The 57,671-nt window shown below is 59.3% G+C and carries 47 protein-coding genes (2 of these 47 running past the window's edge); 22 read left to right on the forward strand and 25 right to left on the reverse strand.

Going from position 1 to position 57,671, the window contains the following annotated elements; translation table 11 throughout:
• Window positions 1–1,138: the 3' portion of a DNA topoisomerase IV subunit B gene (parE, locus tag ACZ5IL_RS14790; RefSeq protein WP_464592596.1), read on the forward strand. 920 nt of this gene lie to the left of the window's left edge; only the last 1,138 of its 2,058 coding nucleotides appear in the window; its start codon lies beyond the left edge, outside the window; its stop codon occupies window positions 1,136–1,138.
• A 93-nt stretch (window positions 1,139–1,231) separates the two neighbouring features.
• The gene (locus ACZ5IL_RS14795) at window positions 1,232–1,636 is read left to right on the forward strand and encodes a VOC family protein (RefSeq protein ID WP_309773068.1); all 405 of its coding nucleotides are present in this window, start codon (window positions 1,232–1,234) and stop codon (window positions 1,634–1,636) included.
• A 90-nt stretch (window positions 1,637–1,726) separates the two neighbouring features.
• Here the strand turns inward: ACZ5IL_RS14795 and ACZ5IL_RS14800 are convergent, their stop codons facing one another.
• Window positions 1,727–3,220 carry a caspase family protein gene (locus ACZ5IL_RS14800; RefSeq protein ID WP_464592599.1) on the reverse strand — a complete coding sequence of 498 codons (1,494 nt, stop codon included), beginning with the start codon at window positions 3,218–3,220 and terminating at the stop codon, window positions 1,727–1,729.
• A 538-nt stretch (window positions 3,221–3,758) separates the two neighbouring features.
• Here ACZ5IL_RS14800 and ACZ5IL_RS14805 point away from each other — a divergent pair.
• Window positions 3,759–5,210: a DEAD/DEAH box helicase gene (locus tag ACZ5IL_RS14805; RefSeq protein ID WP_464592601.1), complete on the forward strand. Its 1,452-nt coding sequence runs from the start codon at window positions 3,759–3,761 to the stop codon at window positions 5,208–5,210.
• Between the two features lie 183 nt (window positions 5,211–5,393).
• Window positions 5,394–6,473 carry a GGDEF domain-containing protein gene (locus ACZ5IL_RS14810; protein WP_464592603.1) on the forward strand — a complete coding sequence of 360 codons (1,080 nt, stop codon included), beginning with the start codon at window positions 5,394–5,396 and terminating at the stop codon, window positions 6,471–6,473.
• A gap of 16 nt (window positions 6,474–6,489) precedes the next feature.
• On the opposite strand, the gene ACZ5IL_RS14815 is transcribed toward ACZ5IL_RS14810, so the two are convergent.
• The 7 genes from ACZ5IL_RS14815 to ACZ5IL_RS14845 form a co-directional block, all read right to left on the reverse strand.
• A complete protein-coding gene (locus tag ACZ5IL_RS14815; RefSeq protein ID WP_079446802.1) occupies window positions 6,490–6,894 on the reverse strand; it encodes a HesB/IscA family protein in 405 nt (134 codons plus the stop codon).
• Window positions 6,895–6,953: 59 nt separating this feature from the next.
• Window positions 6,954–7,334, reverse strand: a complete 381-nt coding sequence (locus ACZ5IL_RS14820; protein ID WP_079446803.1) for a DUF59 domain-containing protein — start codon at window positions 7,332–7,334, stop codon at window positions 6,954–6,956.
• The gene (locus ACZ5IL_RS14825; RefSeq protein WP_464592606.1) at window positions 7,331–8,575 is read right to left on the reverse strand and encodes a cysteine desulfurase; all 1,245 of its coding nucleotides are present in this window, start codon (window positions 8,573–8,575) and stop codon (window positions 7,331–7,333) included. The genes ACZ5IL_RS14820 and ACZ5IL_RS14825 overlap by 4 nt, the downstream gene beginning before the upstream one ends.
• A 141-nt stretch (window positions 8,576–8,716) precedes the next feature.
• A complete protein-coding gene (sufD, locus tag ACZ5IL_RS14830; protein WP_464592608.1) occupies window positions 8,717–10,039 on the reverse strand; it encodes a Fe-S cluster assembly protein SufD in 1,323 nt (440 codons plus the stop codon).
• Between the two features lie 64 nt (window positions 10,040–10,103).
• Entirely contained in the window at window positions 10,104–10,853 is a 750-nt protein-coding gene (gene sufC / locus ACZ5IL_RS14835; protein ID WP_079447019.1) for a Fe-S cluster assembly ATPase SufC, read from the reverse strand.
• 143 nt (window positions 10,854–10,996) lie between these two features.
• A complete protein-coding gene (gene sufB / locus ACZ5IL_RS14840) occupies window positions 10,997–12,478 on the reverse strand; it encodes a Fe-S cluster assembly protein SufB (RefSeq protein WP_464592610.1) in 1,482 nt (493 codons plus the stop codon).
• An 81-nt stretch (window positions 12,479–12,559) separates the two neighbouring features.
• Window positions 12,560–13,720, reverse strand: coding sequence for a cysteine desulfurase family protein (locus tag ACZ5IL_RS14845; RefSeq protein ID WP_464592612.1), 1,161 nt, complete (start codon window positions 13,718–13,720; stop codon window positions 12,560–12,562).
• A 197-nt stretch (window positions 13,721–13,917) separates the two neighbouring features.
• On the opposite strand from ACZ5IL_RS14845, the gene ACZ5IL_RS14850 reads away from it, so the two are divergent.
• Entirely contained in the window at window positions 13,918–14,565 is a 648-nt protein-coding gene (locus tag ACZ5IL_RS14850) for an alpha/beta hydrolase (RefSeq protein ID WP_079446807.1), read from the forward strand.
• Window positions 14,566–14,676: 111 nt separating this feature from the next.
• Here the strand turns inward: ACZ5IL_RS14850 and ACZ5IL_RS14855 are convergent, their stop codons facing one another.
• Window positions 14,677–15,777: an anhydro-N-acetylmuramic acid kinase gene (locus ACZ5IL_RS14855; RefSeq protein ID WP_464592614.1), complete on the reverse strand. Its 1,101-nt coding sequence runs from the start codon at window positions 15,775–15,777 to the stop codon at window positions 14,677–14,679.
• Window positions 15,778–15,935: 158 nt separating this feature from the next.
• On the opposite strand from ACZ5IL_RS14855, the gene tyrS reads away from it, so the two are divergent.
• On the forward strand, window positions 15,936–17,189 hold the full coding sequence (gene tyrS / locus ACZ5IL_RS14860) for a tyrosine--tRNA ligase (protein WP_464592616.1): 1,254 nt from the start codon (window positions 15,936–15,938) through the stop codon (window positions 17,187–17,189).
• Between the two features lie 70 nt (window positions 17,190–17,259).
• On the opposite strand, the gene ACZ5IL_RS14865 is transcribed toward tyrS, so the two are convergent.
• Window positions 17,260–20,895, reverse strand: coding sequence for a YhdP family protein (locus tag ACZ5IL_RS14865; RefSeq protein ID WP_464592618.1), 3,636 nt, complete (start codon window positions 20,893–20,895; stop codon window positions 17,260–17,262).
• 294 nt (window positions 20,896–21,189) lie between these two features.
• On the opposite strand from ACZ5IL_RS14865, the gene ACZ5IL_RS14870 reads away from it, so the two are divergent.
• The 4 genes from ACZ5IL_RS14870 (at window position 21,190) to ACZ5IL_RS14885 (ending at window position 25,643) form a co-directional block, all read left to right on the forward strand.
• A complete protein-coding gene (locus ACZ5IL_RS14870) occupies window positions 21,190–21,807 on the forward strand; it encodes a peroxiredoxin (protein WP_464592621.1) in 618 nt (205 codons plus the stop codon).
• Between the two features lie 99 nt (window positions 21,808–21,906).
• Entirely contained in the window at window positions 21,907–23,274 is a 1,368-nt protein-coding gene (locus ACZ5IL_RS14875; RefSeq protein WP_464592623.1) for a peptidoglycan DD-metalloendopeptidase family protein, read from the forward strand.
• A 212-nt stretch (window positions 23,275–23,486) separates the two neighbouring features.
• Window positions 23,487–23,660: a hypothetical protein gene (locus ACZ5IL_RS14880; RefSeq protein WP_158081522.1), complete on the forward strand. Its 174-nt coding sequence runs from the start codon at window positions 23,487–23,489 to the stop codon at window positions 23,658–23,660.
• A 102-nt stretch (window positions 23,661–23,762) separates the two neighbouring features.
• Window positions 23,763–25,643 carry an ABC-F family ATP-binding cassette domain-containing protein gene (locus ACZ5IL_RS14885; RefSeq protein WP_464592625.1) on the forward strand — a complete coding sequence of 627 codons (1,881 nt, stop codon included), beginning with the start codon at window positions 23,763–23,765 and terminating at the stop codon, window positions 25,641–25,643.
• Window positions 25,644–25,776: 133 nt separating this feature from the next.
• On the opposite strand, the gene ACZ5IL_RS14890 is transcribed toward ACZ5IL_RS14885, so the two are convergent.
• From ACZ5IL_RS14890 to ACZ5IL_RS14900, 3 genes are all read right to left on the reverse strand, one after another.
• A complete protein-coding gene (locus tag ACZ5IL_RS14890) occupies window positions 25,777–26,289 on the reverse strand; it encodes a hypothetical protein (RefSeq protein ID WP_464592627.1) in 513 nt (170 codons plus the stop codon).
• Between the two features lie 160 nt (window positions 26,290–26,449).
• A complete protein-coding gene (locus ACZ5IL_RS14895) occupies window positions 26,450–26,902 on the reverse strand; it encodes a DNA polymerase III subunit chi (protein ID WP_464592628.1) in 453 nt (150 codons plus the stop codon).
• Window positions 26,899–28,401 (reverse strand): leucyl aminopeptidase, encoded by a 1,503-nt coding sequence (locus tag ACZ5IL_RS14900; RefSeq protein ID WP_464592629.1) that lies wholly within the window; start codon window positions 28,399–28,401, stop codon window positions 26,899–26,901. Before ACZ5IL_RS14900 ends, ACZ5IL_RS14895 begins: the two co-directional genes overlap by 4 nt.
• 357 nt (window positions 28,402–28,758) lie before the next feature.
• On the opposite strand from ACZ5IL_RS14900, the gene lptF reads away from it, so the two are divergent.
• The 6 genes from lptF (at window position 28,759) to rsmA (ending at window position 36,588) form a co-directional block, all read left to right on the forward strand.
• Entirely contained in the window at window positions 28,759–29,931 is a 1,173-nt protein-coding gene (gene lptF, locus ACZ5IL_RS14905) for an LPS export ABC transporter permease LptF (RefSeq protein WP_464592631.1), read from the forward strand.
• A complete protein-coding gene (gene lptG, locus ACZ5IL_RS14910; RefSeq protein ID WP_464592633.1) occupies window positions 29,928–31,025 on the forward strand; it encodes an LPS export ABC transporter permease LptG in 1,098 nt (365 codons plus the stop codon). The genes lptF and lptG overlap by 4 nt, the downstream gene beginning before the upstream one ends.
• Window positions 31,025–33,520, forward strand: coding sequence for an LPS-assembly protein LptD (locus ACZ5IL_RS14915; RefSeq protein ID WP_464592635.1), 2,496 nt, complete (start codon window positions 31,025–31,027; stop codon window positions 33,518–33,520). Before lptG ends, ACZ5IL_RS14915 begins: the two co-directional genes overlap by 1 nt.
• Before the next feature lie 84 nt (window positions 33,521–33,604).
• Entirely contained in the window at window positions 33,605–34,564 is a 960-nt protein-coding gene (locus tag ACZ5IL_RS14920) for a peptidylprolyl isomerase (protein ID WP_464592637.1), read from the forward strand.
• An 84-nt stretch (window positions 34,565–34,648) separates the two neighbouring features.
• Entirely contained in the window at window positions 34,649–35,671 is a 1,023-nt protein-coding gene (pdxA, locus tag ACZ5IL_RS14925) for a 4-hydroxythreonine-4-phosphate dehydrogenase PdxA (protein WP_464592639.1), read from the forward strand.
• Entirely contained in the window at window positions 35,668–36,588 is a 921-nt protein-coding gene (rsmA, locus tag ACZ5IL_RS14930) for a 16S rRNA (adenine(1518)-N(6)/adenine(1519)-N(6))-dimethyltransferase RsmA (RefSeq protein ID WP_464592640.1), read from the forward strand. The genes pdxA and rsmA overlap by 4 nt, the downstream gene beginning before the upstream one ends.
• On the opposite strand, the gene ACZ5IL_RS14935 is transcribed toward rsmA, so the two are convergent.
• From ACZ5IL_RS14935 to fabD, 8 genes are all read right to left on the reverse strand, one after another.
• A complete protein-coding gene (locus tag ACZ5IL_RS14935) occupies window positions 36,531–38,045 on the reverse strand; it encodes a glycosyltransferase family 39 protein (protein ID WP_464592642.1) in 1,515 nt (504 codons plus the stop codon). The genes rsmA and ACZ5IL_RS14935 overlap by 58 nt on opposite strands.
• 1,252 nt (window positions 38,046–39,297) lie before the next feature.
• The gene (gmk, locus tag ACZ5IL_RS14940) at window positions 39,298–39,957 is read right to left on the reverse strand and encodes a guanylate kinase (RefSeq protein ID WP_464592644.1); all 660 of its coding nucleotides are present in this window, start codon (window positions 39,955–39,957) and stop codon (window positions 39,298–39,300) included.
• A gap of 3 nt (window positions 39,958–39,960) precedes the next feature.
• Window positions 39,961–40,848, reverse strand: coding sequence for a YicC/YloC family endoribonuclease (locus tag ACZ5IL_RS14945; RefSeq protein WP_464592646.1), 888 nt, complete (start codon window positions 40,846–40,848; stop codon window positions 39,961–39,963).
• Window positions 40,849–41,113: 265 nt separating this feature from the next.
• Window positions 41,114–42,328 (reverse strand): endolytic transglycosylase MltG, encoded by a 1,215-nt coding sequence (gene mltG / locus ACZ5IL_RS14950; RefSeq protein ID WP_464592648.1) that lies wholly within the window; start codon window positions 42,326–42,328, stop codon window positions 41,114–41,116.
• 127 nt (window positions 42,329–42,455) lie between these two features.
• Window positions 42,456–43,721 (reverse strand): beta-ketoacyl-ACP synthase II, encoded by a 1,266-nt coding sequence (gene fabF / locus ACZ5IL_RS14955; RefSeq protein WP_464592650.1) that lies wholly within the window; start codon window positions 43,719–43,721, stop codon window positions 42,456–42,458.
• 95 nt (window positions 43,722–43,816) lie between these two features.
• Window positions 43,817–44,056 carry an acyl carrier protein gene (locus tag ACZ5IL_RS14960; RefSeq protein ID WP_009799564.1) on the reverse strand — a complete coding sequence of 80 codons (240 nt, stop codon included), beginning with the start codon at window positions 44,054–44,056 and terminating at the stop codon, window positions 43,817–43,819.
• Between the two features lie 274 nt (window positions 44,057–44,330).
• The gene (gene fabG / locus ACZ5IL_RS14965) at window positions 44,331–45,068 is read right to left on the reverse strand and encodes a 3-oxoacyl-[acyl-carrier-protein] reductase (RefSeq protein ID WP_464592653.1); all 738 of its coding nucleotides are present in this window, start codon (window positions 45,066–45,068) and stop codon (window positions 44,331–44,333) included.
• A gap of 19 nt (window positions 45,069–45,087) precedes the next feature.
• Entirely contained in the window at window positions 45,088–46,047 is a 960-nt protein-coding gene (fabD, locus tag ACZ5IL_RS14970) for an ACP S-malonyltransferase (RefSeq protein WP_464592654.1), read from the reverse strand.
• Between the two features lie 370 nt (window positions 46,048–46,417).
• On the opposite strand from fabD, the gene rpsF reads away from it, so the two are divergent.
• The 4 genes from rpsF to rplI all read left to right on the forward strand — a co-directional run bounded on the left by rpsF (window position 46,418) and on the right by rplI (window position 48,844).
• The gene (gene rpsF, locus ACZ5IL_RS14975) at window positions 46,418–46,837 is read left to right on the forward strand and encodes a 30S ribosomal protein S6 (RefSeq protein WP_464592656.1); all 420 of its coding nucleotides are present in this window, start codon (window positions 46,418–46,420) and stop codon (window positions 46,835–46,837) included.
• 5 nt (window positions 46,838–46,842) lie between these two features.
• Entirely contained in the window at window positions 46,843–47,082 is a 240-nt protein-coding gene (rpsR, locus tag ACZ5IL_RS14980) for a 30S ribosomal protein S18 (RefSeq protein ID WP_079446829.1), read from the forward strand.
• 129 nt (window positions 47,083–47,211) lie between these two features.
• Window positions 47,212–48,198 (forward strand): hypothetical protein, encoded by a 987-nt coding sequence (locus ACZ5IL_RS14985; RefSeq protein ID WP_464592658.1) that lies wholly within the window; start codon window positions 47,212–47,214, stop codon window positions 48,196–48,198.
• 40 nt (window positions 48,199–48,238) lie between these two features.
• Window positions 48,239–48,844 (forward strand): 50S ribosomal protein L9, encoded by a 606-nt coding sequence (rplI, locus tag ACZ5IL_RS14990; RefSeq protein ID WP_464592660.1) that lies wholly within the window; start codon window positions 48,239–48,241, stop codon window positions 48,842–48,844.
• Window positions 48,845–49,102: 258 nt separating this feature from the next.
• Here the strand turns inward: rplI and clpA are convergent, their stop codons facing one another.
• Complete coding sequence (gene clpA, locus ACZ5IL_RS14995) at window positions 49,103–51,511, reverse strand: ATP-dependent Clp protease ATP-binding subunit ClpA (RefSeq protein ID WP_309772983.1); 2,409 nt, start codon at window positions 51,509–51,511, stop codon at window positions 49,103–49,105.
• A gap of 243 nt (window positions 51,512–51,754) precedes the next feature.
• On the reverse strand, window positions 51,755–52,087 hold the full coding sequence (gene clpS, locus ACZ5IL_RS15000) for an ATP-dependent Clp protease adapter ClpS (RefSeq protein WP_244553481.1): 333 nt from the start codon (window positions 52,085–52,087) through the stop codon (window positions 51,755–51,757).
• 582 nt (window positions 52,088–52,669) lie between these two features.
• Here clpS and ACZ5IL_RS15005 point away from each other — a divergent pair.
• On the forward strand, window positions 52,670–54,283 hold the full coding sequence (locus ACZ5IL_RS15005) for a hypothetical protein (RefSeq protein ID WP_464592663.1): 1,614 nt from the start codon (window positions 52,670–52,672) through the stop codon (window positions 54,281–54,283).
• Between the two features lie 72 nt (window positions 54,284–54,355).
• Here the strand turns inward: ACZ5IL_RS15005 and ACZ5IL_RS15010 are convergent, their stop codons facing one another.
• Window positions 54,356–54,694, reverse strand: coding sequence for a phasin family protein (locus ACZ5IL_RS15010; protein WP_464592665.1), 339 nt, complete (start codon window positions 54,692–54,694; stop codon window positions 54,356–54,358).
• 363 nt (window positions 54,695–55,057) lie between these two features.
• On the opposite strand from ACZ5IL_RS15010, the gene ACZ5IL_RS15015 reads away from it, so the two are divergent.
• Window positions 55,058–56,812, forward strand: coding sequence for a serine hydrolase (locus tag ACZ5IL_RS15015; RefSeq protein WP_464592666.1), 1,755 nt, complete (start codon window positions 55,058–55,060; stop codon window positions 56,810–56,812).
• A 310-nt stretch (window positions 56,813–57,122) separates the two neighbouring features.
• Here ACZ5IL_RS15015 and ACZ5IL_RS15020 read toward each other — a convergent pair whose 3' ends face one another.
• Window positions 57,123–57,671, reverse strand: the 3' portion of a protein-coding gene (locus tag ACZ5IL_RS15020; RefSeq protein WP_464592668.1) for a DnaJ domain-containing protein. The gene runs 174 nt beyond the window's last position; only the last 549 of its 723 coding nucleotides appear in the window; the start codon falls outside the window, past its right edge — the gene reads right to left on this strand; its stop codon occupies window positions 57,123–57,125.

Here is a 57,671-nt window from a genome sequence, read left to right on the forward strand (position 1 = left end):
CGCGGACGCCGACGGCTTCCTGTCCTCCTACTGCAACACGGTGCCGACACCTGACGGCGGCACCCACGAGTCCGGTTTACGCAGCGCGCTGCTGCGTGGACTGAGGGATCATGCCGAACGTGTCGGCCTCGGCAAGCGCGCCGCGCCAATCACCTCTGAAGATGTGATGGTCGGGGCGGCCGTGATGCTGAGCGTGTTCGTGCGTGAACCGGAGTTTCAGGGCCAGACCAAGGACCGCCTTGCCACCGCCGAAGCCTCGCGGATCGTCGAGCAGGCGATCAAGGATCCGTTCGATCATTGGTTGTCCGGCAATCCCGTGCAGGCCAACAAGCTGCTCGATTTTGTGATCGAGCGAGCGGACGAACGGTTACGCCGTCGTGCGGAGAAGGAAACCTCGCGCAAGAGCGCCGTGAAGAAGCTGCGCCTGCCCGGCAAGCTTGCCGATTGCACCAATACCGCGACCGAAGGTTCGGAACTGTTCATCGTCGAAGGCGACTCGGCCGGCGGCAGCGCGAAGCAGGCGCGCGACCGCAAGACGCAGGCCGTGCTTCCCCTACGCGGCAAAATCCTCAACGTGGCATCGGCGACCAAAGACAAGGTCGTCGCTAACGCTCAATTGGCTGACTTAATCCAGGCGCTGGGCTGTGGCACTGGGACCAATTATCGCGAGGAGGACTTGCGCTACTCGCGAGTCATCATCATGACGGACGCCGACGTCGATGGCGCGCATATCGCATCGCTGCTGATTACGTTCTTCTATCGGCAGATGCCGCACCTGATCGACGAGGGTCATTTGTATCTTGCTGTGCCGCCGCTCTATCGCCTGACCCACGGCAGCAAGACGGTCTACGCCCGCGACGATGCCCACAAGGATGCGCTGCTCAAGAGCGAGTTCAACGCCAACGCCAAGGTCGATGTCGGCCGCTTCAAAGGGCTCGGCGAGATGATGCCGGCGCAGCTCAAGGAAACCACTATGGACCCGGCGAAGCGCGCAATGTTGCGCGTGATGCTGCTGGCGGACGATCGCGAGGATACGGCGGATTCGGTCGAGCGATTGATGGGCACCAAGGCGGAGGCGCGTTTCGCCTTCATCTCCGACAAGGCGGAATTCGCCAGCGAGGATATGCTGGACGTTTAAGCATTATCACGGGGTACGCTAACTAGTTGTCTGGATTCTGGCGGCAAGTTGCGGTCTTATTCAGGGAGACCTCAACTGCAAGGAGGCTAGGCAATGAGTTCACCCGTGATTCCCGCGATGCGTTATCGTGATCCACACAAAATGATCGATTGGCTGTGCGATACCTTCGGCTTTATCCGCAAAGCCGTTCATGACGATGGCAACGGCGGTGTTGTCCATGCCGAACTGTCGCTAGGCGATGGCATGATCATGCTGGGCTCGGCGCGCGACGACGATTTCGCCAAGGTTCAGAAGCCGGCCACGACCAATCACCTGGTGACTCAGAGTGCCTACATCGTGGTGCCGGATGCCGACTCCGTTTATGCCAGGGCCAAGGCCAACGGCGCCATCATCGTTCTCGAGATTTCCGACAAAGACTATGGAGGGCGCGACTTCACCTGCCGCGATCCTGAGGGCCAAGTCTGGAGCATTGGCACTTATAATCCGTGGGTTAATTGACGGCCGGAGACCGGGCTCGATCCTCTTGTGAGGTCGGAAGCCATGCGCAGCGCCGCTATGACAGTCGGCGGAGTCCTTCGAGTCGAGAAATCAGCGACGGAAACTTTTGATCTCCGATACGCTACCGTCGCGATAGGTCAATTCAACCGATATGGTTTTCGTTGCAGGCGGCAGCTTCAAATATGGCGTGGCGTCATGCGGGATTGCGACGGGATCGAGCGGATCGCAGGGCGGCATCTTGAGCGCTCGATCCGGCACCGACGAGTCGATTCCGATCCTCACCTCGCGGATCGCGCAGCGATATGACATCAGGTGGGTGTAATAGACGAGTAGCCCATTAAACTGACGAAACGACAACCAGCTCGTGGCAGTCATGTCGAGGATTTTCCGCTGATCGCGGACCAATGCGGCATCCGGATCAAACCGGATCGGAAATGGTCCCTGCACTTCGCCGTTGGCATCGACATAGCGCATCTGGATTGTCGCGGCCGGCGCGTCGGCGGCAAGCTCGATCGCAGGATTTGGCATGCGCTTTCGGGTTCGTGGATCGAGCGTATCGAGAAAGCCGGTTTCCTTGAACTGGTCGCTGTCACCCATGCGCCAGGAAATCCCGAGCGCGGGATCGGCGATCGAGAACACGACGGTCCACCCGCCGTTGTGGCGCGAGAAATTTGCAATCGGCGCGTTGACCGCTTCGTTGGACGGCGGCTTGAGCGGTGCGACGGGTAGCGCTGCAACCTTCTGGGCAGGCTCGGCGTGCGCCGTCGGCGGCTCTGCTTTGGCAGGACCGTTCAGAAAGACATCGTCGACCATCTGATCGAAATAGACCGGCACTTGCTTGTGCCGCACCGTCTCGGCCATTTCACTGACGGTACGGCGGGTGCGCTGCGCCACCTGCACCATGGTCTCTCCGGGCTGCACCAATTCCTTCGCGAAGATGCGGGTGAATACCGAGTTCGGATTGCTGTCGTTGTCCGACAGGCGATCGAGCGCCGTCTGGCGGGGGCCGGCCGAAAACACCGAGAACACGCCTTCCGGCAGTTCGGTCATCGGTGCGAGTCCTGCGCCGCCGGCAACCGCGCGCGTGCCCTTGCGCTCGAACGGATTGTTGCGGCAGGCATCGAACACCAAAACCGATGTGCGGGCCTTCCTGTTCTGCAACCTCTCAACGATGCGGTCGGCGAGGATCGAAGCATCACGGACTAGTTCCTCCTGCCCTTCGGTGGCGGCCGGAACATCGGTCGGTAGCAGATAATTCTGGCCGGCGATTTCGAAGCCGTGACCGGCGTAGAAGAAGAATGCGGTGTCGCCAGCCTCGATCTGCTGATCGAACGCCAGCAGCGTCTGGCTGAATGCCTGACGGGTCTGGTTTTCCGCCACCATCACACTGAAGCCGAGTTGTCTCAACGTGTCACCCATGGTGCGGGCGTCGTTGACGGCCTTCTGAAGTTTCGAAACGTTCTTGTAGTCGTTGTTGCCGATCACGAGTGCGATACGCTTTGCGGCCAGCGCGGGGTTTGCGAGCATCAGGAACGCGGATGCAATGCCCAACAGCGCCGCGCGTTCGACCGAAATGCCCCTCATTCCAACTTTCCCATATCCCGTGTTTCAGCGATCACCGCGCGCAAATTGGATTATGCCATAGTCGGCCAAATATCGACCGCGGTTCATCCCGGTTGCCGGCTGCTTTGCCGACCGCAAAAACTCCACCTGCCGAAAATCTCCGCCCGAATTAGGCAAAAACATTAAGGTTTTTCGGCATTTCGCCATTTCCGCATTGACTTTGGCTGGTTCGCCCCTATGTTCCGGCCAACGCGGCCCGGGATCCGAACACGATTTCCCGGTGAGCCGCCCGTCAGCGTAAGTCAGAGCCCCCTTCGCTTTTAAGAGCACGCCGTTAAGGGGTTGAGCGCGACAGCCTTTTACCTTCGATTCCGAACGGCGGTTTCGGCGAGCGTCCTGAATACGAAGTTCGCCCTGCATGGACGCGGGTGACGAGCGAGCTTTGTATTCGAGAGGACGCTCGAAAACGAAGTATGCTAGTGCGGTTTGGTTCAGAAGTTCTCTTGATGAATCTGCCGCACTTCTGAAGAGAACTTCTGAACACCGCACTAGAGGCTCAATGTCTTTTTCTCATCTCGGTTTGTCCGACAAGGTGCTCGCCGCTGTTGCGGCCGCAGGTTATACCTCCCCTACCCCCATTCAGGACCAGGCTATACCCCACGTGCTTGCGCGTCGCGATGTCCTTGGCATCGCTCAGACCGGCACCGGCAAGACCGCCGCCTTCGTCCTGCCCATGCTTACATTGCTGGAGAAGGGCCGTGCCCGGGCGCGAATGCCCCGCACGCTGATCCTAGAGCCGACACGCGAACTCGCCGCTCAGGTGAAGGAGCAGTTCGACAAGTATGGCGCTGGCCAGAAACTCAATGTGGCGCTCCTGATCGGCGGCGTTTCCTTCGGCGATCAGGATTTGAAGCTGACCCGCGGCGTCGATGTGCTGATCGCAACTCCGGGCCGCCTGCTCGATCACACCGAACGCGGCGGCCTGCTGCTCACGGGCGTCGAACTATTGGTGATCGATGAAGCCGACCGGATGCTGGATATGGGTTTCATTCCCGACATTGAGCGCATCTGCAAGCTGGTGCCGTTCACGCGGCAGACTCTCTTCTTCACGGCGACGATGCCGAACGAGATCCGTCGCGTCACGGACGCCTTTCTGCACAATCCCGAAAAGATCGAGGTCTCCAGGCCCGCAACCACGGCGGCGACCGTGACGCAATCGCAGGTCAGTTGCAGCCGCGAACCTCACGAGAAGCGTGAGCTACTGCGCCACCTGTTGCGCGAAGCCAAGGAGCTCAAGAACGCAATCATCTTTTGCAACCGCAAGCGCGACGTCGCCATTGTTTATAAATCGCTTCAGAAGCATGGCTTCAGCGTCGGCGCCCTTCACGGAGATATGGATCAGTCGGCGCGGACCGCTTCACTCGATCAATTCCGCAAGGGGGAACTGCCGCTGCTTGTCGCTTCTGACGTAGCTGCCCGCGGTCTCGACATTCCCGAAGTCAGCCACGTCCTCAACTTCGATGTCCCCCACCATCCCGACGATTACGTCCATCGCATTGGCCGCACCGGCCGCGCCGGTCGCGCCGGCACCGCAATCACGATCGTCTGCCCCGCGGATTTCAAATCACTCGCAGCCATCGAGAAGCTGACCGGTCAGGCTATACCCAAGGCAGACCTTCCCGGCTACGATGCTGGTGCGAACGAAGTAGTCGCGGAAGCCGGTGCCAGCGAAGCGGCTGCAGGAAAGCCTTCTCGATCCCGCCAGGCACGCGATAAAGGCGGCGAGAGTCATGCACGCGGCGGAAAGCGCGAAGCCCGCAAACCGCGCCGTTCCAGCGGAGATCGCCAGAGGCACGAGGCCCCTGCCGCGCCGGCCGCAGCATCCCTAGCCGCGCCGTCGCCGCCTTCAATCGGACGCACGCCCGCACCACGCCGGGAAGCGATCTCCGAGCCGGGAGACCACTCACACCTGCCGGCGTTTTTGCTCCGCCCGATCCGCGCCCGCGGCTGAGCCTTTCGGCCGGCGCGGTTCTCCACCGGCCGGCTCGTTGAAAACATCGTTTACCGGGCGTAAACCCGCTGCTGCTATCTTCAATCAATATTCTTTATATTTTTTTGTCGTTTTGAGACGACGATTGCACGAATCGTCGGCGGGGCCGCATCAGTGGTTGAGCTAGACGAACATGAACGCACCATGGCGTTCGCCGAGGTGGCGCTCGGCCAGATCCGGTCGTTGCGGCAGACCGCGGTCCCACGCAACTACGAAATCTGGTACGTCTACGCTGCCGGATATAATCGCTCCCTCAGCAGGATCATTAACGAGACGCTGACGCGCAACGGCACACTGAGCGAGGCCGACCTCGAACAGATCTACGAAACCTATCTTTCTCCGATGAGGACGACCGAACGTATCGATAAGCTCGGTGCGAGGGTCATCAATGAGATCGACGACGTGATGGCCCTCATCGCCGACGTGCTCGGCATGACGGCTGGTTTCGATGATAGTCTGAAGAGCGCCGCCGAGAAACTTGGCGTTGCCGGTAGCCGCGAGCAGGTCAGAGCGGTCATCGAGGCGCTGATGAAGTCAACCCGCGAGATGCAGGAAACCAATAAGGCGCTGGAGGATCGGCTGGATCTCTCGAAGGTCGAGATCAGCAACCTTCAGCATAGTCTTGAGGCCATCAGAGCCGAGAGCATGACAGATCCTCTTACCGGTCTCGGCAACCGCAAGTATTTCGATCGAGCCGTGGCGGATGCCGTGGCGCGGGCGACTAATGAAGACAAGCCGCTGTCACTCCTGATGTTCGACATCGACCACTTCAAGTTGTTCAACGATAACTATGGACACCTGACCGGTGACCAGGTCCTGCGGTTGGTCGCAATGTCATTGAAGCAGACCATCAAGGGCCAGGACATCACCGCGCGTTACGGCGGTGAAGAATTTGCGGTTGTGCTGCCAAGCACCGCGCTGAAACAGGCGTTGGCGGTCGCGGACCATATTCGCCGCGCCGTGATGGCCAAGGAATTGAAGAAAAAATCGACTGGTGAGATCCTGGGTCGCGTCACGGTCTCTATCGGTGTCTCGATGCTTCGCCGCGGCGACACCCCGGATTTACTGATTGAACGCGCCGATGCCTGTTTGTACGCCGCCAAGCGCAACGGCCGCAACCGTGCCGTTTGCGAGACTGATCCAGAGTATTTCGCTGGCGTCGAAATCGCGTGGCCTGACGCCTCTTCGCTCGCCAAAAACACCGACCGCGATTGTTCGTTGTAAACCGCTTAAGTATCGACTAGCCGTCGATTTTGGCTGGCGCGAGCTGCACGGATTCACCGCACCCGCAGGCTGAAACCTGGTTCGGATTGTTGAAGACGAACTGGGCTTGCATCTTTTCAGCCTTGTAGTCCATCTCGGTGCCGAGCAGGTAAAGTACAGCCTTGGGATCGACAAGAATCTTGACGCCCTTGTCCTCAACCACTTCGTCCGTCGGCTTGATATCGTGGGCGTACTCCACGGTGTAGGATTGACCGGCGCACCCGCCGTTCTTGATACCGACCCGAAGGCCGACGATTTCCGAATCGGCTCGCGCCGCGAGTTCCTTGACCCGATCCGCGGCGGCGTCAGTCAACCGCATGACCTGTGGACGAGGCCGGGGTTTCGGCTTGGCTGCTGGTGTGCTTGGCGTCATGTCTGTCATCTGGTCAATCCTGACGGCGATTCAAGCCTGATCATAGCATCGGGACGGGCGTAAGATAGTCACCACATATTCAGGACGAGGCGAGCCTCGTCGGTCATCCGATCGGGCATCCACACAGGTTCCCAGACGATGCTGACATTAACCACCCCAACGCCGGGAACGCTTGCGACGGCGTTTTCAACCATGGTCGGCAGTTCAGCCGCCGACGGACAGCTCGGCGATGTCAGCGTCATCTCGACGTCGACAGCGCGATCGTCCTTGATGTCGACTTTGTAGATCAGGCCGAGTTCATAAATATCGGCCGGAATTTCCGGGTCGAATACGGTTTTCAGCGCGGCCACAATCCCCGTGCCCATACGCTCGGTTTCATCCGGCGCCAGCGCTGAGCTGGTCTGCATGTGGCAGGTCTTGTTTACAACCATTTCGGCTACGTCGCTCATGAGAACAACTCCCGTGCCTTGATCAGCGCTTGCGCCAGATGATCGACTTCCTCGCGGGTATTATACATACCGAACGAGGCGCGGCAGGTCGCCGAAACGTTGAACCGCTCTAAAAGCGGCATCACGCAATGCGTTCCGGCGCGAACCGCGATACCGGCGCGGTCGATCACGGTCGCAACATCGTGGGGATGCGCACCCTTCATCTCGAACGAGATCACGGGCCCCTTATCGCGGGCAGTGCCGATGATGCGCAGCGAGTTGATCTCCCGCAGCCGCTCCTGGGCATAGGCCAGAAGATCGTGTTCGTGCGCCGCGATGCGCGCCTTCCCGATCGAATTGACGTAATCGATTGCAGCGCCAAGCCCGATCGACTCGACGATCGCGGGCGTGCCTGCCTCGAACTTGTGCGGCGGATCGCCGTAGGTGACCCAATCCTGCGCGACCTCACGGATCATCTCGCCGCCGCCATTGTACGGGCGCATGGAGACGAGATGATCATGCTTTGCATACAGCGCGCCGATACCGGTCGGACCGTAGAGCTTGTGGCCGGTGAAGACATAGAAGTCGCAATCAATGTCCTGCACGTCGATAGCAAGATGCACCGCAGCCTGGCTCCCGTCCACCAGAACCGGGATGCCGCGCGCATGAGCCAGCTTCACAACGTCCTTGACCGGAACGAGTGTGCCGAGCGCGTTCGACATCTGCGTAATCGCCACGAGCTTCGTCCTCGGCGACAGAAGCTTCTCGAATTCCTCGATGAGGAAATTGCCGTCGTCGTCGACGGGAGCCCACTTGATGACGGCGCCGTGGCGTTCGCGCAAGAAATGCCATGGGACGATGTTGGAATGATGCTCCATGATAGAGAGCACGATCTCGTCGCCCGCCTTGATGTTCGGCTCGCCCCATGACGATGCCACGAGGTTGATCGCCTCGCTGGCATTACGGGTAAAGATGATTTCCTCGGTCCGTCTTGCGTTCAAAAACTGCGCGACCCGCGCGCGGCCGCCTTCATAGGCTTCGGTTGCGGCGTTGGCGAGATAATGCAGCCCGCGATGGACGTTGGCATATTCAGTCTTGTAAGCCTCCGTCATTCGGTCGAGCACGGCGTTTGGCTTCTGCGCCGAGGCGGCGTTGTCGAGATAGACCAGCGGTTTGCCGTAAACCTTCATCGCCAGCGCCGGAAAATCCTCGCGCACGCGCATGACATCGTAGGAACCGTTGGCAACCGCCGGATGCGTCATATCACTCCACGTCCATATCCATCGTTCCGGAGTCGGGCCTTGAACCGCTCCCGTGTAAAGGAGCCGCTCTCGTCATTGCGGCTTGCGATAATTGGCGTCCGCCGGTTTTCGCGGTGCAAAGCAATACGAGACCCTGTCCATTCACCCTCTTGCCGCGAGCCACCGCTCGGCGGCCTCGATAACAACATCACGCAAGCCATCATCGGCAACGGATTCGACCGCTTCGCCGACAAAAGCTTGAATCAAAAGCGCCTGCGCTTCCTTTTCCGAAAGACCGCGTGCACGCAGATAGAACAGCAGGCTTTCGTCGAGTGCGCCGATTGTCGCGCCATGACCACAGGTGACGTCATCAGCGAAAATCTCAAGCTCGGGCTTGTTGTCGGCTTCGGCGCCATCGGATAGCAACAACGCCCGCGTCATCATCTTGCCGTCGGTCTTTTGCGCATCGGGCCGCACGATGATCTTGCCCTGAAACACCGAGTGCGCCTGATCGTCCAGGACAGCGCGGAACACCTCGTTGCTGCTGCAATGTGGTACGGCATGATCCAATACCAGCGTCGTATCGCCGTGCTGGCGACCATTGAGCAGATTGACGCCGTTCACGTCCGCGTGGGATCCCTCACCGGTGAACTTGATGAAGCCTTGATATCGGCTCACCGCCGCGCCGCTCGTGAGATTGAGGGAGTTGAAACGTGCGTTCGCGCCAATCGTGACGATCGCGGTGGAGATGTTAGCGGCATCATTGGCATCTTCGACAAGGCGAACATGTTGCAGTTCGGCGCCGTCGCCAATCCACAACACGACCGAGTCATGAGCCTGATAGGCAGCGGCACCCTCGGCTGCGACGAAACTTTCAACCAGCGTGGCATGTGCGCCATTTGCCAGCCGCAGCAACGAACGCGTGAATGCCGCGGTGTTGGATTGGGTGGTGATATGGACGATATGCAACGGCTTGGTCAGTTTCGCATTTTCGGCCACATCGATGACAACGCCATCGGTGGCCATCGCGGTGTTGAGCGAAATCATGGTATCGGATGCCGCGGTGGTGATCAGCAGATCGGCGCGAGCGGCAACGTCGTTGCTCTCTAGAATGTCACGCAGCGCCCGCACCTCAAGGCCAGTTTCGGGCGCCTGATCGGATAGTTGCGGTACGAATACTCCGTCAACCAGCACCAGCTTGTGCATAGCGCTCGCGCCACGCGCGATGACAGCCTTGGCCGCGCGGGCCAATGCCGCCTGATCTGGTGCGGCAGCAAGCGGCGCAATCTCGCGCAACAGTGTGCGCAAGTCGGTGTATTTCCATTCTTCAATGCGCCGATACGGCAGACCTCGTCGAGCGAAATCGTCGAATGCGACCTGCCGCACTTCGCTCACCGGACCGGATCCCGGCAAACGGTCACGCGCCGCGGCAAACAGTTCCTTGGTCGCGCGTTCCGTAGCCGGCTTTGCCAATGCAACATCCATCATCAAATCCGTTCAGATCGTATTTTCCGAATGATCTCGTCCGAAACCGAAGGCCGTGTCCGAACTACGCTTCCTCGAATTGTGCATATCCGGACGCTTCCAGTTCCAGCGCCAAGTCCTTGTTTCCGCTTTTCACGACACGGCCCTTCGACATCACGTGCACGAAATCGGGCACGATATAATTGAGTAGCCGCTGGTAGTGCGTGATGACGACCATGGCGCGATCCGGTGATCGCAACGCATTGACGCCATCGGCCGCAACGCGAAGCGCGTCGATGTCCAGTCCGGAATCCATTTCGTCGAGGATGCATAGGCTAGGCTCGAAGAGTGCCATCTGCAGCACTTCGTTGCGCTTCTTTTCACCGCCCGAAAAGCCGACATTGATGCCTCGGCGCAGCATGTCCTGCGGAATGTTCAGGGAGGCGGCGACGTCACGCACCTTCTTCAGAAAATTCGGCGTCGAATATTCGCTCTCGCCGCGGGCCTTGCGCTGCGCGTTCAACGCGGTGCGCAGGAAGGTCATGGTGGCGACACCGGGGATTTCCACCGGATACTGAAAAGCCAGGAAGACGCCTTTCGCGGCGCGCTCGTCAGGCTCCATCTCCAGCAGATCCTCACCCTTGAACAGGATTTGACCGCCGGTAACCTCGTAGCCGGGCTTGCCCGCGATGACATGGCTCAGCGTCGATTTGCCGGAGCCGTTCGGCCCCATGATCGCATGAACTTCGCCCTTGTTCACAGTCAGCGACAGGCCGTGAAGAATTTCACGCTCCTCGACACGAACCTGCAGGTCTTTGACTTCAAGCAACGGCATCATTCATCCTTCGCTATCGTTACGTCATCGCGAGGAGCGTGCTCGTGCGGCGAAGCAATCCGGCGTTTCCATCGGTGGACCGCTTCGTCCAGCGCAAAACCGGCACAAAAGCCGACTTTGAAGCGAGCTCGCAGTGACGTGGGTTAACCCACACTTCCTTCGAGCGAGATCGAGATCAACTTCTGAGCCTCGACCGCGAATTCCATCGGCAACTGCTGCAGCACGTCTCTCACGAAGCCATTGACGACGAGGCCGACGGCCTCTTCCTGCGACAGTCCGCGTTGGACGCAATAGAACAGCACGTCTTCCGAAATCTTCGACGTCGTCGCCTCGTGCTCGAACAGCGCCGAGGTATTCTTGGCCTCGATGTACGGCACGGTGTGAGCGCCGCATTTGTCGCCGATCAGAAGCGAGTCGCACGCGGTGAAGTTGCGCGCATTGGTCGCCTTGCGGTGCGCAGTGACGAGACCGCGATAGGTGTTCTGCGACTTGCCCGCCGCGATGCCCTTGGAGATGATCCGGCTCGTGGTATTCTTGCCGAGATGCAGCATCTTGGTGCCGCTGTCGACCTGCTGGTAGCCGTTAGAGATCGCGATCGAATAAAACTCGCCGCGCGAATTGTCGCCGCGCAGGATGCAGCTCGGATATTTCCAGGTGATGGCGGAGCCGGTCTCGACCTGGGTCCACGAGATCTTCGAATGAGCGCCGCGACAGTCGCCGCGCTTGGTGACGAAGTTGAAGATGCCGCCCTTGCCCTCGGAATTGCCGGGGTACCAGTTCTGCACCGTCGAATACTTGATCTCGGCATCGTCGAGCGCGACCAGTTCGACGACCGCGGCGTGCAACTGGTTCTCGTCGCGCTGCGGCGCCGTGCAGCCCTCGAGATAGCTGACATAGGCCCCCTTGTCGGCGATGATAAGCGTACGCTCGAATTGGCCGGTGTTGCGCTCGTTAATGCGGAAGTAGGTCGACAGCTCCATCGGACAACGAACGCCCGGCGGGATGTAGACGAACGAGCCGTCGGAAAACACCGCCGAATTCAGCGTCGCGAAGAAATTGTCGGAGGTCGGCACCACGCTGCCGAGATACTGCTTCACCAATTCCGGATGCTGCTGAATAGCATGCGAGATCGGCATGAAGATCACGCCGGCTTTCTTCAGTTCCTCCTGGAAGGTGGTCGCCACCGAGACCGAGTCGAACACGGCATCGACCGCGACTTTCCGCTCACCCTCGGGGCGAACAACGCCTTCCAGCGCCTCGACCTCGCGCAAGGGAATGCCAAGCTTCTCGTAGGTCTTCAGGATCTCCGGATCGATCTCGTCGAGCGAGGCGATCTCTTTCTTCGGCTTCGGCGCGGAATAATAATAAAGATCCTGATAATCGATCTTCGGGTAGTCCACCCGCGCCCAGGTCGGCTCCTGCATGGTGAGCCAGCGGCGGTAGGCCTCAAGCCTCCACTCCAGCATCCATTCGGGCTCGTTTTTCTTTGCGGAAATAAACCGGATGGTGTCTTCGGACAGTCCCTTAGGGGCCTTCTCGGACTCGATGATCGTCTCGAATCCATACCGGTATTGATCGACGTCGATCTGGCGAACCCGATCGACCGTCTCTTGTACGGCTGCCATTCCTACCTCCGCTCGCGGTTTCAAGGACCACGGTGGATTGAATTCTTGGTGGCTTGCTGCGATTCTAAGGAAGAAACCGTCTTAGAATGGTTCAAGCCCTGTTTCGTCTCTCCTTAGTAGTGCACCTGAAAGCTTTCGCCAAGTCTTAATAGCCCGATCGACGTCTGCCTCCGTGGTCTCCCAACCCAGAGAGAACCGTAGTGCGCTCCGGGTCATTTCCGGGCCGTACCCCATTGCTTTCAGCACATGCGACGGCTGCACTTTGCCTGACGAGCATGCGGAACCTGATGAGACGGCCACCCCCTCAAGGTCAAATCTGATCACGGCCGTCTCCGCTTTCAAGGTAGGAACTCCGAAAAGTGTCGTATTCGGCAGGCGCTCGATCTCCTGCGAGAAGATCACGCTGCCTGGCGTTTGCCTCAAGCCGTTCTCAAGCCGGTTGCGCAGCGTTTGAACTCGGGCCATGTCTGTAGTGCGGCCTGTTTCCGCCGCCATCACAGCGGCCCCGAAGCCTACGATGCCGGCCACATTCTCGGTCCCGGCACGGCCACCCTGCTCCTGGCCGCCTCCTTTTATCAACGCACTCGGACGGATCTGGTTCTCCGCGAGAACCAATGCGCCCATCCCTTTGGGACCACCGATTTTGTGCGCAGAAATTGATAGAAGATCGATATTCAATTCTTTGATATCAATATGAATTTTTCCGATAGCCTGAACCGCATCAACGTGCAGCATACCACCTGCTTCGTGGACCAGATGAGCGGCTTCGGCGACTGGCTGAATGGCGCCGGTTTCGTTATTGGCCAACATGATCGAGACCAGCGCCGACGGCCCCTGCGCGAGCAATGTTCGCAAGGCGTGGAGATCCACCAATCCCGAGCGATGGACTGGCAGACGCGCAACCCGATCCGGCGCAAACCGGCCCCCTGCTAGGACCGAGGCGTGTTCTATAGATGAAATGATAATATTATCAATGTTTTGTTTCTGTTTGCCGCTGCTGGGCGTTAACGCCAAGATGTTGGCTTCTGTCCCGCCTGACGTAAAGATGACGTTGTGGGGTCGGCCTCCTACTGCATCCGCGACCCTAACCCGCGCATCTTCTACTAGCCCTCGCGCTCGTCTGCCTTCCGCGTGAACGGATGAAGGATTGCCGAAGAGGTCCCACGCCGCGGCCATTGCGTCGCGTGCCTCGCGCCGAAGCGGCGCGGTTGCGTTCCAGTCAAGATAAGTTCGTTCGTGCATGTGGTTGCGACCATACGACATTTTCGGCGAATGCGGACATAGCCGCGCAAGATGCTTGCTTTTCGCCCCTCGCCCTATGCTAGAACGCGGCGGTGTTCACTGGCCACTTTCTGCACCGCCGTGCGGTGGGCCTGTTGCCTCGTCGTCAGGCTACGAACCGAACCAGCCCGTGGGCGGCCGATTTGCCAAGGATTCCGATGCCTGAAGTCATTTTTACCGGTCCTGCCGGCCGTCTCGAAGGTCGCTATCACCCGGCGAAGCAGAAAAATGCTCCGATAGCGATGGTCTTGCATCCACACCCCCAGTTTCGTGGCAGCATGAATCATCCGATCGTCTATCAAGTCTACTATGCTTTCGTGGCGAGGGGTTTTTCTGTGCTGCGTTTCAATTTTCGTGGCGTCGGCCGTAGCCAGGGCTCGTTCGACCACGGCACCGGCGAATTGTCGGACGCCGCGGCGGCACTCGACTGGGCGCAGACCATCAACCCGGAGGCGCGGGCCTGTTGGGTGGCCGGGTTTTCCTTTGGCGCCTGGATCGGAATGCAGTTGCTGATGCGCCGGCCCGAGGTGGAAGGCTTCATCTCGATCGCACCTGAGCCTAACCGTTACGATTTCTCGTTTCTGGCGCCCTGCCCATCGTCGGGCCTCATCGTCCATGGCGAGAAGGATATCGTCGCGCCCGCCAAGGATGTCACGACGCTGGTCGAGAAATTGAAGACCCAGAAGGGCATCGTGATCGATCAGCAAACCATTCCAGGTGCGAACCATTTCTTCGAGGACAGGATGGAGCCGTTGATGGAGACGGTTACCAGCTATCTCGATATGAGACTCGCCAACATCCGATAGCTCATCGCTGCGAAGCCGGCCCCCTTGCAAGGCCCATCCTCGTTACGATCCCACTTCTGCGCAGCAATTGCTTGTTGGCCCCGCCTCGGACTCACACCGGTAGGCGATGGCTCAGGGTCGCACGATCACGCCGCCGGTCATCGGCACCGGCACCCCGGTAGTCGCCGGATAGCTCAACGGCAAGCCTTTGAGGCCTCTCGCCGCGAGATAGCCGAAGGCTTGCGCCTCCATCGCATCAATCGACCAACCGAACGCATCTGCGGGCTCGACCGTTGCGGGCGCAACTCTTTCCCGCAGCATCTCAAGCATGATCGGATTGCGGGCGCCGCCGCCAGCGACGATCCACTTTTCTGGCATCTTCGGCAGCAGCGGAATAATCCGCGCTATGGCTGCTGTGGTGAAGGCCGTCAGGGTTGCGGCACCATCGGTCGGCATCATGTCGTGCAGAACGAGCGAAGCGAAATCGTTGCGGTCGAGAGATTTGGGCGGGGGCAGCGTGAAGAACGGGTGCTTCAAGGCGCGCGCGATCCAGTCCGCGTCGGGATGGCCCTCTACCGCCAGCCGGCCGTCGCGGTCGAACGGCTGGCCTGTCACGCGGAGCATGAAATCGTCGAGCAACGCGTTGCCCGGTCCGGTATCGCAGGCGATCAATGTATCGGCGCCGTCGATATAGGTGATGTTGGAAACGCCACCGATATTGACCACGCAGATCGGCCCCTCGCAACTGAGCGATTCCGCCAGCGCTCGATGATAGGCAGGGACGAATGGCGCGCCCTGGCCGCCGGCGGCTACGTCGGCCGCGCGAAAATCGTGCATTACCGGAACGCGGATCGCTTTCGCCAAAGCCGCCGCGTCACCGATCTGCACGGTCAGCCGCTCAGCGGGCCGATGCAGCACGGTTTGACCGTGGAAGCCGACGATATCGATATCCTCCCACGCAATGCGGTTTTGCGCGATGAACGCTGCAACGGCTTCGGCGTGCGCCAAGGTCACGGCGCGCTCGGCTTCGCCGATCGCTCCCGGCCGCGCGTCGCGCCGCGACAAACTGACAGCCTCCGCGAGCGCCTCACGCAACAAACCTCGCTCGAAATCCGTGTAGGGACGATAACCGGTCGGCCCGAACGCGGCTACTCGCTCACCGTCGGTTTCGATCAAGGCGACATCGATGCCGTCCAGAGAGGTGCCGCTCATCAGACCGATCGCCGTCATCATCGCCTTGCGGTCTCCAGTTGCCTTCTGCGGGCCGGCTTGTGCCGAACGCACACTTCTTATAATGGCACACAGCGAAGCTTGGTGGCGGTGTCCGGCCATGATCCACCGGAATCGAGTTTGCGACAGAGCCTAACAAGAACGATCGGGGTCCTATAGCCATGGCCGCCTTCAAGTCCGATTTTCTCAACATCCTTCAGGAACGAGGCTTCGTTCATCAGTGCTCCGACCTCGAGGGTCTTGATACGTTGGTCGCAAAAGGCGAGGCAACGGCTTACGTCGGCTACGATTGCACCGCGCCGTCGCTGCACATCGGCAACTACCTGACCATGATGATGCTCTACTGGCTCCAGCAGAGCGGCAACAAACCGATCACGCTAATGGGTGGCGGAACCACCATGGTCGGCGATCCCTCCGGCAAGGATGAATCGCGCGCGATCCGCAGCGTAGAGGAAATCGAGTCCAACAAGGCTAGCATTCGCGGCGTATTCGCCAAGGTGCTGCGTTACGGTTCGGGCGCGAGCGACGCGGTGATGCTGGACAACGCCGAGTGGCTGACCAAGCTCAACTGGATCGAGATGTTGCGTGACATCGGTCGGCATTTCTCGGTCAATCGCATGCTGACGATGGACTCCGTTCGCCTCCGCCTTGAGCGCGAACAGGAGATGAGCTTCATCGAATTCAACTACATGATCTGCCAGGCTTATGACTTCGTCGAGCTGTCGCGCCGGGCCGGCTGCCGGCTGCAGATGGGCGGCTCGGATCAGTGGGGCAATATCGTCAATGGCGTCGATCTCGGCCGCCGCATGGGAACGCCTCAGTTGTTCGCGCTGACGACGCCGCTTTTGACGACGGCATCGGGCGCGAAGATGGGAAAGACCGCGCAAGGCGCCGTCTGGCTCAATGCGGACGCCTTCAGCCCCTACGATTTCTGGCAATACTGGCGCAACGTCGAGGACGCCGACGTCGTCAAATTCTTGAAACTGTTCACGATCCTGCCAATGAGCGAGATCACAAAACTGGCTGCGTTGCGGGACGCCGAGATTAACGAAGCCAAAAAGGTGCTGGCGACCGAGGCGACCGCGCTTCTGCACGGCCGCGCCGAAGCCGAAAAGGCCGCCGACACTGCGCGTACGACCTTCGAGCAAGGCGCGATCGCCGAGAGCCTTCCCACGCTGGATATTCCGCGGAGCGAGCTTGCAAGCGGCGCAGGCGTGCTCGCGCTGTTCGTAAAGGCGGGTCTCGTCGCCTCGAACGGCGAAGCGCGCCGCCAGATCAAGGGCGGCGGCCTTCGCGTTAATGATGTCGCCGTCGCCGATGAAAAGATGATGCTGACACCGGACCACCTCACGCCCGAAGGCGTGATCAAGCTCTCAATGGGCAAGAAACGCCACGTGCTGTTGCGGCCTGCATAGCACGCGCCGGAGGTACGAATTGATTCCGGTTTTCGTTGCACCTGCGTTCAAGCAGCGATTTGGCGAGTGTTCAGTTGTCGGTCGGTGACGGAAACTCGATCTGATTAGCTGTTCTTCCGGTCTGGAATTCAAAAATCTTGCGCACCAGTCCGGGCGCCATGGCAGAGATCGGGTTGACGCGCAGTTGCGGTTGCCCCGGGGTTCCCACCACCTCATAGGTCACGCCGATCAATCCCTCGTCGCTACCGCCGCCAAGGATCAGCCCGACGACCGGAAGCTGTCCAAAGATGTTATTGAGCCCGTACATCGGGACGAACGTGCCGCTCATGCGAACTTCGTTGGCAGGATAGTCGATCTGGCCTTCGATGGTCGCGCCGATCGTCGGCCCCTTGACGACACCGTCGCGGACCGTGAGCTGTCCGTTCTGCCGGGTGAATTCCGCGCGCAGACGCGAAAATGAAATGCCGTTCTGAGCGGTCCGAGGGCCACTCGCCGCAGCGCTATCCAGAGCCGTTTCGCCCTTGATCGTAAAATCGCGGACGTTGATCAGCCCCTGCTTGGCGCGCGACTCGGCGGTCGGCGGATCCATGGCCAGCGCGAGCTGACCGCCAAACATTTTTCCGTAGATATCGGTAAAACGGAAGAACGCGCCCGCGTCGTTGGTCTCGATCAAAATGACGTCGCGGCCCTGCGGACGCCCACGCAGATCGCCCGAGAGGGATGTATTACGTCCGATCTTGCCACTCATGGTGAGGCTGCGGACCGATCCATTACGCCGGGCCATCTTCACGTCCGCGCTGCGAATGGCTTCGCCGTAAAACCCGGCGACGGCGCCGATCTTCAGGTCGATGTCGAAATCGACGTTCTTGGACTTGCTTTTGGCGTCGGCCTGCTTTCCCGAGATCGTCGATTTGAGAAAGCCGCGGCCGTCGAACACGTCGCCGCGCATGACGACCTTCATCACGCCGTCAGAGTTTCGCTCCACCTTCAGGGTAGCCCTGTCACCTTCTGACGGTGCGTAAACCGGGAAGTTCACATTCAACAGATCGCCGTTTTGATCGACCTCCAGCGATCCCTTTATCATGACGCCGCTGCCGTCGATAACGATGTCCTCCAGACGCGTGGATTGCGCTTTATGCACGACATTAAACGTCGCGTGCCCTGACTTTCCCGGTAGCTTGACCCAGCCGGGCAGAACGTTGTCGAGCTTCAAGGATGTGAGATCGGCATCGATGGCGAATTTGCTGTCCCTGTCGCGGCTAACCTTCCCGACCAGCTTGATAGGAATCGAACCGGTCGCTCCTGCGCCGAGATCGACTCCGAGTTTTGCGCGGCTCGCATCATCCAGCGTGGTCTGCAATTTGATGTCTGCATCGCCCGCGGCTGGCTTGCGGTAGTCCAGCGAAGCAGGCTGGCCGTTGATCTTGACGTCGCCCTTGACCTGATACCCCTCGTTGTTGGCGGCTACCTTTAACGCGCTCGCTTCAAGCTTCTGATTCATGACTAGCTTGTCGGCGGCAAAACCCGTGAGATCCGCGGTGATGGAATAGGTCGTGTCCTCCTTTGTGATCTTTCGCGTGAGCGGCAGGCCCAAACCGATCTGTGCCGCAACCGTCCCCTTGCTGGAATTCGGATCGATTAAATTATCGGTGAATTCGCGGAGGCGGTCCGAGACAAGAATTTCGGCGGCTGCGGGGACCGGAGCATCGATCCTGAATTTCACTCTTGCCAGAGCGGGTTTGGGTGCCAAATCCGGCACCTCGAAAACGACGTCGGAAATGTTGAGCTTTCGGCCGGACGGAGTATCGGCGGCGGCCTGGGAGATTGTTACCGTCGCTGTTCTTCCTGTCACCCGCGCCTTTAAGTCGGCGTCATGGACCGAGGGCATTTCATCAACGGGATGCAGGGTCACATTGCGAGCAACGATGTCAACCGAAAGCCCGTCATCCAGCATCGGCGGCCCGCGTCGCGACAGGTTGTGGAGCGGCGAATTCACGCCGATTTCAATGCGCTGGAGAGAGCCTCGATCAATTCGCCCAATGACCCATTCGCGCAACTCCGGCACAATCAAAGCCGGCCACATACTCTTGAGGGCGGCGGCGGACATCGGCGTCCCGGCAAAGCCCAGCTTCAGGCTTGGTGCGCCCGAATAGTCGATGCTGCCGGTGCCTGCAACGCCGATTTCGCCGTTGCTGATATCGGCTTGAGTCAGAATGACCTGCTTGTGTTCTGTGTCGAAACGCAGGTTGATCGCAATGCGATTGAGGATCAGAGGCGCTTCGCCATCGAAGCCGGCGAGCACGATTGTGCCGCCGCTCAAACCCATCTGCCAGTCCGGAATATTGCCATTCGGAGGCTGGAGGCGGGCGAGCAGCGTAATTCTATTTTCGCCGGACACCATCTTGAACGGTGCCACCAGGACACGCCGTCCCGAATCCCATTCCATGTTCATTTCGATCTCGTCGATCGCCATGGGATAATCCGGTGTGTCGGAGTCGATGATCGTGCCTTTGCCGGCGACAAGACTGCCACGCAGATACGTGGGCAAGCCGTCGCGACCAATCTCGCCCTTCAGTTCGCCGCTGAGCGGCATGTCGGCGCTGTAAGTGAGGTCCTTGATGCGAAGAGCCAGCAAAATGTTCTTTGCTGGAATGCCAGCGGCTTGGAGATCAATGGGACGAACACCATTCGCGGGCGGTCCGACCGTGACGTGAAGCGACCACCCCTTGCTGCCGCCTTCGCTGACAGTGAATGCGACGCCGCCCGTGCCCGGCCTGCGAAGGGTCAGGCTGATGTTGCTAAAACTCCAACGGTTGCCGCGCTGCTGGTCATCAACCACCAGTCTCCCGTTCTTTAGACCGATCTCGTTGAGATTTTGGCCATCAAGCCCCCTTACGCCGAGGCCGTCGAGCCATTCCAACCCCGCCAACAAGGTGCTCGCGTTGCCGCCGTCTTCTGAAATCGCCGGCACTGCGGTCGGGGCGTCGGGGAATTGTTGCGATCCTTGTGTCGGCAACGATGTTTCGGAGGATACGGCTGTCGATGGCAAGTCAGATCGTCGCGTTGGCGCGACGCCCGTGGCAAGCGGCTTAGCGTTATCACCTGTCGAAACAGTGACTTGGCCGTCCGACGTAATTCTAACCGCAAGTTCGGCGTCGACCAGATTGAGACTTTCGGCACGTAGCCGGCCGGTCAACAGCGCTATACCGGACAGTCTAACCTCGGCCTTGGGTGCGCTTGCGACGATGACATGATCGCGGTCACGGACGACGACGTCACGAATACGAACCGCGATACGAATTCTGCCGGCCCGCTCGATTTGCGTGCCGCCAATTTCCACCGTGTTGTCGTGACCAATGTTTTCCTCGATCGCAGCGACAAGCCAAGGCGTCATCATGTCGAGATTGACGGGACCAGCGCCGAGGCGCCACCAGAGCGCACCGAACCCGCCCGCGAAGATGACCGTCAGGACCAAGCCGGTGATCGCGAGCCGTCTGACCCAGCGTTCTCCCGCCAGCCAGTTTCTGAATTTCACGCATCGGTCGCCGACCCTGTGGAATCTGGAATCCGACCGTGACAGCAATCGACGTATGCGACGATCTTGGAATTCGTCGTCGTCGTCCTCGTCCCAGCCGGCACCCTCTCCTTGCGAGACCTGATGATCGCCGTGCAATTTCGGATTTCGTATCGGCGTCTTTTTAGCCATTGCCTCTCAGTGCCCGCTTGGTCCGGAGCTTTCGCCCTTATCGGTCCGCGCGCCGCTTCCGGGCGAACGTTCCTGTGATGGCCCTTCGGCTAATCCCCGATTTGGCGTGTTACGCGTCATCCGGCTCCTGGTGCCCACTTGAACAGAATGTGGGGCGGACAACTCGTCGAATTCCTTGTAACCGAACCCGCGGTCGGCAGTCATGCACAGCGGCGGCGGTCTGACCGATTCGCCTTCGGCACCTGCCGCAGTTGAACGGATACTGAGCGTTGGAAAGCGACGAAAGGAAGGCGTATGTCCAAGAAGATACGCAAGAAATCCTCCAAGTCGGACAGTTCTGGGGCTGCCCGGGCTGCGACGGTCAACCGCATAAAACCGGCTCGCAACGTCGATATGACAGCGAGCGGAAAGCCCAAATCACGCCTGACTTCGCCCTTCTCACAAGCAGATGAGCTTGCGGAAGGCTCTCCGGCGCCGCCATTCAACCTCCCGAGGGAAGACGGCACCCGCGTTTCGCTTGCCGATTTTGCCGGAACGAAGCTCGTGATCTTCTTCTATCCGCGCGCAGGCACCCCGGGCTGCATCAGGGAGGCTATGGATTTCACCCGGCTGGCAAAAGAGTTCGCGGCCAGTGGAACGACTGTGATGGGCGTGTCATCCGACTCCATAAAGGCTCAGGAATCGTTTCGAAACAAGCACAAGCTGTCCACTCCTCTTGTTTCGGACGAAAAGCACGACATGTTGAAAGCGTATAACGCCTGGGGCGAAAAATCCATGTATGGCAAGACTTTCGTCGGCGTTCTTCGTACAACCGTGCTGGTGGACGAAGCCGGGCGGGTCGCTCGTATCTGGCGCCGCGTCAGGGTCGAAGGTCACGCGGACGAGGTGCTCGCGGCAGCGCGAGAACTGTAAAAGCGCACCGCCATTTTCCGAAAATTAACCATGAAAGGTTCAAATCAGCATCGAAGTTGAGCCGCCTGAAGCCTGTTTCAGGTCGGCACAGGAGTATCGATGCCGTACCGTTCCAGTCAGTGTGCCGAGTATCCGCCGCATCGCACTCACGATCATGATCGACACCCTTCGCGCTACGCGGCAGCGGCTAGCTCGTCGCCGGGAATGAGGGAAAAGCGGAGCGGGTACACCTTTGCCCATGGCAGCAGACAGGTTCGGTTTGGCCCGGTCGTGTTCTGGATTGCGGTCGGAGCCGTCACGCTGCTCGGGATCTGGTCGGCTGCGACTGCGACCTATTTCGCCTTCCGCGATGACGTGCTGACGCGGCTCATCGCGCGGCAGGCAGACATGCAATATGCCTACGAAGATCGCATTGCTGAATTGCGCTCGCGGGTCGATCGTACCACCAGCCGTCAATTGATCGATCAGGAACAGTTCGAGAGAAAGCTTGACGAGATCATGCGCCGTCAGACGGTGCTTGAATCTCGCGCAGGTGCCCTGAGTGCGATATCTGAGGTTCCAGTAACGGGGTCAATCAAAGGGTCGGCCCGGAAGGCGGGAAACGACGCTGACGCAGGCTCATCGCGGTCTGAAAAGCCCTCGCCGATCAACGATACGACTGCTTCCGAGGCGCTACCCGATCGAGGCGCGCCCCTTGACTTTCGCCAGCCGGCCAATGCCCGTCCGAAACCGGTCCCGCTCATGAACGTCACCGGCGAGGACAACAGGCTCTTGCAGTTGAAATCCTCGCTCGATCGGGTCGAGAGTCGTCAGATCGCCGAGTTGAGTTTGATCGCGGATGGTATGGATTCCCGCCTGCACCGGATGCGTGGAGTTTTCTCCGATCTTGGACTGAGCGTGGCGAAGATGGCGACCGCCACGCTGTATCCCGGCACGGGTGGGCCCTATGTGCCTGTCAAGCTGCGATCCGATTCTGATCCGTTCGAGCGTCAGCTTTACCGCGTCAACCTGACGCGTGCGCAGATCGACCGGCTGGATCGCGCGCTCGCCCTCGTTCCCTATCGCAAGCCGGTCGTGGGAGAGCTTGAATTCACGTCCGGTTTCGGCGTTCGCGTCGATCCGTTCGTTGGGCGACCGGCAATGCACACCGGGCTCGATTTTCGCGCTACGGCGGGAAACCCCGTGCGGACGACGGCGAACGGAAAGGTCATCGCCGCGAACTGGACGGGTGGCTATGGCCGGATGGTCGAGGTGGATCATGGCAATGGCTTGTCGACCCGCTACGGTCACCTTTCGGAAATCGATGTGAAGATCGGCCAAACCGTCAAGGCCGGACAGGTCATCGGGGAGGTCGGATCGACGGGCCGTTCGACGGGTCCGCACCTGCACTACGAAACAAGGATCGACGGGGAAGCTGTCGATCCTCAGAAATTTCTGCGAGCGGGCACGCGCTTGAACAATGGCTAGCCAAGAATAACGACTTGCTCGGCCCCGGTTTTGTGTACGCGGGGCCGGCCCGGCCTCCGATTTCCGAGACCTTGGCCCGTCCAAACGTTTGATTTCCACATCGGCTGTTATCCTCGAGCTTGCAGATACTGCATGCGATAGGCCATATCCCCGAAACAATTTGCCGCTTCGGGGCTTAATTCTCTAGCGCACCGCAGGGACACTGAACGACAATGCCCGACCGAATCGCTGAAAGCGCCGATCGGATTGATCCGCAGACCAGCAAAGAGGTCGCGAAAGCGATCGGCGAGCGGCTGCGAACCGACCTGCGGCCGGAAGAGCCGGAACTACCTTTCCGGCTTCAGGTGCTGTTGCAGCAGCTGAGCGCGCAGGACGGCCACGGCTGACCTCCTTGCGCTGGTCTCGTTTCGGTTGAAGCCTTCGCCGTATTTGCTCCCGAACGACCACAAACGAGTTGCGTTTGGCCGGCGCAGCGGTGAAAAACAACCATGCTGTCCATCACCGATATTTCGATCCGCATCGCCGGACGGCTGCTGATCGACCATAGCTCTGTTCAGATCGTGCCCGGCGCTCGTGTCGGCTTCGTCGGGCGTAACGGCGTCGGAAAATCGACGCTGTTCCATGCCATACGCGGTGAGCTGCCGACGGAAACGGGGACCATTGCCGTTCCGCCGCGCTGGCGCGTCGGTAGCCTCGCACAAGAAGCTCCCGACGGCCCTGAAAGCCTGATCGAGGTGGTGCTGAAGGCCGACATCGAACGCCACGCGCTGCTGCATGAAGCCGAAATTGCTCGCGATCCGCACCGCATCGCCGACATCCAGACGCGTCTCGTCGATATCGACGCCCATTCCGCACCCGCACGCGCGGCGTCGATCCTGAGCGGTCTCGGATTTTCAACGGCGGACCAAGCCCGCCCCTGTTCGGAATTCTCTGGCGGCTGGCGTATGCGCGTCGCGCTCGCGGCAACCCTCTTTGCTGCACCCGATTTGTTGCTGTTGGATGAGCCGACCAATTACCTCGATCTCGAAGGAACGCTCTGGCTGGAAGATCACCTCGCGCACTACCCGCGCACGGTCATCATCATCAGCCACGACCGCGACCTGCTCGACACATCCGTCGATCAGATCCTGCACCTCGATCGCGGCAAGCTCACCCTCTACAAGGGCACCTACTCCTCGTTCGAGGACCAGCGTGCTGCCCGCGAGATGCTCGATGCCAAGCACGCCAGGCGGCAGGCCGACGAACGCAAGCGGCTTCAAGATTTCGTCGATCGCTTCAAGGCCAAGGCCTCGAAGGCACGCCAGGCGCAGTCGCGCGTGAAGATGCTCGAGCGCATGAAGCCCGTGACGGCGCTGGTGACACAAGACGTGCGCGAGATTTCGTTTCCCGTGCCGGACAAGCTGTTGTCGCCGCCGATCATTGCCGTTGACGAGGCAGTCGTAGGTTACGATCGGGAATCGCCAGTCCTCAAGCGCGTAACCTTGCGGATCGACGAGGACGATCGTATCGCCCTGCTCGGCGCCAACGGCAACGGCAAGTCCACCCTCGTCAAACTGCTCGCCGGCAAGCTGCAACCGTTCGCTGGCAAAGTGGTGCGCGCCGACAAGCTATCGATCGGCTATTTCGCCCAGCATCAGACCGACGAACTGAACCTCGACGGCTCGCCCTACGATCATGTGCGGCGACTGATGTCAGATGCCCCCGAAACAAAAATTCGCGCTCGCGTGGGAGGCATCGGCTTTTCAGGCAAGGCGGGCGACACCCTTGTTCGAAGCCTTTCGGGTGGCGAAAAGGCGCGCCTTTTACTCGGGCTTGCGACGTTCTTCGCCCCCAACATGATCATTCTTGACGAGCCGACCAACCATCTCGATATCGACAGCCGAGCCGCGCTTGCCGAAGCAATCAACGAATATCCCGGTGCTGTCATTATGGTCTCGCATGACCGCTATCTGATTGAGGCCTGCGCCGACCGGCTGTGGGTTGTTGCAGACCGCGCCGTTACTCCTTACGACGGTGACCTCGACGATTACCGCCGCGCGGTTTTGTCGGCACGCGGCCTCCGCACAAACGGTCGCGACCGCGGGTCGTCTGGCGAGCGCGACGACGGCCGTGACAAGCCGCGGCGAGAGAGGATCGAACGGCGCGCGCCGCTCAAACAGAAGATTACGGCCGCCGAGGCCGAGATCGAGCGAATCACCAGCATCATCGAAAAAATCGACGTCGCCCTTGCGTTGCCGGATCTGTTCAAGCGGGAGCCTAAACAGGCGGCGCAACTCACAAAGGCACGGGCCAGCGCGGTCGACGCCCTGCAGCGCGCCGAGGAGGAATGGCTGGAGGCCAGCTCGTCCTACGATAACGCCCCAAGCTGACGGAAACCGTTGCTGAAAAACTTTAGTATTCTCAAGCGCAGCGGATGCTGCTTTGCGTGAAGAAAACGCGTTAAATCAAAATCATAGAGCAAGGATTTCGATCCTTTCAGAAGCGGAGCTCCAGCTCACGCTCCTACCGTTTTTTCGTTCGCCGCTCCGGCTTCTGAGGTGCTGCTAGTTCAGGCGCCCGCTCGATCGAGGACAGACGTCCCGCCGAAAATGTATAAGTTCCGGCGCGTGGTCCCCTCAGGAACGTCAAGACTGCAACACGATCTCCCCCCGGATTGTTGGAGAGACTGACATGGTCTGGTGCGACGCCAATGCCGCGCGTCACGTCGCATTCGGTATGACCTAACGCCACGGTACCCGTTGCAGTTGGCGGAGCAGCGGTAGCGTTGTCGGAGGGTGCACCCCCTGCGCCGATCGGCGGCGCCATCCCCGTACAAAGACCGTCCGCACTGATGAGGTCGTCCGGCGCGACCGGCTTGTCCGGCGTGAGCGGCGGTGTTTCAATCGAAACGTTTTTGACGAACACCCTGCCGGATCGCGAAAACCAGTCCGCATCCTTCGACAGCAGATCTGACGACAAAATATCCGATGCGCTGCCGCAGCCCGATACAAGCGGCGCCATCAGAAGGAGCGACATCAAGGCCCTTCGGCGAAATCTGGGCTGTCTCACGACGAATTTTATCCCGACGGATCGTAGAAAACCTGTCCCACCACCTATTTGCGGCGTGACCATGGCTGGACCTTAGTGTCTGAGCAGAAAGCTTCAAGTATCATCAAATTACAACCGCTCTATCTGGCTACTTGCGACGCTGCCAGCGTCCAGTTTCGTCAGGCTGCCAGTAGGTCGCCTCAAACCCTCGTGACTTGCACTCTGTCCAGACGGTCCTCGCGGCATCTAGCGCGCCACTATCGTCGCCGTCGAAGATCAGCACCAGCCGTTCGTAGGTATCAGGACTGTCCGGAAGTGGAGCACTGTCGATTAGAAATCTGACGGTGGCCCGGTTGGGATTTCGGCCGTCGACTGTCAGGATAATCGGCTGTTCGCTGGCGTCCTCGATCCGCCACGTCGCATGCGGCAGGAAAGAATCGTCACGATAGGACCATAGATGCGCATCGAGCGCATCGGCGCGCTCCTCTGATGTTGTATGTACGACGGCGCGCCATCCGCGTTCGAAGGTTTTCTCGAGCAGCGGTGGCAGAACTTTTTCAAGCGACATGTTCTGCAAATGGTAGAACAGAACTTCCGTCATCGCTGCGTTTCGTAATGCTCCGCGACGAGGCGATCCAGCAACCGCACGCCGAATCCGGATCCCCAACTCTGATTGATGTCGGATTTGGGAGCGCCCATCGCCGTTCCCGCGATGTCGAGATGCGCCCACGGCGTATCGTCGATGAACCGTTGCAAAAATTGAGCAGCCGTGATCGAGCCGCCATAGCGGCCGCCGGTGTTTTTCATGTCAGCGAACTGCGAGTCGATCAGCTTGTCGTATTCAGGCGCAAGGGGCATCCGCCAGACCCGCTCACCGGTCTCCAAGCCTGCTTTCGTCAGTCGCTCCGACAGTTCGTCATTGTTGGAGAACATGCCGGCGTGGGCGGTGCCGAGCGCCACCATGATCGCGCCGGTGAGCGTAGCGAGATCAACCATCACCTTCGGCTTGAACTTGCGGACGACGTACCAGAGCACGTCTGCAAGGACCAGCCTGCCCTCGGCGTCGGTGTTGATGATTTCGATGGTCTGCCCTGACATTGACGTCACGATATCCCCGGGCCGCTGCGCGTTGCCGTCCGGCATGTTCTCGACAAGGCCGATGACGCCGACAGCATTCACCTTCGCCTTGCGCGAGGCGAGCGCGTGCATCAACCCCACCACACAGGCCGCCCCGCCCATGTCACCCTTCATGTCTTCCATGCCGCTGGCGGATTTGATCGAGATTCCGCCGGTGTCGAAGCAAACGCCCTTGCCGACGAAAGCGACGGGTGGTTCGCCCTTCTTGCCGCCATTCCAGCGCATGACGACCGTCCGGCTGGGCCGTGCCGATCCCTGCCCCACACCCAGCAACGCCCCCATGCCAAGTTTGGTCATCGCCTTGACGTCAAGGACGTCGATACCGACCCCGATCGCGCGCAACTGGCTTGCGCGCCGCGCGAACTCCTCCGGATAAAGTACATTCGGCGGTTCGTTCACTAGGTCGCGTGCGATAATGACACCATCGACAACGTGATTGACCGGCGCGAACGCCTTCTTTGCTGCGGCGACGTCGGCGACCGCTATCGATATATCGGCGTGCAATACCGCATCGTCGCCGTCCTTTTTCCGCGTCTTGTAACGATCGAATTTGTAAGCGCGTAACCGGATACCGGAAGCCAGCGACGCCGACTGATCCGGACCCATTATTGCGGATGGCAGCTCCGCAATGATCGTGACGCCGCCGTTATCGCTACGAATCTTTCCCGCAAGAACACCGCCGAATTTCAAGAAATCGCTGCTTTTGAGAGCCGACGTTTTGCCGGCACCCACAACGATCAGGCGATTAGCCTTGAGCCCCTCCGGCGCGAGAATATCGAGTGTCGTCGCGCTTTTGCCTTTGAACTGATTGGCTGCAGCCGCCCGTTTGACAAGTGCGGTTGACGACCCGAGAGCCTTGCTCGCGGCTTGGCCGAACTTTAGCGCATCATCGCAAAATACTACGAGGGTCCCGCGCGAAGCGGTCGAAACAGGAACAAAGCCCACCTTGACGGCGTCGGGCATCGGAAACCTCCAGGATCAGGGTGGTGCGGCCTCGAAATCGGGCCAGCGTGTGACTTAGCGACTATGACCTGTCAACGGCAACGCTGCCAAGGGTTCAACACCGTGTCAGCTTTCGGCGCCGTTGCTACAAATTCGCTTTGAGCGCAATTGACCCCTGTCGCCGTGGCTGCAGGGTCACATATTCCGGATTTTAACTATAATCGACGGACATTAAGGCTCGGCCATTTTGTTGACAGATCAAAGGGATGGTACTGAGAGGCGAGTCAGGTAAAACATGGCGGGACGCTGGGGACGTCTCGGTCGCGGTCTGGCGTTGCCGGATGTGTTTGCCTGAAAGATTGGGGATCGTTCAGACCGATGGGGTCTATCGACAAGTATATTTTCCGGACGACGCTGGCGTCGTTTGTGGTGGTCCTGGTCAGCCTGACAGGGGTGATCTGGATTACGCAGGCGTTGCGCGGAATCGACCTGATGACAAGCCAGGGACAGACCATCCTGACGTTTCTTGGGATCACCAGCCTTGCTATCCCCGTGCTGGTGCTGATCATCTCCCCGATTGCGCTGATGATCGCGATCTCGCACACCCTCCACAAGCTTGCTACGGACTCGGAAATCATCGTGATGAACGCCGCCGGCCTATCGCCGTTCCGGCTCTTCCGGCCGTTCATCTATGCAACGGTGATTGTGGCCTTGCTGGTGGCGTTCATCGCGGCCTACCTTGCGCCTGATGGGATGCGTCGGTTGAAGCGATGGGATGCCGAGATCACCGCCGACGTTCTGGCGAACGTTCTGCAACCCGGCCGATTTGCGCAACTGGATCCGAATCTGACAATTCGTATTCGGGAACGACAGCCTGGTGGCCAGCTCGCCGGAATTTTCATTGATGATCGCCGTAATCCTGAAGAGCGCCTCAGTATCATCGCCGACCACGGAACGGTGATGAAGAACGACCAGGGATCGTTTCTTATTCTGGAAGATGGGCACTTGGAGAGATTCGAGACGGGCAAGCGCGAACCGGCCATGGTCGCGTTTGACCGCTATGCGTTCGACATGTCGAAATTCTCCAATCGAGGGCATGACGTTATTTATGGCATTCGTGAACGTTACCTTTGGGAGTTGATTGCTCCCGATCAGAAGGACACGCTGGTTCAGCAGATGCCCGGCCAATTCCGCGCCGAGCTTCACGATCGATTCACCGCCCCGATCTATCCGTTTGCCTTTGCAGCGCTGACCTTCGCATTCCTCGGAACACCGCGCACCACGCGTCAGAGTCGCAATTTCTCCATGGGAGCGGCAATTGCGGCGGTGTTCGGCCTTCGTATGGCAGGCTTCGCGCTTTCGGTCATGACTGTGAAATCGCCGATGGCCGCGCTCCTGCAATACCTTCTTCTTTTCGGGGCAATTGGTATCTGCTTGCGGGTGATCGTTGCTGGAATCGTGCTCGAACCATCCGCCGCGTTAACGGAGGCGATCAACAGATCGAATGAGCGGCTCCTCCGCCTGCTGAGGAAGAGACCGGCCCTCGCATGAGCATGTTGACGAACACGTTGGGTCGTTATTTTGCTGGCCGCTTCATGGTGGCCGCGCTCGGCGTTTTCGTCAGCATTTTTCTGCTCCTCGTTCTTGTCGATTACATTGAAATGGTCCGGAGGACGTCCGGGCTTGCGTCGGCATCGGCACTGGTGGTTGCGGAAACATCGCTTTTCAGGGTGCCCCAGCTCCTTGAGAAACTGACCCCGTTCTGTATCCTGATCGGCGCCATGACGTGCTATCTCGCACTGTCGCGGCAGCTTGAACTGGTGGTGGCCCGCGCCGCCGGCGTTTCGGCGTGGCAATTCATCTCGCCGGCGCTCGTGTGCGCGATCGTGCTCGGCGCCCTCGCCACCACGGTCTACAATCCTTTGTCTGCCAACCTGCGGGAATTGTCCAAGCGGATGGAGGCCGAACTGTTTGGCGGTGTCTCCGGAGGAGGTCTCCAGGACGCGTCCGGTTTCTGGATCAACCAAGTGACCGACGACGGTCAGGCTATCATCAATGCGGCGCGCAGTGAGCAGCAAGGCGTGCGCTTGACGGGGCTCACCGTGTTCACGTTCGATCCCCATTCCAAATTCAAGGAACGTATCGAGGCACGCGAAGCAGCCCTGGAAGACGGCCGCTGGCTGTTCAAAGGCGTTCGCCGGTTTACGCTCGACAATCCGCCGGTCGAGCAGGAAATCTTTATCCTTCCGACCAGTCTGACGCCGGCACAGGTCCAAAACAGCTTCTCTACCCCCGAAACTGTGTCATTTTGGCAACTGCCGGGTTATATCAGATCGTCCGAGAGCTCAGGATTTGCAACCGCAGGATACCGGCTGCAATACCACAAACTCATCGCACAGCCGTTTTTGCTGGCTGCAATGGTGATGCTGGCGGCCTCGGTGAGCCTCCGCTTCTTCCGCTTCGGCGGGGTGCAAAAGATGGTTTTAAGTGGCGTGGGTTCGGGCTTTCTGCTCTATGTCCTGTCTAAGGTAACTGAGGATTTGAGCAAGGCCGAGCTGATGAATCCAATCGCTGCGGCGTGGCTGCCGGTCTGTGTCGGCAGCCTCACCGGCTTTTTGGTCTTGCTGCATCAGGAGGACGGATAGTGGCTGCAATCGCCACCCTCCGTAAGCGCTCGCCTGTTCGCGAGCGGCGCGTCTCACTGCGCCGCCGTCGGTCTGGTGCGTCCGTGATTCCGGCCTCGCTGACAGCGGCCGTTCTCGGACTGATTGCCGCCGCTGTGATTGACGTCGTCGCAACTACTCCGGCTGTGGCACAAAGCTTCACTTACAATCCCCGCCCGCCCAAGCCTACGCCGCCGCCACGTCAGAATGACGGGCAGATGCTCGTTCAAGCCACCGAGCTCGACTACGACTACAACAATTCTCGCGTGTCGGCCGTCGGCAATGTGCAGATGTTCTACAACGGCACGAGCGTCGAGGCGGACAAGGTCATCTACGACCAGAAAACCAAGCGGCTCCATGCCGAAGGCAACATCCGCATGACTGATGCGGAAGGCAAGGTCACCTACGCCAATATCCTCGATTTGAGCGACGACTACCGGGACGGATTCGTCGATTCGCTGAGAGTTGACACTGCCGATGCGACGCGCATGGCCGCAACGCGGGCCGATCGGACCAAGGGCAACTACACGGTATTCGAGAACGGCGTCTATACAGCCTGCGCGCCCTGCAGGGAGAATCCGAAAAAGCCCCCGCTTTGGCAGGTCAAGGGTGCCCGCATCATTCACGATCAGACCGAGAAGATGTTGTACTTCGAGGACGCCCGATTGGAATTCTACGGCGTGCCTATGGCCTATATGCCTTTCTTCTCAACACCAGATCCGACTGTGAAGCGCAAAAGCGGCTTCCTGGTGCCCACCTTTACGTCCTATTCTCCCTACGGGGTCGGGGTCGAGGTTCCCTACTATTTCGCGCTCGCGCCGGACTACGACCTGACCATTTCTCCCCGATTCACCACGCGACAAGGCGTGTTGATGCAAGGCGAGTTCAGGCAGCGTCTCATGGACGGCGCCTATCAAATCCGTGCCTATGGCATCAATCAGCTTGATCCGGACGCCTTCGGTTCTGGTCCCGGCAACCGGGACTTCCGCGGCGGTGTGGATACCAAAGGCCAGTTTGCCTTGAACGATAAATGGGTCTGGGGTTGGGATGGCGTTCTATTAAGCGACTACTTCTTCTTCTCCGATTACCGGTTGAAGCAGTACAGGGACTTGATGCAATCGTTCCTGACTCTGCCGACCGAAGCGATCTCGCAACTCTATCTAACCGGCGTCGGTAACCGTAGCTACTTCGACGCCCGCGCGATTCACTACCTGAGCTTCTCGGGCAATCAGAGCCTGGTTCCGGTGGTTGCGCCTGTCATCGACTATTCGAATGTCATCAACCATTCGGTCATTGGCGGCGAATTCAGCTACAAGTTCAACTTCGTCAATCTTGCGCGTGATCAGGCGCAGTTCGATCCTATCTCGACGCTGGCGAATACCACGTTCGTGTGCGCGCCAACGTCGGCTGACCCAGCAGCGAGAACACCGGCCAATTGTTTGCTTCGAGGTATACCGGGAACATATACGCGCTTGACCGCACAAGCACAGTGGCGGACTTCGTTCACCGATTCCTTTGGTCAGATCTGGACGCCGTTCGCTTCGCTTCGCGCCGACGCCATCAATGCTGACATCTCGAACCAGCCGGGCGTGTCCAATTTCATCCAGCCCGGCACCACGCAGGCACTCCGCCTCATGCCCGTTGTGGGCCTCGAATATCGCTATCCCTTCATCAACGTTCAGCCCTGGGGCACCACAACGATCGAACCGATCGCGCAGGTCATCATCCGTCCGAATGAAAGCTATGCGGGCAAGCTGCCGAATGAGGATGCGCAAAGCCTGGTCTTCGACGCCAGCAACCTCTTCAGCGTGGACAAATTCTCCGGTTATGACCGTGTCGAGGGTGGCGGCCGCGCTAACTTCGGCGCACAGGCGACGACTCAATTCGATCAGGGCGGCGCGATCAACTTTCTGTTCGGACAGTCCTATCAGATGTTCGGCCTGAACTCGTTTGCCGTTGCGGATATCACCAATACCGGCGTCAATTCCGGCTTGCAGCGCCCGCAATCCGACTACGTCACAAGCGTCAATTATTCACCGAACAGCATCTTCACGTTCAGCACCCGCGCGCGCATTGATGAGGCGACCTTGAATGTGCAGCGCTTCGAGGCCGAAGGCCGCGCCAGTTTCTACCGGTGGTCCGGGAGCATCTTGTACGGCGATTATGCGGAGCAGCCCAGCCTCGGGTTCCTCACAAGGCGCCGAGGTCTTTTAGGCACCGGTTCCATAAAGGTTGCATCCAACTGGGTTGTGCAGGGTGCGGCACGCTGGGATCTCGAAGCTAATCAAATCAACCAGTATGCAGTCGGCGCGGGCTACGTGGACGATTGTTTTGTTCTCGGCCTCAACTACGTGACGTCATACATTTACTCTGCGGGAGCAACGCCGCCCCAGCTTAACCATGCTTTTATGCTTCAGCTTGGACTGAGAACCTTGGGCCAGACCCGCGGCGGGTCGACCGGATCTGGCATCCGCTAAACAAGTGATGCCCGTTGAAAGGCAGGCTGTGTTGCCTGATTGACTCAGACCCCGTCGACAAGAGACCTGCTAGCGCGCACTGACATGAAAATGACCTTGCTCTTCCGGCCGTTGAGCCGTCTGGCCTTATTCGCGTTTCTTTCGTTCGTCAGCTTGAACTCGCCGCTGCTTGCTCAGTCGGTCGCGGTCATGGTCAACGGCGAGCCGATCACCACTTTTGATATCGAGCAGCGCATCCGCCTGATTAAGATATCCACCCACAAATCTCCGCCCCGGCAGGAGGTGATCGAAGAGTTGATCGGCGAAAAGGTGAAGATCAGGGAGGCCAAGAAGTTCGGCGTGAACCCGACTTCGACGGATATTGATCAGGCATACGCCAGTATGGGCGCGCGGATGGGGATGTCGCCCGAACAGCTGACAAAATCGATCGCCTCTCAGGGAGTTCGTCCGGAAACGATCAAGGCGCGCCTGAGAGCTGATCTTGTTTGGGGAAGCCTTGTGCGTGGCCGCTTCAAGGAAAGTCTTCTTGTGAGCGATCGTGATGTCAATGAAGTGCTGAAGAATAGCGGCGAGGATAAATCGAAAATCGAGGGGGTCGAATACCACATGCGTCCCGTTGTCTTGATCGTTCCGCGTGGCGCAGCAGGTCCCGTGGTGGAGGCGCGGCGCAATGAGGCCAATTCTTTGCGCGAGCGCATTCAGTCTTGCTCGGACGCCGTTCGCACTGTCAAGGCGATGCGGAATGCCACCCTACGCGATCCGGTCACAAAAACGTCCGCCGATCTGCCACCTACGCTTCGAGATCTGCTCGATAAGACGCCCGTGGGGCATCTGACTCCACCAGAAATCACGCGGCAGGGCATCGAAATGGTAGCAGTATGCGAAAAGAAGGTAACCAGCGTGGACACCCCGAAGAAAAAGGAAATTCGGGAAAAAATGTTTGCCGACAAGTATGAGAAGCGGTCAAAGTCCTACCTGGACGATATTCGAAGATCCGCGATGATCGAATATCGTGAGAGTCGGCCAGAGAAAGACGACAAATGACGTTTCCCGTGTCCAGCGGGGTGATGCGGCAGATGTCATGAACGGCGGCGTGTATTCTATCAAAGGCCGCGCTGGAGTCATCGCGTGGTGAAGCCGATTGCATTGACTCTGGGCGAGCCGGCCGGCATCGGACCGGATATCACGATCGCGGCCTGGCTGCGCCGCAAGAGCGATGCCGTTCCTCCCTTCTATCTTCTTGGCGATAGCGCCTTCATCTCGACCCGAGCAAAGCTGCTCGGACTTGATCTTCCCTTGCTTGATCTTTCCTTGGCGGAGGTCGGCCAGAAAGACGTTTCCAAGATATTCAATGAGGCACTTCCGATTGTCGCCACGGGGCATCCGGCAACCGCGTATCCCGGTCATCCCGACGACAACAGCGCCCCCGCAGCGATTGGATCAATCCGTCATGCGGTCAACGATGTTGTAGCGGGCCATGCGGGAGCAGTGGTCACCAATCCGATTGCCAAGAGCGTGCTCTACCGGGCGGGATTTGCCCATCCTGGCCACACCGAATTTCTCGCCGAACTGGCGGCAACGAACTCCAACGCACCGCAGCCGGTGATGCTGTTGTGGTCGCCCGATCTTGCGGTAGTGCCCGTCACCATCCACCTGCCCTTGCGCGATGCGATCACAATGCTGTCGAGCCGCATGATTGTGGATACCGTTCGCATTGTCGTTGCAGACCTACGCTCGCGATTTGGAATCACCAGCCCCCGCATCGCGGTATCCGGATTGAATCCCCATGCGGGAGAGGACGGCTCGCTCGGAACCGAGGATCAGACGATCGTTACACCGGCCGTCGCAATCCTGCGCGCCGAAGCAATCGACGTCAAAGGCCCGCTTCCGGCCGACACCATGTTCCATGAGGCCGCGCGCCGGACTTACGACTGTGCCATTTGCATGTATCACGATCAGGCTCTGATTCCGGTCAAAACGCTGGCTTTCGATCGGGCCGTCAACGTCACGCTGGGACTGCCGTTTATCCGCACATCGCCGGATCACGGCACTGCATTCGACATCGCCGGCACGGGACGCGCCGATCCATCGAGTCTGATCGCTGCGCTGAGCCTCGCCGCGCGGATGGCAGCGTCGACGCGTTCGGCATGAGCGCGATTGATGACCTGCCGCCGCTGCGCGACGTCATCAAACGTCACGCGTTATCGGCGCGAAAATCGTTGGGACAGAACTTTCTACTCGATCTGAATCTCACGGCCCGGATCGCGCGCGCCGCCGGTCCACTCCAGGATGCGACCGTCATCGAGATTGGGCCAGGTCCTGGCGGATTGACGCGGGCGCTGCTTGCGCTCGGCGCGATGCGCGTCATCGCCATCGAGCGTGACGAACGCGCGCTTGGCGCGCTGGAAGAAATCTCGGCTCGCTATCCCGGCCGCCTCACGATCGTCAACGCGGACGCGACGAGCTTCGATCCACGACCCCTGCTCGGCACGATGCGCGCAAAGATCGTCGCCAACCTGCCTTACAACATCGCCACCGCGCTTCTGATCCGCTGGCTCAGCATCGAGCCCTGGCCGCCATGGTATGACGCCATGGTGCTGATGTTTCAGCGCGAGGTCGCCGAACGGATCGTTGCCCGCGAAAACGACGAGGCGTATGGCCGCCTTGCCGTGCTGTCAAACTGGCGCGCAGAGACCAAAATTCTGTTCGACATCTCGCCCGCCGCTTTCGTTCCGCAACCCCAGGTCACGTCTTCGGTGGTGCGGCTGATACCACGCGACAGCCCCGAGCCATGCGACCGCCGGATGCTGGAACAAGTTGCCGCCGCCGCGTTCGGGCATCGCCGGAAGATGCTACGGCAAAGCCTGAAATCGTTGCCCGCTGATCCTGCGTCGCTGGCGGCTGCGGCCGGCATCGACCCCACGCGGCGCGCGGAGACGGTTCCAATATCAGGTTTCGTTGCGATGGCGAGGGAGCTCTCAGCCATGCGCATACTGCAGTCTGAACCGCATCAGGACCGGTCCGCTCCGGCAACCACAATTCGATACGTCAAAGGTGGCGACGAGTAGCCGAGAAATGTTTTGGTGAATGTAACATTAGACACGCTGCCGGAGTCCCCGGCAAGAGAGTCTGCCTTGACGCGGCACGGCACATCATTTTCGGTGCAAACAAGAACCCGCGCGGTAGTCGACAATTTCGTAAGCACCTCATTCGGCTCGCTGCTCATTGGCCTGGCCTTGGGCAGGTAATAGAACACTCCGGCGACAATCTCTTCGCTACCACCGATCACCACCGCTGGCGATTTAGCGAGATGTACAATCTCCATCGCGATTTGCCGATAATGCGCGTTCTGCGTCGTCTGCCGCGCGAGTTTCATATGAGCTTCTAGTGGAGAAACGGCGACTGCCAAAAGCGACACCAACAGCGCTGTCAAACAAGCGCGAGCCGCGGCGATTGCCGTCACGTTGAGCCTCAGCGAGCCAAACAGCACCACCGGTAACAACGCCCAGTTTGGAAACGTCCATAGCGGCGTCAGACGATGAGGCCATGCAAGATTGGCCACGGCCGGCAGCACCAGCGGGACGACAAGCAGCAGCAATGCCTGACGTCGCCCCGGATCGGCCGGCCAGATCGTATCTCGCAAGGCCGCACGGTCCGGCTTCAGCACGGCGAAAAAAATCAGGGGTATTGCGACATAGCCTATGATCCCACCGAGATAAAATGTGGAGGTTTTCAGTGCCGCGCCAAATGACGCGGGAGCCATCACGCTCGTTGTCAGAAATTGCTCGGTTGCGTGATCGCGTTCGGTAAGCAACCAATGGATATGCGGCGCAAGCACGGCTAGCGCGGCTGCTGCCATTAGGAATGGCGCACCTGACCGCCAGAACCGCCTGACATCGTCTCCTGCCAGCGACGCAACAGCGATACCTGCGATCAGATAGACACCCCAGTATTTTCCCAGAAAGGTCAGACCGGCGAACGCACCCGCGAGAACCGCGTCTGTCCACCTGCTGTTGCTCCGCGCTCGGAGATAGAAGAGTACGGTTGCCGCCCAGAACGGCATCATCACTGTGTTCGCGTTGAATCGCGCTGCTTGAAATGTATAGAACGGAACGAGGATCAATGCGGTCACGCCGACAAGTGCCCGCTCCTTGTCGAGATGATCCCGTAGAATTACCCAGGTGACGGCGAGCGTTACAGTGATGTTAACGGTTGCAAGAAGATGGGCCGCCCAATCCGTACGCGGAAATATCGCAAACCAGGCATGGAAAATCCATACCGTCATCGGTGGATGCTTGTAGCCGAACGCAAACGTCTGCGCCCATATCGATGCCTCGCTGAGATCAAAATGAATATCCACGGTCGCATGTGAAACCGAGAAATACAGCATCCACAGCGCCGCATAGGCTGCCAGCGTGATACTCAGAATCCGGCGGCTGCCATTCCGCCGCACGAAATCGGTGCTCGCTTGCACCAGGCCATTACGGATCGCGACAAGCGTTCCGCCTGTGGCTATTGTCGCCAACTTCGGCTCCTGTGAATTGGCATGACGAGTCCCGAAATATCGCAAGGAACTGCGCAACATTCCAGTCGTAAGCGGCCTCTTACACAACCCTTGATGCGCCACCAACGGCTGAGCCTCAATTACGCCCTGACTATTCCGGATTTGCGGCGCAATGCGACCCAAGTCTTTCTCGATTATTAACGAAAGGCATCGTGAATCTTGTCATGATCGGGGATATGCATGTCAAACCGTTTGGGGAAACGTCTCTCAACCCTTGGGGTAGCTTTGTTCACGGGCGGCATGCTTGCGATCACCGTCCAGGGCTCGGCACGCGCGGACGATGCCTGCCTAGCAAAACCGGGCGCGACGACGCCGCGCGGAGGTCACTGGCATTATCGCGTCGAGCCGGGAACTAAGCGTCATTGCTGGTATCTCGGCGAACAGCACGGTAAGGCTGGGCTCGAAACCGCAGCAAAGCCGTCGCCGTCTGCCCCCGCGTCGGACAAACGGGCAATGAGGGCGTCCGCACCACCTCTCCGGCCGTCCATTACGAATGCTCACGCGGAGCTCGATGACGCGACAAGCGCGAACGATTCAGCAGACGCCAACTCCCTGCCGTCCACGAGGGATTCTTCCGACGAGCCTGCGCAAAACACGAATATATCGCAACAGACCGCTACCACGCAGTGGCCCGATCCAGCCATCAACGAGGTGCCGGTCGCCAATGCGACGCAACCGCCGGTACAAGCTCCAGTCACGTCTGGTCCGCAGACGCCGAACGACCCGCCAGTCTCTGCGGCAACAATCGAGTCTGATACTCAGGCGCGCGGCGAACACAGCGAGCCAAGCCTTGCTTCAGCCGTCGTCAGCTCTCCCGAGGCTGAAATTCAGTCCCACTCGTCATCTATGCTGCTGGGTGGGCTCGCTGGCGCGTTAGCCGTAGCAGGGTTTCTTGGATTTGCAGCTGTCAGATTCGGGAATCTGAGCAGCCTCTTACAAATCCGTCACTCGCGATTAATCGAGGATTTGGTCGACCAAGGCTACCCTCCGCCCTGGAAACGACGGGGGCCCGATACGGCACAAACCTCCCGCACTGACGTGCTCCGCATACGCCAGGACATCGAGGCGCAATCTCGCGACATCATGGAAATTCTGTCTCGGGCATCACGTGGAGCAACGACGTAGCGGCGCTAGCGGCGAATGAAAGGTCTCTAAGCGAACTCGTCAAATCAAACTCACAGCGCCTCGTTTCGGATGCATCACAGGCAAGGCTCTAAGTCTCAAGTTGCCGCTGCAGTTCTCGTACGAACGCCGTCAATCCGGTTCGGCGTTCGCGCTTGAGCCGTTCAGCCTTCAAAATTGACTGCACCTCAGTAAACGCTTCATCGACATTCTGGTTGATGACGATGTAATCGTACTCAGCCCAGTGGCTGAGCTCATGCGTGGCGCGGTCCATTCGTTCGCGGATCACATGATCGGCATCCTGGGCACGGGTATGCAGGCGTCGTTCCAGATCAGTAGCGGACGGCGGCAGAATAAAGACGCTGACCACGTCGGCCCGTGCCTTCTCGCGCAATTGCTGCGTGCCTTGCCAATCGATATCGAACAATACGTCGCGGCCGGATGACAGTGCCGCATCCACAGGCGCGCGCGGCGTGCCGTAGCGATTGTCGAACACGACGGCCGATTCCAGCAGATCATTTTGCTTGACCATGGCTGCAAAGGTTGCGTCGTCGACGAACTTGTAGTCACGACCATCGACCTCACCCGGCCGCATCGGTCGCGTGGTCGCAGAGACCGACAGGCTCAAGCCCTCGACGCGCTCGATCAGCAGCCGCGACAGCGTGGTTTTTCCGGCACCGGAAGGCGACGATAGCACGAACATCAAGCCGCGCCGTTCGACTCCGTCGAAACCCCGATCGTGAGCAGTCATCGATCACTCCAGATTCTGGACCTGTTCGCGAAACTGTTCGACGGCGTTTTTCAGTTCAAGTCCGACATTGGTCAGTTCGAGATCGTTCGACTTCGAGCAGCAAGTGTTGACTTCCCTGTTGAACTCCTGCGCAAGAAAATCAAGCTTTCGTCCGATCGGCCCGCCCCTGCCGATCAACTCGCGCGTCTGCGAAATATGCGAGGCAATGCGATCCAATTCCTCGCGGATATCGGCCTTCGTAGCGATCAAGATCGCTTCCTGATGGAGTCGATCCTGATCGAAGCGGTCCGATGTGTCGAGCAATGCGGTAATCTGCTCGGCAAGTCGCGCCTTCACTGCGCCCGGTTGACGACCAGGGGCGGCCTCTGCCCTGCGCGCGAGACGCTCGATCTCATCCATACGCTGCATCAGTACGCCGCCAAGCGTAGCTCCTTCACGCTCGCGCATATCAACAAGGCTGCGCAGCGCCTGCTCGAAAGTTTCAGCGACGGCGGTCTTTGCTGCGAGCTCCTCGGCATCGTCGGACTCCGGTTCAACGACCTCCATAACACCCTTTATCGATAGCAAACCATCAATGCTCGGCGCGAGCGCGTCAATTTTTCCGCACAAATCGCGCGCGACCTTCAGGAGAGATGCCAGGACCTGTTCATTGACGCGAACAAGGGGAGCCGCGTTGCTGCGCTTCACCGTTAGATTGGCGTAGACTGTTCCGCGTGACAACACTTGTGCTGCGCGCTTCCTTATCGTCGCTTCTATATCGTCCCAGCCGGTCGGTAGCCGCGTCCGAAGGTCGAACCCTTTGGCGTTCACGGATTTTAACTCCCATTCGAACGCATACGGCCCACTGGCGCCGTGGCTTCTTGCAAAGCCGGTCATGCTCGACAACGCCATCGCGTGGTTTCTCCGAAGCACCCAGATGTGAGATTCGTTTAACGGATCGTCCCGACGTTAGAGAATTTTGTGGCCGAGTGAAATCCGCTTCTGATGGAATCAGAATCGAAGTTCTGCGCTTTTGGTTGATGCGTTTTCACGCGAACATGGAAACCGGTTTCGGATAAGATGATGCGCGATCAAAAAGTGAATCAGGCACCAGGCCGAATGCGGTCTGATTCGATCCCTGTTGCTGAATGATGTGCTGCGAAGGCTCTACAGCGCCCTACCGGTTTGGCCGGGTTCGCGCCCGCGGCGCCGCCGGCTTTGGGGAAGGCTCGTCCTGTGTGGTGCCGGTTTCTGGTGTGGCGGGCGCGACAGCCGGCGCCGGCTCGTCCAGCGGCTCGACCGCATCGTTTTGAATCTGCTTTTCCATGGTTCGCAACCGAGCGACGTTCTTCTGGTGCTGCTCGTAAGTCTCGGTGAAGCTGTGCCCCCCGTTTCCATCGGCAACGAAGAATAAATCGCGGGTTCGCGCCGGATTTGCCGCTGCTTCGAGCGAAGCTCGGCCGGGATTAGCGATCGGTCCAGGCGGCAACCCTTCAATCACGTAGGTGTTGTATGGAGACGCTTGCATAATTTCGCTGCGTTTGATCGGCCGCCCCAGCGTCCCCTTGCCTCCGACCAGACCATAAATGATCGTTGGGTCGGACTGCAGTTTCATTTTCTGTTTCAGACGGTTGGCGAAAACGGCCGCGACCCGGCTGCGTTCATCCGCCTTGCCTGTTTCCTTTTCAATGATAGATGCCAGCGTAACGAGTTGATCAGATGTTTTGACGGGCACATCTGAGGCACGACGCTCCCAGATTTCTGCGAGCACGCGCTTCTGGGCCTGCTGCAAGCGCTGGATCACTTGCTCCCGACTGGTGCCGCGCGGAAACTTGTACGTCTCGGGCAGCAATGTGCCCTCGCGTGGAATCTCTCGAACGGTCCCTGAGAAAATCTCATTCTCCGAAAGCCGTTCTATAATCTGTTCGGAGGTCAGGCCTTCTGGAATAGTCACGGGATGCTGCACCACCTTGCCTTCGACAATGGTGCCTATGACTTCGCGCAGACTGGCTTGCTTCTGGAACGCGTACTCTCCTGGCTTCAGATCCGCGCGCGCCTTTAACGCAAATACACTTCCGATAAACGCCCAGCGATTGTCGTCGATCACACCTTCGCGCTGAAGAATTTCGGCAATGTCGTTCATTCCGGCGCGAGCCGGAATGTTGACGATCTTTTCGTCCTGTAGCGGTCCCGGCGCTTCGATCTTCTGCTTGCCGTAGAAAAAAACGCCGCCGGCACCAAGCATCCCGATCAACAAAACCGTAATGATCGCGTTGCCCGCAACCACCAGCGGGCTTCGCGCACGCGCAGAACGCTTCGGCGGTGGGGGTACCTGTTCGGGTTCAAGCGCGGCGCGCGGACTGCGCGGAGAGATGGGCGGCCTTTCAGTCATCGATGCAACATAAATCCTGTCGGTTTAATGTTGGCCGGCGAATTCCCTGCCCCGGCCAACAGCATGCGGCCGTCTCTAGGATTTATCATCGAATGCGGCGAAACAGTGGATTTGCGTCCATCACACGTTAATTGGCGAGGCGCCGCATGATAATTGATGCGTTGGTCCCGCCGAACCCGAACGAATTTGACAGTACGACGTTGATTTCCCGCTGACGCGCCTTGTGTGGGACGAGATCGATCGCTGTTTCCACCGAAGGATTATCGAGATTAATCGTTGGCGGGGCGATGTTGTCGCGAATCGCAAGGATGCTGAAAATAGCTTCGACTGCGCCCGCGGCACCCAGCAGATGGCCGATAGAGGATTTTGTGGAGGACATCGACGTGCTTGATGCGGCGTTACCCAGCAATCGTTCCACCGCCTTCAGTTCGATTTCATCGCCGACCTGGGTCGAGGTACCGTGGGCATTGATATAGTCGATATCCGATGGAAATATGCCAGCGCGCTTCATGGCAGCGGTCATGCTCCGAAACGCGCCGTCGCCGTCCGGGGACGGCGACGTGATGTGATAGGCATCCCCCGACAGGCCGTATCCCGTAATTTCGGCATAAATTCTCGCACCGCGCTGCCGTGCATGCTCGTACTCCTCGAGCACAACGACACCAGCACCTTCTCCCATGACGAAGCCGTCGCGATTGTTGTCGTAAGGACGCGATGCTTTTGGCGGCGTGTCGTTGAAGCCGGTGGACAGCGTCCGCGCGGCGCAGAAGCCTGCCATGCCGATGCGGCAGATCGGCGATTCCGCGCCGCCAGCCACCATGACATCGGCGTCGCCGAGTGCGATCAGGCGGCTCGCATCGCCGATTGCATGCGCGCCTGTCGAGCAGGCTGTCACCACAGCATGGTTCGGTCCCTTCAGTCCGTGTTCGATCGACACGTATCCCGAAGCAAGGTTGATCAGGCGTCCCGGAATGAAGAATGGCGACACCTTGCGGGCTCCCCTCTCCTTCATGAGGACCGCAGTGTCGGCGATACCCGAAAGGCCGCCAATGCCGGAACCAATCAAGGTGCCGGTCGCGCAACGATCCTCGTCGGTTGAAGGATGCCAATCCGCATCGTCGAGCGCCTGTCTGGCGGCGCTCATCGCGAAGATAATGAAATCGTCGACCTTGCGCTGGTCCTTCGGCTCCATCCACAGGTCAGGATTGAAGGTTCCGTCAGTGCCGTCGCCGCGTGGGACGATGCAGGCGATTCGGCACGGCAAGTCGGTAACGTCGAACGTCTCGATCTGCTTCGCGCCGCTCATGCCGTCGAGTATGCGCTTCCAGGTCGGCTCGACTCCGCAGCCAAGCGGCGACACCATGCCAAGTCCGGTGACGACGACGCGCCTCATCTGGAAAACTCCAGCTTCCTTACAAAGGATAAGGAAAAGCCGGTGGGCCGTTCGAACACGACCCGCCCGGCTTCATGTAAGACCGCGGGAGAGCGTCAGCTTTTCGCGTTCTTCTCGAGAAACTTTGTGGCATCGCCGACGGTCAGGATCGTCTCCGCCGCGTCATCGGGAATCTCACAACCAAATTCTTCCTCGAAGGCCATCACGAGCTCGACCGTATCGAGACTGTCTGCGCCAAGATCGTCAATGAAGCTGGCACTCTCGACGACTTTCTCGGGCTCTACGCCAAGGTGCTCGACCACGATCTTCTTAACCCGCTCGCCAATCTCGCTCATCATTAAACCTCGCGCTTGTTCAATTGGACCCGACCGCAAACGAGCCATCGTGGAGCATTAAACTAGCTAATTCCTGTCGCTATTTGCAGTCGTGTAGGATTCGGTCTTTTCCGCCTTGTGCGGGTGCGGACCGGCAAACGACGGCAGCCGCCACACCGCCAATATACAGGGTTTCATATTCCTGCAATGGCGTTCTTTGCCCACCCGTTCTTGGTCCGGTTATCACACATCGAAAGCCTTGACCGCAAGCCCCGGTAGACGGGCCAAAAGCGCCTCAAATCATTGCCATTCCGCCATTGACATGAATCGTCTGTCCCGTCACGTAGGCTGCTTCGTTCGAACTCAGATAGACCGCCGCTGCCGCAATATCTTCAGGCGTTCCGAGACGGGCCGCGGGGACTTTCGTCAGAATCATCTCTCGCTGCTTCTCGTTCAGCGCGTCGGTCATCGGTGTTGCGATAAATCCGGGTGCAATGCAATTGGCCGTCACCCCGCGCTTCGCGTATTCCGCGCCTAGCGTTTTGATCATGCCGATCAGTCCGGCTTTCGATGCGGTGTAATTTCCCTGCCCCGGATTGCCGGTGACGCCGACCACCGAGGTGATCGCGATGATGCGGCCGAAGCGTTTGCGCATCATCAGTTTTGTCGCCGCGCGCGCCAGGCGGAATGTCGCGGTCAGATTGATCCTGATCACATCATCCCAATCCTCGTCGCGCAATTGCACAAACAGGTTGTCCCGTGTGACGCCCGCATTGGCGACGAGAATATCGACGCGTCCCATCGCCTTCTCGGCATCCGGCACCAATGCTTCGACCTCCGCCGCATCCGATAGATTGCAGGGCAGCACATGAACGCGTTCGCCAAGCGTACCCGCCAGCGCCTCCAGCACCTCCCGACGAGTACCGGAAATCGCGACCGTCGCCCCTTGCGCATGGAGCGCCTTCGCAATGGCGCCGCCGATACCGCCGGTTGCGCCTGTCACAAGCGCGGTCCTATCGGTCAAGTCGAACATCGCTCCTCCTTTGTCTTGTTTAAGCCGAGCGTGCGGCTGCCAGCGCTTCCCTGGCTTGCGTTATATCGTTCGGTCCGCCCACGGCCACGCCGATGGCGCCATCCGCTATGCGCTTGACGAGCCCGCTCAGAACCTTGCCGGCTCCGATCTCGAAAAAGCGCGTCACCCCGTGTTCGGCCATATAGGCGACCGACTCGCGCCAGCGGACGGTTCCTGTCACCTGCTCGATCAGCCGCCGGCGGATTTCGTCAGGGTTCGTGATTGGGGCGGCCAGTACGTTGGAAATGACTGGCACCGACGGCGTGCTGATCGCCACGTCAGCTATTGCCTTCGCCATCGCATCGGCCGCGGGTTGCATCAGCCTGCAATGAAACGGCGCCGACACCGGCAGCAGCATCGCGCGCTTGGCGCCTTTGGTCTTCGCGATCTCGACTGCCCGATGAACCGCCTCCTTGTCGCCGGACACGACAACCTGTCCGCCACCATTGTCGTTCGCGGCCTGGCAGACCTGACCCTGCGCGGCTTCGTCGGCAACGGCGACCGCGGCTTCATAATCAAGGCCTAATAGAGCCGCCATAGCGCCAGCACCGACAGGAACCGCCTTCTGCATGGCGAGACCGCGCGTCCGCAGCAGCCGCGCTGTATCCGCGATGCTCAGGCTGCCCGCGGCCGCCAGCGCGGAATATTCTCCGAGCGAATGTCCGGCCACGAAGGCGGCATCCCTTGCCACCGAAAATCCGGCCTCGGCTTCGAGTACGCGGAGGGTGGCAATAGAGACTGCCATCAAGGCCGGCTGGGCATTCTCGGTCAATTGCAGGGTTTCAGCAGGCCCATCCCAGATGGTGGCGGTCAGCTTTTCGCCGAGGGCCGCATCGACCTCGTCAAAAACGGCTTTTGCGACCTGAAAAGCCTCGGCCAGCGCCTTGCCCATACCTACGGTCTGGGAACCCTGCCCCGGAAAGGTGAATGCCGCGGTCATACGCTCGCCCCTTGAAACCCCGGGCGGAGAGACACCGCGCGCCGAATGATGTCAAGACAGGTGGTTACCAGGCTCATCGACTGCTTGCGGCGGTCCCTGAGCTTTGTGCTTGATGGCTTGGATCGCGAGCCGCGACGGCGTTATCTCTTGCAACCGGCCCGAATATCCGTATAACCCGCGCCATCCGCAGATCCCGGCCGGGAGCTGAACGGACGGTCTCAGCAATTTCACCTGTCAGGCGATATTGATGCGGCAGGGCCTATCGGCCCGTCGTCCCGTGCTTCCGCCTTCTGAGCTTATCCCGAGTCCTTTCCCAAGGTCTCGAAGGGCTTGCCGCCGGGGTCCGCGCCAACTTGAGGAAAGGACATCCATGCCTCTCTATGAGCATGTTTTTCTCGCGCGCCAAGATGCGAGTTCCCAGCAGGTCGAGGAATTGACCAACCAGATCACGGGCGTGATCACGGGATTGGGCGGGAAGGTCACCAAGACCGAGAGCTGGGGCGTACGTTCGCTCACCTATCGCATGAAGAAGAACCGCAAAGCGCATTTCGTGCTGCTCAACATCGATGGGCCTGCCACGATCGTCAATGAGATCGAGCGCCAGGAACGCATCCACGAAGACGTCATCCGCTATCTCACCGTGCGGGTCGAAGAACATGAAGAAGGTCCGTCGGCGATGATGCGCAAGGCTGATCGCGACCGTGAGCGTGACGATCGCGGCGGCGGTTTCCGTGGCGACCGTGGTCCGCGCAGACCGCGCGATGACGCCAACGCAGTGGTTGAGGAGTAAGAATCATGGCTGATGCTGGTGCACGCCGTCCATTTTTCCGCCGCCGCAAGACCTGCCCGTTCACGGGTGCGAATGCGCCGAAACTCGATTACAAGGATTCCAAGCTGCTGATGCGTTACGTCTCCGAGCGCGGCAAGATCGTGCCGAGCCGCATCACCGCTGTATCCGCCAAGAAGCAGCGTGAGCTCGCGCGCGCGGTTAAGCGTGCGCGTTTCCTCGGTCTACTTCCTTACGTTATCCGGTAATTCACGGCCGCCGGCGGTATCGCCGGCGTCTATCATCGTTATATTTCATAAGGCTTCCGGGTTATCCCGGGGGCCGATGGTTGGGGCTCGAACGAGACCTCTAACCGCTCGAGAGGAGCGGGACAGCTGATGACTATGAACCTCCTCATTGCGGTCGCAGCCGGATGCGCCTCCGCGCTGATGTTCGCGTCGATCATTTCGGGCGCGCTGATCTCGCTGCTGCTGTTCTATCTGGCTCCATTGCCGCTGATGGTCGCGGCAATGGGATGGGGTCCGACCTGCGCAGCTATCGGCGGTGCTTTCGCCGGGGCCAGCCTTGGCGTCTTGTTCGGTCCGCCGTATTCCGCAGCTTTCGTGCTGACTGTCGCGCTGCCCGCGTGGTGGCTGGGACATCTGGTGCTGCTCGGCCGCCCGGTCATCGCGGATACGCCGCCGCAAAGCACCGACGCAGTGCCGCCCGCTCTGTACCCGGTCGACTGGTATCCACTTGGACGCATACTGATCTGGATTGCCTGCTTCGCCGCGCTGACCACGACCGCCGCGCTTCTTACGCTCGGCTCCGACGCATCGACGATTACGGATACCCTGCGGCGCGGTCTGGTACGCATCGCCAATGTGCAAGATGCAGCGTCACGCGATCGGGCCTCGGAGGTCGTCGATGCGTTTGTGGCCATTGCCCCTGCCGCTGCCGCAACGATTGCGATGGCGACGCTGACGCTCAATATGTGGCTGGCGGCCAAAGTCACCGCCACCTCTGGCCGGCTGCGGCGCCCCTGGCCCGACATGAGGACAACGACGCTTCCGCCGATGGCTCTGGTTGCGATGATGGTCGCGCTGGCGATGTGCTTCGTCGGCGGCTTGCCTGCGATCCTGGCCCAGATCGTTACCGCGTGTCTGATGATGACGTATGCGCTGGTAGGTTTCGCCGTGTTGCACACGATCACCCTAACGATGCGGAACCGTGGGCTATGGCTCGGCTCGGTCTACGCCGTCGTGCTGATGTTCGTATGGCCCGTCGTCACGATTGTAGGTATCGGCATCGCAGACGCAATTTTCGGATTTCGGCAACGTTACCTGCAACGGCACAGGCCTCCGCCGCTCGCGCCGAAATCGTGAATTCAGTACAGTTACTCAACACCGAACAAGAGGATCGAACATGGAAGTCATTCTGCTGGAACGTGTGGCCAAGCTTGGGCAGATGGGCGAGGTCGTGAAGGTCAAGGACGGTTTCGCCCGCAACTTTCTTCTCCGACGCGGCAAGGCCCTGCGCGCGACCGCCGAAAATCGGGCCAAGTATGACGGCATGAAAGCCGAGCTTGTAGCTAACAACATCAAGGCCAAGGGCGAAGCCGCCAACGTCGCCGAGAAGATCAACGGACGCGACATTGTCATTATCCGCCAGGCTTCCGAAACCGGCCAGCTATTCGGTTCGGTCACCGTCCGCGACATCGTCGCTTCGTTGGCCGCCGACGGCATTATCGTCACCCGCCCCCAGGTCTGGCTAGATGCGCCAATCAAGACGATAGGTAAGCAGAAGCTGACGGTCGCGGTCCACCCGGAAGTTGAGGCTGAAATCACGGTGACTGTCGCTCGCAGCGTCGACGAAGCCGAACGCATCCAACGCGGCGAGGACATCAGTACCCGACAGGAGGATCGCGACGCCGCCGCCGAAGCGATCGCCGCCGCCGGCGAATTCTTTGATCCGGAAGCACAACATGACGAGCCAGCCACGGATGACGAGCAGAACACTGAGGAGAGATAAATTCTGTTCTCACGAGCGGCGCTCGCGTCTTTTTGCCAAGCTCGTCAGAAGTTCCTAGCCGCCGTCGTCATCGTCTCAATAAGGCTGTGGATGCGTGCTTATGAGTCCACACTGTCGTGTTTCGAGCGAAGTGGATACCGGTTCGCGTAGATTGCGGCTTTGATTTCGAAGCCACAATGACTCTATCGCTCAATCCCACGAGCAACGCAAAACGGCCGGCACTTGGTGTGCCGGCCGTTTGTTTTTTCGTACCCGCGGTCAGACCTTGAGGAGCGGTTCCTTCGACGTGAGTCCGCCGCCGCCAGGCTTGGGTTTGCGCGGCGGTGTCCGCTTGCGGGCGCCCGGAAGTTTCTCCGGTTTGGGTGTGACCGGCCCATCGAGGAACTCGAAACCAATCTTCTCGAGATCGACGCCCGCGACCGCTTCGTCCTTGACGAGAACGACGCGTACGTGGCCGCCACCCTTGAGCTTGCCGAACAGCACCTCGTCTGCCAGCGGCTTCTTGATGTGCTCCTGGATCACCCGCGCCATCGGCCGGGCACCCATTTGCTCGTCGTAGCCGTGCTCGACCAACCAGGCTTTGGCCGGATCAGAAAGATCGATCGTCACAAAGCGATCCGCAAGCTGTGCCTCGAGCTGCAACACGAACTTCTCAACCACCAAGCCAATCACGTCGGTGCTGAGATGGCCGAATGAGACAGTGGCGTCGAGCCGGTTACGGAACTCAGGCGAGAACTGACGGTTGATCGCCTCGCGATCGTCCCCTTCCCGCTTGTTACGCGTGAAGCCGAACGCAGCCTTCGCCATGTCGGAAGCGCCCGCATTGGTGGTCATGATCAGGATCACGTTACGGAAGTTAACCTGCTTGCCGTGGTGATCGGTAAGCCGCCCGTGGTCCATGATCTGCAACAGCACATTGTAGACATCCGGATGCGCCTTCTCGATTTCGTCGAGCAGCACCACCGAATGCGGATGCTGATCAACGCCATCGGTCAGCAGACCACCCTGATCGAAACCGACATAGCCGGGAGGCGCACCGATCAACCGCGAAACGGTGTGCCGTTCCATATATTCGGACATGTCGAAGCGCAGCAGCTCCACGCCAAGCGCCTCTGCAAGCTGTTTGGCGACCTCCGTCTTGCCGACACCAGTCGGGCCGGAGAACAGGTAGGAGCCAATCGGCTTTTCCGGCTCGCGCAAGCCGGCTCGCGCGAGCTTGATCGCCGCCGTCAGAGCCTCGATTGCGCGATCCTGTCCGAACACCACGCGCTTGAGAGTCTGCTCAAGATGCTTGAGAACCTCCGCGTCATCCTTCGACATACTCTTGGGCGGGATCCGGGCCATGGCCGCGATCGTCGTCTCGATTTCCTTGATACCGATCGTCTTCTTCCGCTTGCTCTCGGTAACCAGCATCTGCGCCGCGCCGGATTCGTCGATCACGTCGATCGCTTTGTCGGGCAGCTTGCGGTCGTGAATATACCGCGACGACAATTGCACCGCCGCCTCGATCGCATCGTTGGTGTACTTCAGCTTGTGGTAGTCCTCGAAATACGGCTTGAGGCCCTTGAGAATGGCGATGGCATCCTCGACCGACGGTTCGTTGACGTCGATCTTTTGGAACCGCCGCACCAGCGCGCGATCTTTCTCGAAATGCTGCCGGTATTCCTTGTAGGTGGTTGAACCCATGCAGCGGATCGCTCCCGACGCCAGCGCAGGCTTGAGCAGATTGGAAGCGTCCATCGCACCGCCGGAGGTTGCTCCCGCGCCGATCACCGTGTGAATCTCATCGATGAACAGCACTGCGTTCGGATGGGCTTCGAGTTCCTTGAGAACCTGCTTCAATCGTTCTTCGAAATCGCCGCGATAGCGTGTACCGGCCAACAGTGTTCCCATGTCGAGGGAGAATACGGTCGCGGCCGCCAACACCTCGGGAACTTCGCTGTCGACGATGCGCTTCGCTAACCCTTCGGCAATCGCGGTCTTACCGACACCGGCGTCGCCCACAAAGAGCGGATTGTTCTTCTGCCGGCGACACAGCACCTGGATCGCTCTGTTGATCTCGGCATTTCGCCCGACCACCGGGTCGATCTTGCCGTCCCGCGCCTTCTTGTTCAGATTGACGCAGTAGGTTTCAAGCGCATCGCCCTTCTTCTTGGCATCGTCGCCACTCTTCGTTTCGGTCTCTTCGTCGACGCCGCGCACCGGTCGCGCTTCGGAGACGCCGGGGCGCTTGGCAATGCCATGACTGATGTAATTCACCGCGTCGTAGCGCGTCATATCCTGCTCTTGCAGGAAGTAGGCGGCATGGCTTTCGCGCTCGGCGAAAATCGCAATCAGTACGTTTGCGCCCGTCACTTCCTCCCGGCCGGACGACTGCACATGAATCACAGCCCGCTGGATCACGCGCTGGAAACCAGCGGTCGGCTTGGCGTCGTCAGCAGCTTCCGCCGTGACCAGATTCTCAAATTCGGTCTCGAGATAGTTCACCAAGCTGCCGCGCAGCTTGTCGAGATCTACGCTGCAAGCCCGCATGACCGCTGCCGCATCCGAATCGTCGACCAGCGATAGCAAAAGGTGTTCAAGCGTGGCGTACTGATGATGCCGCTCATTTGCGATTGCGAGCGCCCGATGCAGGGATTGTTCCAGGCTTTGAGAAAAAGTTGGCATTCCGCGTCCTCTAGGGTCTCTTGGCCATCATGATCGCCATCGCCCCGTCAGGCAACAACAACCTTCGTCAACAATATAGTAATATACCATCCGGGGGGAAGGGCCCGTCTCCGCGAACAGTGCGCGGCAGACGCGAATCGCACAGAGGCTTGGCCGAATCGCGAGCTTGCCGCGCCGCCGCGCTGATTGAACCGGCCTGATCAGAAAGCAAAAGAATCGTTCCGACTAATCGGGTCGGCGCAGTTACTTTTTTTCCATCACGCATTGCAGCGGATGCTGGTGCTTGCGCGCGAAATCCATCACTTGCGTGACCTTGGTCTCGGCAACCTCGTAGGTGAACACGCCGCATTCGCCGATACCATGATGATGGACATGCAGCATGATCTGGGTGGCGGCCTCCAGATCCTTTTGAAAGAACTTCTCGAGGACGTGAACGACGAATTCCATAGGTGTGTAGTCGTCATTCAATATGAGCACACGATAAAGACTGGGACGTTTCGTCTTCGGCCTGACTTTGGTGATTACCGACGCGGCCGGATCGCCCTGGCCGCCGACGCGGTCTTCGTCTTCACTCATTCTTGGTGCCGAAGGGACATCCCTCACGCACGATCCAGGTATTTGAATGACAGGCAGCTTCAACATGGCTCAAGCGTTCGATATCTGCTCACGATCAACGACGGCCCCGGCCAAGTTCCGCGCACCGCGTCAAGCTGCGACACATAGGGCCGCTCATCCCTGTGTGAACGTCGGCTGGCCCGGACGGCTTAAGTATGGGTTTGTATTCGCCTCACCGCAAGATCGTAATTGTCACTGAGTCAGCTGGCGATCGAGGTGCAACCGTCCAGTTGGCGGTTAACCAACTCCTTCTGACCCTCCATAATGTCAGCTAATCTCATTTAAGCTCCATTGACGATGGATAAGCAATTTTGAACGATCATCGCAATTTGTGCGGCTATTTACCTGCTTTCTCAGGACAACTTTACCACCCGTTTAGCCCAGAGGCTCGAAAATGCGGCTGGAACCAACGGATCGGTGACAGCTATGTCTGGGACGTCAATTTACAAACGGACTCGCACTTCAATCCGCCATTTTAGTAGCAATTCTCGAGGTAATATCGCACCTATTTTTGCGATCGCGCTCCTGCCGATATTAAGCTTCGTGGGTGCCGCCGTCGATTACACGCGGGCGAATGCCGCACGCTCCTCGATGCAGGCGGCCATGGATTCGGCGGTGCTCATGGTTTCCAAGGACGCTGCGGCCAACCCGACGATGTCGTCCCAACAGATCACCCAGGCGGTGCAGCGGTATTTTTCGTCGCTTTATACGGACAAAACCGCCTTCGGCGTTACCGTAAGCGCGACCTATACCCCGAGCACGTCATCAGCGGCGGCAACGATCCTCGCCTCCGGACAGGGCGCGATCAAAACCGATTTCATGAAGGTCGCCGGCTTTCCGGAACTTAGTTTCGGCACCAAGTCCACATCCACATGGGGTAATTCGCGCATGAGGGTCGCGATGGTGTTGGACAATACCGGATCGATGGAGTCCAACGGCAAGATGTCGGCGTTGCAAACCGCCGCGAAAAATATGGTCGATTCGCTGTCCGCTTTCTCCAAAACTACTGGTGACGTCTACATTTCAATCGTTCCGTTCGCAAAGGACGTCAACGTCGGAACCGCCAAGGTCAACGCGGCTTGGCTGAATTGGTCGGAGTGGGAGGGTGAACCTCCGATCCTCGACACAACCAAAACTATTTTTGGCAGCAGTCAAAAAGGATCGAAGCCAAGCAACTGGAATACCACGATCGGTGGATCGCCCTGTCCGTTTACAAACAACAATCAGGGTTTCATTTGCATGGATCGACCTGCAACTTTAAGCGGAGCAAAGCAGGCAACTACCATTCCACCGAGCGGAACCTACGCAGGTTACATCTGCCCCGGCGTTGATAGCGGCAAAAAAATACCCGGCAAAACGGACATTTTCTACAATGGATGCTACACGACTGTTACGACGCCAGGACAAACCATTGCCTCCGGCTCGGGCGCAAGTTGTGGATCGACCAGTAACTGCACCTGCTCGGGAAGCGGCAAGAGCAAGGTTTGCAGCACACCGACGACCTACTCGCACCTTTGGCGTGGCGATGGCACGGCTGCCACTGCCGCTGCGGCACCGGCGCGGAGCACCTGGACCGGTTGCGTCAACGACCGCGACCAAGACTACGACATTTCAAATGTCGCTCCCTCCACGGCCGTTGGCAGCGACACAGCGCCCTCCACGAAATTCTACGCCGAACAATGGTTAGACTGTCTCCCGGCCACGATCACGCCTATGAGTTACGCATGGGGCGATCTGAAAAACCAGATCGGCGCGATGACGCCCAGCGGCAACACTAACCAGAGTGTCGGCCTTGCCTGGGGCTGGCAGTCGCTCAGCACGACCAACGGTCCCATCGCGGCACCCGGAAAAGAGTCGGCGTACGTCTATCAGGACTATATCGTCCTTTTGTCCGACGGCCTGAACACGCAGAATCGCTGGTACACGAGCGCGTCCAGTATCGATACGCGACAGGCATTGCTGTGCCAAAAGGTCAAGGACAGCGGCGTCACCATCTTCACGATCCAGGTCAACGTCGGCAACAAGGATCCTCTGTCGGAGGTGCTCAAAAACTGCGCCACCGACGGAAATTTTCAGATGATCACATCGGCGACGCAGACTGCCGACGCCTTTCAGAACGTTCTCACGCAAATCTCGCAGCTGCGCATCGCCAAATAACGCGCTCGTGGTAGCACAACAAAAAGCCCGGCCGATGATATTGGCCGGGCTATTCCTATTTGAGAATTTTTCTTAGCGCGCTGCTGGAACAAACTTCGCTGTAAAATCCTCAAGCGGCTTGTAGGCTTGTTTGGCGAGATCGGCGTAGAGGCCGCCGATCTTTTGAGACTCATTCACGAACGTCTCGTAAGCCGTTCTGGCATATTCAGTTTGGGCCGCTACGGCTTGGTCCAGCGATTTCGCCCCGGCGAGTTTCTCGGTGAATACGTTGCCATCTTCAACCGATTTCCGAGTGTAATCGCCAAAGGCTACAGCGATGGCCTGAACACCCTTGTGAAAGCTGCTCGCGGCTGCGACAGCGGCGTCCAACTGTTCCTTACCCTGTCGCTGGATCTCTTCAGTCGTGGTCATGATGATTCCTTTCGTAATAAAGCGGAGTGTCGCTGATCTGATAGAAATATAGTGCAGCGCACAATAAAATTCAAGGCTATTGTGCTTTGCACAATCGTCGCATTCATTCAAATCCGTCCAAGTCCATCAACAGTTGCTTAACTCTTTCGAAACTCCAGCCCCCTACGCTGGTATTCGAATCTTGAGCGTTTCCCGTGACAACGGCAAAAAATGTCATGGAACCAAGCTCTTAGCCAGAACGGTAATCTGACCTGCCACCTCGCCTAGAGAATCGGTTTGCGCTGAACGTTCAGATCAGTCGGTCGGGCACAATTTTGCCTCACGAACCGGTGACTAGAGTCGAAAATGGGGACGGGGAAGTACATGCTTCGCATCACCTTGGCTTCCTCGCGCGCGATGCGCGTTGGCGCATTCGGACTTGCTGCGATAGTCGCGGTCGTTTTTACGGTCGATCAGGCGGATGCGCGGCGCGCTCGTCACCACCATCACCATCATCAGCAGCAGGAACGGCATAGCTACAATCCGCCATTCGCTTCGATCGTGGTGGATGCCAATTCCGGGGCGACGCTGTCGTCCACCAATCCTGACAGTCTTCGTCATCCGGCATCTCTCACCAAAATGATGACGCTCTATATGCTTTTTGAGCGTCTGGATTCCGGCAAGATCGGCCTCGACACCGAGATGCGCGTCTCAGCGCACGCGGCTTCACAGGATCCGACGAAGCTAGGTCTGCAGCAGGGTCAGACCATCCGCGTCGAAGATGCGATCAAAGGACTGGTGACGAAATCCGCTAACGACGCGGCGGTCGTAATCTCCGAGGCGATCGCAGGGGACGAAGACGACTTCGCCAGAATGATGACGCGGAAGGCCCGCGCGCTCGGCATGACGCGGACGGTCTATCGGAACGCTTCAGGTCTTCCCGACGACGACCAAATCACCACCGCGCGGGATCAGGCGACGCTTGGCCGTGCCTTGCAAGATCGTTTCCCGCGTTACTACCGTTACTTCGCGACCACCTCATTCACGTTCCGTGGTCGTACCATTCGGGGCCATAACCATTTGCTCGGCAGCGTCGATGGCGTCGATGGAATCAAGACTGGTTATATTCGAGCCTCCGGCTTCAACTTGGTCACCAACCTCAGGCGCGGCAATCGCCACCTCGTTGGCGTCGTCCTTGGCGGTCGCAGCGGCGGTTCACGCGATGCGACCATGCGCCAACTGCTGGCCCAAAATCTCGAGATGGCTTCAACACGGCGGACAGTTGCCGCTATTGCCGAAAGCAGCATGGCGGAGGCCAATGCGAAAGCGGCCGAAGATCAGGCGCGGTCACGGCCCACTGGCGTGACGCAGGTCGACGGCGCCGTTCAAGTCGCATCCAATGTGCCCGAACCCGTTACGCTGCCGCCCGAGCGTCCCGCTCGCTCGCTAATAACGGCTTCGAACGCTGCGCTGCCCCCGAAAAGGCCTGTGTCCGAACCCGCTGCTTTGACGAGTGGCGTTATCAAGACCCAGCCCATCGACGCCGTTCCCGGCGCCACCGAACCGATGAAGCCGGTGCGGGTCAAAACGGTGCAGGTCAAGGCAAAGTCGGTCAGGCTGGCTTCGGCCGGGCCGGCACCCTCTGTGTCGCCGGCCGCCGGCAACCCCACAACGGATCACGATGGGGCACCGGAAACGTCGGGCTCTGTCGTAGCGCGGGCGAATGTACCGCCGCAACCTGCTAACTTCGGCAACGGTCAGGGCATCTTGGGCGTGCTCCCCGCTTCGAGTCTTTCTTCTTCGACAAAGCAGGCGATGGCTCATGCGGATTCAGGAGCAGAGGTTCAACCGCGGACCGTTCAGAAGAATGGCGCGCTGAAACCAGTGGCATCGCATTCGGGTTGGATCATTCAGGTTGGCGCACTGGAAACGGAAAGTCAGGCGCGTGAGCGTCTCGATACCGCCCGAGGTCGCGCCCCCAAGATGTTGGGCAAGGCCGATCCCTTCACTGAGTCCGTAGGCAAGGGAAACAAGAAACTCTATCGCGCCCGCTTCGCCGGTCTCGACCGCGACGAAGCCGAAGCCGCGTGCCGCACCCTGAAGCGTTCGGATATATCCTGCATCACGATCAAAAACTGATCGCCCAGCCCGCGTTGTATGCGACGTCAGGATCGATCCAGGCTATTAGCGTTTTCGAGCGAAGTTGATTTCGGTTCGCGGGAAGAAAACCCGGTTGATCAAAATCATATAGCCCCGCTTCTGATTCCGTAAAAAACGGGACTCTGGGTCATCTGCGCCCGAAACCACCCCGCGCAAACCACTCGTCAAGAATTAGCGGATAATATCCAAGCAACGATCGACCCGCCGGACAACGGCGGGCGAAACGAGGCCTCGTCCTACAGAGAAATAGAAGCAACTCGCAGTGTAGCGTTTGGTAGCGTTGTTGGAGTTAGCTGCGATGAGTGCGAAGCAAAGTATCCTTGGCCGCGTTTACCCGGGCCGCCAGATACGTCGACCCCCCCTGATCGGGATGCAGTTTCTTCATCAACCCCCGATGCGCACGACGAATGTCGTCCTCTCCCGCCCCCGGCTGCAAGCCAAGGATCTGATAGGCCTCCTCGTCCGTCATTTTGCCGCCCGGCGACGCGTGGCTTCCCCCCCCTGCCGGATCGCCATGCGCGTTTTGACGCCAGGCGGGAAACCGGCGGTCCAGATAAGTTTCAAGTAACGCGCAGCTCTCCGCGTCAAAGCCGGTCATCATTGCGAGAAGCTGAGGCAGGTCGAAATCATCCAGTGAGCGGCCGGCGTCGGGTCCGTCAATGATCCGTCCGCCGAGACGACCGCTATCGTGATCCAGGACCATATCGAGGAACTGCGAGCGAACCTGGGAAGTATGTCCGGTTGTCGTATCCTGCTTTCCTGCGCCGAAAAGTCTGGCGAAAAAGGACATGCCTGACGATGACCAGCCCAAAAGTCCGACACCGAGAGCCGCCAGCGG

Source organism: Nitrobacter sp. CN101 (assembly GCF_055390255.1).

Bases quoted from the DNA above. Each gene is read 5' to 3' on its own strand.
- ACZ5IL_RS14845 (WP_464592612.1), bottom strand. From the start codon at position 13,720: ATGCACGAACGAACTTATCTTGACTGGAACGCAACCGCGCCGCTTCGG.
- ACZ5IL_RS15010 (WP_464592665.1), bottom strand. From the start codon at position 54,694: ATGACCACGACTGAAGAGATCCAGCGACAGGGTAAGGAACAGTTGGAC.
- rpsR (WP_079446829.1), top strand. From the start codon at position 46,843: ATGGCTGATGCTGGTGCACGCCGTCCATTTTTCCGCCGCCGCAAGACC.
- ACZ5IL_RS14815 (WP_079446802.1), bottom strand. From the start codon at position 6,894: ATGACAGACATGACGCCAAGCACACCAGCAGCCAAGCCGAAACCCCGG.
- ACZ5IL_RS14885 (WP_464592625.1), top strand. From the start codon at position 23,763: ATGCTGTCCATCACCGATATTTCGATCCGCATCGCCGGACGGCTGCTG.
- ACZ5IL_RS14800 (WP_464592599.1), bottom strand. From the start codon at position 3,220: ATGAGGGGCATTTCGGTCGAACGCGCGGCGCTGTTGGGCATTGCATCC.
- ACZ5IL_RS14820 (WP_079446803.1), bottom strand. From the start codon at position 7,334: ATGAGCGACGTAGCCGAAATGGTTGTAAACAAGACCTGCCACATGCAG.
- mltG (WP_464592648.1), bottom strand. From the start codon at position 42,328: ATGACTGAAAGGCCGCCCATCTCTCCGCGCAGTCCGCGCGCCGCGCTT.
- ACZ5IL_RS14920 (WP_464592637.1), top strand. From the start codon at position 33,605: ATGAAAATGACCTTGCTCTTCCGGCCGTTGAGCCGTCTGGCCTTATTC.
- ACZ5IL_RS14880 (WP_158081522.1), top strand. From the start codon at position 23,487: ATGCCCGACCGAATCGCTGAAAGCGCCGATCGGATTGATCCGCAGACC.
- fabF (WP_464592650.1), bottom strand. From the start codon at position 43,721: ATGAGGCGCGTCGTCGTCACCGGACTTGGCATGGTGTCGCCGCTTGGC.
- ACZ5IL_RS14825 (WP_464592606.1), bottom strand. From the start codon at position 8,575: ATGACGCATCCGGCGGTTGCCAACGGTTCCTACGATGTCATGCGCGTG.
- ACZ5IL_RS14985 (WP_464592658.1), top strand. From the start codon at position 47,212: ATGACTATGAACCTCCTCATTGCGGTCGCAGCCGGATGCGCCTCCGCG.
- rsmA (WP_464592640.1), top strand. From the start codon at position 35,668: ATGAGCGCGATTGATGACCTGCCGCCGCTGCGCGACGTCATCAAACGT.
- ACZ5IL_RS14960 (WP_009799564.1), bottom strand. From the start codon at position 44,056: ATGAGCGAGATTGGCGAGCGGGTTAAGAAGATCGTGGTCGAGCACCTT.
- ACZ5IL_RS14795 (WP_309773068.1), top strand. From the start codon at position 1,232: ATGAGTTCACCCGTGATTCCCGCGATGCGTTATCGTGATCCACACAAA.
- fabG (WP_464592653.1), bottom strand. From the start codon at position 45,068: ATGTTCGACTTGACCGATAGGACCGCGCTTGTGACAGGCGCAACCGGC.
- ACZ5IL_RS14945 (WP_464592646.1), bottom strand. From the start codon at position 40,848: ATGGCGTTGTCGAGCATGACCGGCTTTGCAAGAAGCCACGGCGCCAGT.
- clpS (WP_244553481.1), bottom strand. From the start codon at position 52,087: ATGAGTGAAGACGAAGACCGCGTCGGCGGCCAGGGCGATCCGGCCGCG.
- lptG (WP_464592633.1), top strand. From the start codon at position 29,928: ATGAGCATGTTGACGAACACGTTGGGTCGTTATTTTGCTGGCCGCTTC.
- lptF (WP_464592631.1), top strand. From the start codon at position 28,759: ATGGGGTCTATCGACAAGTATATTTTCCGGACGACGCTGGCGTCGTTT.
- sufD (WP_464592608.1), bottom strand. From the start codon at position 10,039: ATGGATGTTGCATTGGCAAAGCCGGCTACGGAACGCGCGACCAAGGAA.
- fabD (WP_464592654.1), bottom strand. From the start codon at position 46,047: ATGACCGCGGCATTCACCTTTCCGGGGCAGGGTTCCCAGACCGTAGGT.
- ACZ5IL_RS15015 (WP_464592666.1), top strand. From the start codon at position 55,058: ATGCTTCGCATCACCTTGGCTTCCTCGCGCGCGATGCGCGTTGGCGCA.
- sufC (WP_079447019.1), bottom strand. From the start codon at position 10,853: ATGCCGTTGCTTGAAGTCAAAGACCTGCAGGTTCGTGTCGAGGAGCGT.
- ACZ5IL_RS14890 (WP_464592627.1), bottom strand. From the start codon at position 26,289: ATGTCGCTCCTTCTGATGGCGCCGCTTGTATCGGGCTGCGGCAGCGCA.
- gmk (WP_464592644.1), bottom strand. From the start codon at position 39,957: ATGACTGCTCACGATCGGGGTTTCGACGGAGTCGAACGGCGCGGCTTG.
- clpA (WP_309772983.1), bottom strand. From the start codon at position 51,511: ATGCCAACTTTTTCTCAAAGCCTGGAACAATCCCTGCATCGGGCGCTC.
- rplI (WP_464592660.1), top strand. From the start codon at position 48,239: ATGGAAGTCATTCTGCTGGAACGTGTGGCCAAGCTTGGGCAGATGGGC.
- sufB (WP_464592610.1), bottom strand. From the start codon at position 12,478: ATGGCAGCCGTACAAGAGACGGTCGATCGGGTTCGCCAGATCGACGTC.
- tyrS (WP_464592616.1), top strand. From the start codon at position 15,936: ATGGCCGCCTTCAAGTCCGATTTTCTCAACATCCTTCAGGAACGAGGC.
- ACZ5IL_RS14875 (WP_464592623.1), top strand. From the start codon at position 21,907: ATGCCGTACCGTTCCAGTCAGTGTGCCGAGTATCCGCCGCATCGCACT.
- ACZ5IL_RS14850 (WP_079446807.1), top strand. From the start codon at position 13,918: ATGCCTGAAGTCATTTTTACCGGTCCTGCCGGCCGTCTCGAAGGTCGC.
- ACZ5IL_RS14870 (WP_464592621.1), top strand. From the start codon at position 21,190: ATGTCCAAGAAGATACGCAAGAAATCCTCCAAGTCGGACAGTTCTGGG.
- ACZ5IL_RS14895 (WP_464592628.1), bottom strand. From the start codon at position 26,902: ATGACGGAAGTTCTGTTCTACCATTTGCAGAACATGTCGCTTGAAAAA.
- rpsF (WP_464592656.1), top strand. From the start codon at position 46,418: ATGCCTCTCTATGAGCATGTTTTTCTCGCGCGCCAAGATGCGAGTTCC.
- ACZ5IL_RS14855 (WP_464592614.1), bottom strand. From the start codon at position 15,777: ATGATGACGGCGATCGGTCTGATGAGCGGCACCTCTCTGGACGGCATC.
- ACZ5IL_RS14805 (WP_464592601.1), top strand. From the start codon at position 3,759: ATGTCTTTTTCTCATCTCGGTTTGTCCGACAAGGTGCTCGCCGCTGTT.
- ACZ5IL_RS14865 (WP_464592618.1), bottom strand. From the start codon at position 20,895: ATGGCTAAAAAGACGCCGATACGAAATCCGAAATTGCACGGCGATCAT.
- ACZ5IL_RS14810 (WP_464592603.1), top strand. From the start codon at position 5,394: ATGGCGTTCGCCGAGGTGGCGCTCGGCCAGATCCGGTCGTTGCGGCAG.
- ACZ5IL_RS14900 (WP_464592629.1), bottom strand. From the start codon at position 28,401: ATGCCCGACGCCGTCAAGGTGGGCTTTGTTCCTGTTTCGACCGCTTCG.